Source organism: Saccharothrix algeriensis (assembly GCF_016907655.1).
GTDB lineage: Bacteria > Actinomycetota > Actinomycetes > Mycobacteriales > Pseudonocardiaceae > Actinosynnema > Actinosynnema algeriense.
In genome coordinates, this window is sequence record NZ_JAFBCL010000001.1 from 2,786,230 (window position 1) to 2,842,719 (window position 56,490).

Here is a 56,490-nt window from a genome sequence, read left to right on the forward strand (position 1 = left end):
GTGGTGCCCACCGCGCCCTGACGCGCGCCGGACCGGCCGTCAGTCCGCCGGCCGGGTGCCGGGAGCGGGCGCCTCGACCGGGGCGGAAGTGAAGCGGTAGCGCCAGAACGACGGGATCGCGACCACCGCGAGCGCCGTCGCCACGACCACCGCGAGGCCGCCCCAGGCGGTGGCGGGGCCGGCCCCGATGGCCGCGCCGGTCGTGCCGTGCAGCAGGTCCGCCAACCGCGGGCCGCCCGCGACCACCACGACGAACACGCCCTGCATCCGGCCGCGCATCTCGTCGGTGGCGGCGGACTGGAGGATCGCGCTGCGGAACACCATGCTGATCATGTCCGCCGCACCGCCGATCGCGAGGAACACCACCGCGAGCCACAGCGCGTGGGACAGGCCGAAACCGATCATCGCCAGCCCCCACGCGACGACCGACAGCACCACGCCGACACCGTGCCGGGGCACCCGCGACGTCCAGCCCGACACCAGGCCGCACAGCATCGCGCCCAGCGGGATCGCCGCGAACAGCCACCCGAGCGCCAAGCCGCCGCCCGCCGGGTCGCCGAACGTCTCCTCGGCCATCTCCGGGAACAGCGCGCGCGGCATCCCGAACACCATCGCGATGACGTCGAGCAGGAAGGAGGCGAGCAGGACCTTCTGCAGCGCCAGGTACCGGAACCCGTCCAGCACGTCGCGCAGCGCGGGCCGGCGGGACACCCCGTCCAGCGGCGGCATCGGCGGCAGCTTCCACACCGCCCGGATGGTCAGCGTCAGCGCGACCGCGTCCACCAGGTAGAGCGTCGACACGCCGACCACCGGCATCAGCGCGCCGGCCAGCATCGGGCCGAACACCCCGCCGAAGGTCATCACCGTGGAGCCCAGCGCGGCGGCGGCCGGGAGCTGGTCCGCCGGCACCAGCCGGGCGATCGACGCCGAGCGGGCGGGCGCGTTGGCCGCGAAGAACACCTGTTGCAGGCCCAGCAGCGCGATGACGACCCACACCGACCGCACCTCGAACGCGGCCTGCAACCACAGCAGCACGGAGGTCGCCGCGATGCCGGTGTTGGTCCACACCAGCAGCTTGCGCCGGTCCACCAGGTCGGCGACGGCGCCGCCCCACAGCCCGAACACCAGCAGGGGCACGAGCGCGACGCCCGCCGCGACCCCGACCCAGCCGGACGAGCCGGTCATGTCGTACACCTGCTTGGGCACCGCGACGGCGGTCAGCTGGCTGCCGACGGCGGTCACGACGGTCGAGTACCAGAGCCTCCGGTACGCCGGCACCTTCAGCGGGCGGGTGTCGATCGCGACCTTGCCGAGCAAGCTCCTCACTCTGGTTAGCGTACGACAACTAACAACCGGTTAACCGAGACGTGGGACACGGCGCACCGCTCCGGTCACCCCGGCGCACGGGGGCGCGGCGGTGCGGACGGGGACCGGGGGAACCCGGTCCCCGTCGAGCGCCTCGGGTCGGAGGGACCCGGGGGCAGGAGGACCTGAGGGCAGGAGGACCCGAGGGCAGGAGGACCCGGGGCCGGGGGCTCGGGTCAGGGGGCGATGCGCTGGAGCTCCCAGCCGTCGCGGCCGAGGCGGAAGCGCAGGCGGTCGTGCATCCGGTCGCGGCGGCCCTGCCAGAACTCGACCTCCTCGGGCCGGATGCGCCAGCCGCCCCAGTGCGGCGGCACCGGGACCGCGTCGGCGTCGGCGAACTGGCGCTCGATCTTGTTCAACGCGCTCTCCAGGGTGGGCCGACCGGTCACCACCCGGGACTGCGGCGACGCCCACGCGCCGATCTGCGAGCCGCGCGGCCGGCTCGCCCAGTAGCGGGCGGTCTCCTCCGCGCCGACCTTCTCCACCGTGCCGCGCACGTGCGCCTGGCGCTGCATCGCGAACCACGGGAACGTCGCGGACGCGTACCGGGTGGCCATCAGGTCGTGGCTCTTGGCGGAGGTGTAGTTGGTGAAGAACACGAGCCCGCGCGCGTCCAGGCCCTTCGCCAGGACCGTCCGGGACGACGGCCGGCCCTCGGTGTCCGAGGTCGCCAGCACCATCGCGTTGGGCTCGGGCAGGCCCGCGCCGGTGGCCTGGTCCAGCCACAGCTGCAGCTGCTCGTGCCAGGTGGCGGCGAGATCGCCTTCCGTCAGCGAACCGTGTTCGTAAGACACGCGCATCGACGGCAACGCGATGTTCGTCGTCTCCGACATCCCGACCTCCTGAACAGGTTTTACCAGGCACGGCCCTTGTGGCACCCAACGATCCCGCGACCGTACGGGTTTCCGGGCGCGCGCGAAACCGCCTGCGCGGTGATGAGCACCACCCGACCCGTGACGGACGGTGCGACCTCCTATTCGGAATCGAGCACGTGATCGAGTCAGATGGTCACTCGATCCGGGGCGGTTTCGCCGCGTGCGGTCGGGAACGCGCTCCGCTGTCACCGCGCGGGGCGCCGAGGTGGTGCCCTGGGTCACGCCCCCTGCCAGCGCAACGGGGGACGACCGGACGTGTGAACGGGCCTGGTCCACCCCTCTCCGCACCGCATCCGCCGCACCACGCGCCCCGGAACCGGCCCCCGCCGGCAGCGCCCGCGCACAGGGCCCGCCCACGGCTCCCGTTCACAGATCCCGTTCACGGGCCGCCGCTCGCGCCGGAATGCGGGAAATGCGCCCGGCGCCGCGACACCACCGGGTTCCGTTTATTTCGGCGCGGCCCGGCGCGCGCGGTCAATTCCGGCCCCCTTGCGCGCCGGGCCGAATCTGTGGGTTCATCGGGTGCCGCCCGGTGGCAGGCGTCACACCGCGGGGCGGGAATTCGGCTCGTGAATCCCGGGGGAGATCGTGATGAGGAGATTTTTCACCGTTGCCGCGGTCGTCGCGGCAACGCTGTTCACCGGCGGGGCCGCGGTCGCGCACCCGGTCGGCGACCACGCCGCCCGGCCGCAGGCGGGCACGTGCCGGTCGGTCGACCTGGGCGTCGCGTTCGGGCGCGTCGAAGGGGCGGCGGGGACGGTGTACCGCGAAGTGCTGCTCACCAACCGGGGCATCGCCCCGTGCGCCCTGCGCGGCCACCCGGGTGTGTCCTACGTGGACCCGGGCGGGGAGCAGGTCGGCGCGGCGGCGGTGCGGAGCGGCGACCGGGGGTCGCTGCTCACCCTGCCGCACGGGGCGACGGCCGTCTCCGACGTGGGGTTCGCCCGGGTCGACAACTTCGACCCGGACCTGTGCCGCAAGACTCCCGTGTGGGGGATCAAGGTGTTCCCGCCGGATGAGACCACGCCGCTGTACCTGCCGATGAGCGACCAGCACGGCTGCGCGGGCGACGTCAGCCCGTTCGGCGACCAGCTGACCGTCACCGGCCTGCGCGGCTGAGCCCGCGCCGGGCGCCGGCCGCCACCACGGGGCCGGCGCCGCGGGGCGCGGCGGCGCGGGGCGACCTCGCCGCCGGGCGCGGGAGCCGCCCCTGCTGAATCGGTTCCTGGATCGTGACCGACGCCACGGATTCACGTCGTTGCGGCCGGGTCTGCGGGGGAGCAAGGTTTTCCCCACTTCTGACTCTCGCGGACGAGGAGCGCACAGCGTGGTGCAGCAGACCGAGCAGGACGGGTTCCGGCCGGGGTTGGAGGGCGTGGTCGCCTTCCGCACCGAGATCGCGGAGCCCGATCGCGACGGTGGCGCGCTGCGCTACCGCGGGGTGGACATCGAGGACCTGGCCGGCAAGGTCACCTTCGGCGACGTGTGGGCGCTGCTGGTGGACGGCCGCTTCGGGCAGGGCCTGCCGCCCGCCGAGCCGTTCCCCATCCCGGTGCACACCGGCGACGTGCGGGTGGACGTGCAGGCCGCGCTCGCCATGGTCGCGCCGATCTGGGACTACCAGCCGCTGCTGGACATCACCGACGAGGAGGCCCGCGCGCAGCTCGCGCGGGCGTCGGTGATGGCGCTGTCGTACGCGGCGCAGTCCGCCCGCGGCATCGGGCGGCCCGCCGTGCCGCAGCGGCGGATCGACCAGTGCCGCACCATCACCGAGCGCTTCCTCACCCGCTGGCGCGGCGAGCCCGACCCGGCGCACGTGAAGGCGCTGGACGCGTACTGGGTGTCGGCCGCCGAGCACGGGCTCAACGCCTCGACGTTCACCGCGCGCGTGATCGCGTCGACCGGCGCGGACGTCGCGGCGTCGCTGTCGGGCGCGATCGGCGCCATGTCCGGCCCGCTGCACGGCGGCGCGCCGGCGCGGGTGCTGCCGATGATCGAGGAGGTCGAGCGGACCGGCGACGCGCACGCCGTGGTGAAGGGCATCCTCGACCGGGGCGAGCGCCTGATGGGCTTCGGCCACCGCGTGTACCGGGCGGAGGACCCGCGGGCGCGGGTGCTGCGGCGCACCTGCCGCGAGCTGGGCGCGGCCCGCTACGAGGTGGCGGCGGCGCTGGAGACCGCGGCGCTGGAGACCCTCCGCGAGCGCCGGCCGGACCGGGCCATCGAGACCAACGTCGAGTTCTGGGCCGCGGTGGTCCTGGACTTCGCCCAGGTCCCGCCGCACATGATGCCCGCGATGTTCACCTGCGCCCGGACGGCCGGGTGGTCGGCGCACATCCTGGAGCAGAAGCGCACCGGCCGGCTCGTGCGGCCGTCGGCGACCTACGTGGGCCCCGGCCCGCGCGTGCCGTCGGAGGTGGAGGGCTGGGCGGAGATCGCCTGACCGGCGCTCCCCCGCACCGGCGCGCCCGGCGGACGACCGCGGTGCGCCCCGCCGCCCCGCACCGCAGACCGCACCGCCGGGCCGCACCGCCGACCGCGCCGCCGACCCGCCCCCGCAGACCGCACTGCCGGGCCGCACCGCCGGGCCGCACCGCCGGGCCACCGCCCGCGCCGCCGGACCGCGGCACCCCGCGGCTCGGTGACCCCGCGACCCCGCGACCCCGCGACCCCGCCCGGCGAGCGCGGCGGACCTCCGCACCGCCGCGCGACGGCATCCCGCACCGCCGGCGGGGCGACTTCCCGCCCCGCCTCGCCCGACCGCGGCCGGCGCGCCCGCGGCGACCCCGCCCGGCGCGCCCGGAGGGCCAGGTCACGTCCGCCCGGACCAGGGCGGACGTGAGCAGCGACACCCGGCCGTCACCGCTGCGCCACCCGGCTGCAACACTGGTGCCCCCGGCAACGGCGCCGGTCAGGCTGTCCCCCTCCCCCGTCACCGGAGGCTTCGCGATGACCCAGACCGCCGACCCGTCCACCCTGGTGCTCCCCGACGACCTGCTGCCGTCCGACGGCCGCTTCGGCTGCGGCCCGTCCAAGGTCCGCCCGGAGGCCCTCGCGGCCCTGGCGTCCGAGGGCGCCGCCCTGATGGGCACCTCCCACCGGCAGAAGCCGGTGAAGTCCCTGGTCGGCTCGGTCCGCGCCGGTCTGCGGGACCTGTTCTCGCTGCCCGAGGGCTACGAGGTCGTCCTCGGCAACGGCGGCACCACGGCGTTCTGGGACGCCGCCGCGTTCGGCCTGGTCCGCGAGCGCGCGCAGCACTTCACCTATGGCGAGTTCTCCTCGAAGTTCGCGAAGGTCACCTCGGACGCGCCGTTCCTCGGCGACTCGATCGTGGTCAAGGCCGAGCCGGGCACGGCGCCGGAGATCGCCTACGCCGAGGGCGCCGACCTGGTGGGCTGGGCGCACAACGAGACCTCGACCGGCGTCGCGGTGCCGGTGTCCCGGCCGGAGGGCTCCGACGGCGCGCTGGTCGCGATCGACGCCACGTCCGGCGCGGGCGGCCTGCCGGTGGTGGCGGAGGACTTCGACGTCTACTACTTCGCGCCCCAGAAGTGCTTCGCCTCCGACGGCGGCCTGTGGATCGCCCTGATGTCGCCGGCCGCGCTGGAGCGGGTCGCCGAGATCGGCGCGTCGGGCCGGTGGGTGCCGGAGTTCCTGTCGCTGACCACCGCGCTGGACAACTCGACCAAGGACCAGACCTACAACACGCCGTCGCTGGCCACGCTGTTCCTGCTCAACGACCAGATCGAGTGGCTGCTGGCCAACGGCGGCCTGCCCTGGGCGGTCGACCGCACGGCGGACTCGGCGTCGCGGCTGTACACGTGGGCGGAGGCGACCTCCTACACCTCGCCGTACGTGGCCGACCCGGCGCACCGGTCGCAGGTCGTCGGCACCGTCGACTTCGACGAGTCGGTGGACGCCTCCGCGGTGGCCAAGGTGCTGCGCGCCAACGGCATCGTGGACGTCGAGCCCTACCGCAAGCTCGGCCGCAACCAGCTGCGGGTCGCCATGTTCCCGGCCGTCGAGCCCACCGACGTCAGCACGCTGACCAAGGCGGTGGACTGGGTCGTCGGCAAGCTCTGAGCACCTACCACGGCGAGGCCCCCACCGCCCGCGCGGTGGGGGCCTCGCCGTCGTGGAGGTGAACCTTCCCGTAACGGGCGTGCAGACGCCGCCGACATGGGGCAAGATCACACGAAGATATCGGTGACCACGGCGAGCCTCCCCCGTCAAGGCGGCACGCCGGATTAACGTCGGCACCTGGCGAGGTGAAGTCATACGGGAGGCCATGATGCGAGCGCTGCGGGTCATCGGGCTCGACGACGACGGCAAATCCGTCATCCTCGAAGACCCGGATCGCGGCGAGCGCTTCGTGCTCCCCGCCGACGAACGCCTGCGCGCCGCGGCGCGGGGCGACCTCACCCGGCTCGGCCAGATCGAGATCGAGGCGGAGAGCCAGATGCGCCCGCGGGAGATCCAGGCGCGCATCCGCGCCGGCGAGTCGGTGGAGCAGGTGGCCGCGGCGGCGGGCATCCCGGCCAGCCGGGTGGAGCGGTACGCCTACCCGGTGCTGCTGGAGCGGTCCCGCACGGCCGAGCTGGCCCAGCGCGCCCACCCGGTGCGCGAGGACGGCCCGGACGTGCAGACCCTCGGCGAGGTCGTCGCGCACTCCTTCGGCCTGCGCGGCCAGGAGTACGCCGACGTCGCCTGGGACTCGTGGCGCGGTGAGGACGGCCGCTGGATCGTGCAGCTCCAGTGGACGGCCGGCCGCTCGGACAACCGGGCGCACTGGGCGTTCCACCCCGGCGCGCGGGGCGGCACGGTGACCGCGCTGGACGACGGGGCCGTCGAGCTGATGGACCCGAACCCCAACCGGACGCTGCGCACCGTCCGACCGGTCACCCAGCTGGCCAGGCAGGCGCTGGCGCTGGAGAAGCAGGCGGAACCGGAGATCCTTGTCCGCGAGGAGCCGCCGGCGCCGCCGGTCGCGCCGGAGCCCGCGCCGGAGCCGGAGCCCGTCGCGGCGCCGTCCGCGCCGATCGCCGAGGAGCCCCCGGGCCCCCCGGCGCAGCAGCCCTCGCCCGCGAAGAAGGAGCCGCCCAAGCGCGGCGGCAAGAAGAACCACCCGATCGTGCCGTCGTGGGAGGACGTCCTGCTGGGCGTCCGCTCGAACCGCGGCTGATCCGCTCGTGACGTGAAGGGGCCCGCGCCGGACCGGCGCGGGCCCCTTCACGCGCGGGCCCCTTCACGCGCGGGGTTGTCGGCGCGGGGGGTTGCCGGCGCGCGGGTCGGAGCCCGTCGTGCGGCCGGGGCGGCCGGCTTTGCACGGCTCGGGGGGCGGGGCTGCGCGCGGCTGTCGGTGTCGGTGGAACTGCTCACCACGATGGGGACGAGCGCTCACTGCTCATCGCGATGGAGATGAGCGCCTACCGCCCATCGCGGCGGAGACGAGCGCCCACCGCCCACCGCGACGCGGATCGACCTCAGACCCCCTGGTCCGGGACCGGCACCTCGTCCAGCAGGCGCGGGTCCCAGCCCTCGTGGTCGCACCAGTCCTCCGCCTCCGCCCGGGTGATCGGGCGGGCGTGCTCGGCCCGGCCGCCGACCGCGTCCCAGCCGTCGGGCGCCAGCACGACGAGCCGGCCGCCGCGCACCGCCAGCAGCCGGCCGCGCGGGAACGCCATGGTCGGCTCCGCGCGCAGGTAGCGCACCTCCATCTTGACCTCCACCTGAGTCGAGCGTGCACGTTGGTCGGGGGGGGAAAACCGGATGCCCCGGGGGGAAGGGCTTCGTACGGTGGGTGCTGAATCGAGGGGGACGAACCTGTGGCAGCGGAGTCACCATCCAACACCGATGACCGCCGTGTCTCCACGGCCGCGACCGTGCGCCGGCTGTGGCCGTACTTCCGGCCCGAGCGCACACCGATGCTGCTGAGCATGGCGGCGGCGCTGCTGGCGATGCTCTGCGGCCTGGGCATCCCGCTCATCACCCAACGCATCGTGGACGGCCCGATCGCCGCCCGCGACCTGGGCGCGCTGCCGCCGCTGGTGGGCCTGGTGCTGCTGCTGGGCATCGCCGAGGCGGGCTTCTTCTGGGCGCGCCGCCGGTTCATCGCGCGGCCGGCGTCCGAGGTCGAGGCGCGGATGCGCGCGGACGTGTACGACCACCTCCAGCGCCTGCCGGTGGCCTTCCACGACCGCTGGCAGTCCGGGCAGCTGCTGTCGCGGGCCACCACCGACCTGAACACGGTGCGGCGGTTCGTCGCGTTCGTCATCACGTTCCTGGTGGTGAACACGCTGGTGGTGCTGATCGGCCTGGGCGTGCTGTTCCGGCTCTCGCCCGTGCTGGGCGCGATCGTGCTGGGCTGCACGCTGCCGCTGGTGGTGCTGTCCTACCTGTTCGAGTCGAAGTTCAAGGTGGTGGCGCGCCGGGCGCAGGACCAGGTGGGTGACCTGACCACGGTGGTCGAGGAGTCGGTGCTGGGCATCCGGGTGCTCAAGGCGTTCGGCCGGGGCCCGCACCTGACCAGGCGCTTCCTCCGGCAGGCCCGCGAGCTGCGGGACACCGAGCTGGCCAAGGTCCGGGTGTTCGCGCTGCTGTGGGCGGTGCTGATCGTGCTGCCGGAGCTGGCCATCGCCGGTCAGCTCGCGTTCGGCGCGGTGGGCATCGCCGACGGCACCGTGACGGTGGGCACGCTGGTCGCGGCCGTGACGGTCAGCGCCTACCTGCGGTGGCCGATCGACTCGATCGGGTGGCTGCTGGCGGAGACGAACCAGACCGCGGCGGCGTCCGAGCGGTACTTCGAGGTGCTGGACGCGCCGGTCGCCATCACCGACCCGGAGCAGCCGCGGCGGCTGCCCGAGCGGGTCGGCGGCCACGTGCGGTTCGAGGACGTGCGCTTCACCCACCCCGGTGGCGACCGGGAGGTGCTGCGCGGCGTCGACCTGGACATCCGGCCGGGCGAGACGGTCGCGCTGGTCGGCGCCACCGGCTCGGGCAAGACGACGGTCACGGCGCTGGTGCCGCGGCTGGCCGACGTGACCTCGGGCCGGGTCACCATCGACGGCGTGGACGTGCGGGACCTGGAGCTGGGCGAGCTGCGCGCGGTCGTCGGCACGGCGTTCGAGGAGCCGATCCTGTTCTCCGCGAGCGTCACCGAGAACGTCGCCCTGGGCAGCCGGGACGTGGACGAGGAGCGGGTGCGCGAGGCGCTGCGGGTGGCGCGGGCGGAGGAGTTCGTGGACGCGCTGCCGTGGGGCCTGGACACCCGGATCGGCGAGCAGGGCCTGTCGCTGTCGGGCGGGCAGCGGCAGCGGCTGGCGCTGGCCCGCGCGGTCGTCGGGCGCCCGGCGGTGCTGGTGCTGGACGACCCGCTGTCCGCCCTGGACGTGCACACGGAGGCCGAGGTGGAGGCCGCGCTGCACCGCGTGCTCAAGGGCGTGACGGCGCTCGTGGTGGCGCACCGGCCGAGCACCGTGCAGCTGGCCGACCGGGTGGCGATGCTCGTGGACGGGCGGGTCGCGGCCGTGGGCCTGCACCGGGACCTGCTGGCGGGCAACGCGCAGTACCGCCACCTGCTGTCCACGATGGAGGACGAGGGGGTGGCGGTGTGACCGCCGACGCGCAGACCGGGGGCCTGACCGCCGATGGGCAGGCCGAGGAGGGGTGGCGCGGCGTCGCCGCCGAGGACGTCGAGGAGCTGGACCGCGCGACGGGGGTCAAGCTGCAGGCCCGGTCGCGCCGGCTGCTCGGCTCGCTGCTGCGCCCGCACACCGGGGCGGCGCTGCTGGCGCTGGCCATCGTGGTCGCGGAGAACCTGGCGAACCTGGCCGGCCCGCTGCTGATCGCGGCGGCCATCGACCGGGGCGTGCCGGCGGCGCTGGACGGCAGGCCGGACGTGCTGGTGTGGTGCGTCGGCGGGTACGTCGGCACGGCGCTGGCGGCGACGGTGCTGCGGTGGTCGTTCGTCCGGCTGACCGGGCGGATCGGCCAGGACCTGCTGCTGGACCTGCGCGAGCGGATCTTCCGGCACGTGCAGCGGCTGTCGGTCGCGTTCCACGAGAAGTACACCTCCGGCAAGGTCATCTCGCGGTTGACCAGCGACGTCGACTCGCTGCAGGACCTGCTGGAGCAGGGCCTGGACGGGTTCTTCACGTCGCTGCTGTCGCTGATCGGCATCTCGGTCGTGATGCTCGCCCTGGACCCGCCGCTGGCGCTGGTCGTGCTGTTCGGGTTCCTGCCGCTGCTGGTGCTGATCCGCTGGTTCCAGCGGCGCTCCGGCAAGGCTTACCGGGGCACCCGGGGCGCGATCGCGAAGATCATCGTGCAGTTCGTGGAGACCATGAACGGCATCCGCGCGGTGCAGGCGTTCCGCCGCGAGGGGCGCAACCGCCGGATCATGGGCGAGCTGAACGACCGGTTCCGGGACGCGAACACCGAGGCGTTCAAGGTGATGGCGGCGTTCACGTCGCTGGTGCGGGTGATCGGCAACGTGTCGCTCGCGGTGATCATCGCCTGGGGCGCGTGGCGGGTCGCGGGCGGGCAGCTGGAGCTGGGCGTGCTGGCGGCGTTCACGCTGTACGTGCGGCGCTTCTACGACCCGTTCGACGAGATCGCGATGTTCGCCAACTCCTACGCGTCGGCCACGGCGGCGCTGGAGAAGATCTCCGGCCTGCTGGAGGAGGAGCCGACCGTGGCGGAGCCGGACGACCCGGCGCCGCTGCGGGACGTGCGCGGGCAGGTGGCGTTCGACGGGGTGGAGTTCCGGTACTCGCCGACGACGCCGGTGGTGCTGCCGGAGTTCGACCTGCACGTGCCGGCCGGGCAGACGGTCGCGCTGGTGGGCGCGACGGGCGCGGGCAAGACGACGCTGGCGAAGCTGGTGGCGCGGTTCTACGACGCGTCCGACGGGGCGGTGCTGCTCGACGGCGTGGACCTGCGGTCGGTGGCGGACGCCGACCTGCGGCGCGCCGTGGTGATGGTGACCCAGGAGAACTTCCTGTTCGACGGGTCGGTGGCGGACAACATCGCGCTCGGGCGGCCGGAGGCCACCCGCGAGGAGGTGGAGGCCGCCGCCCGCGCCGTGGGCGCGCACGGGTTCATCAGCGCCCTGCCGGACGGGTACGACACGGACGTGCGCAAGCGCGGCGGGCGGCTGTCGGCCGGGCAGCGGCAGATGGTGGCGTTCGCGCGGGCGTTCCTGGCCGACCCGGCGGTGCTGGTGCTCGACGAGGCCACCTCCAGCCTGGACGTGCCCTCGGAGCGGCTGGTGCAGGGCGCCCTGGAGACCGTGCTGGCCGACCGGACCGCCCTGATCATCGCCCACCGGCTGTCGACCGTGCTGATCGCGGACCGGGTGCTGGTGCTGGACGCGGGGCGGATCGTGGAGGACGGCACGCCGGGGGAGCTGATCGGCGGGAACGGGCGGTTCGCCGCCCTGCACAGCGCCTGGCGGGACTCGTTGGCCTGAGGCGGGGGTTCTAGGGGCGGAAGTTCCAGGGGCGCTGGGGGGAAGAGTTGTTCGTTGCGGTGCGGGGTTGAGGTGAAGAGCGGCCGGGAGGCCCCCAAGGAGGAGGAAGTGCGTCGTGTCCTCCCCGTACGGCCTGCCGGAGGCAACCACGCTCGATGAGGGGGGTCAAGCGGTGAAGCGTGCTTGACCCCCCTCATCGAGCGTGGTCGGGCTGCGCCCAGGCCGTACGGGGAGGACACGAGGCACGTGGCTGCGCAAGGTGCGCCGGGGCCGAGGGCTGGGGGCGCTAGAGGAGGGTGAGGAGCAGGGAGAGCCAGGCCAGGAGGACGCCGGCGACCACGCCGTAGGCGACCCAGCGCCAGATCGGCACGTTGCGGGCCAGCCACACCGACGGGGTCAGGCCGCCGACCACCAGGACGTTGGCCAGCAGGGCCAGCCACCAGTTGGTCTCGCCGAGGCCGCGGGACAGCGTGACCACCATGAACGTCACCACGGCGGTGGTGAACGCGGTGACGGTCAGGCCGGTGCCCCAGGGGGTCGGCTCCGGCTCCGGTTCGGGCTCGGGCGGTTCGGGGGCGGGGTCGGGGTCGGTCACCGCTTCGGGCGAGGGGTCGGGGGCGGCTTCCACGACGTGCTGCTCGCCGGTGACCGGGTCGGTGTAGGCGACGGGGGCGCCCATGTCGGCGGCCACGCGGCCGGCCAGTTGGCGGCCCCGCCTGGCCACCAGGGCGCCGGCGGCGCCGTCGGCGGGCGGGTCCGTGCGCAGCACGGCTTCCGCCACCTTCGCCCACTCGTGCAGCGCTTCCGCGAGACCCGCGCCGAGCGGCAGGGTGTGCGGGTCGACTTCCCGCTCCCCCTCGTCATCGCGGCCCGCGAGCACGGCTCGGCCGTCCTGGACCCGCAGTTCCACGAAAGTCCTCCTCACCGGGTGCTGTGTCGACCGTAGTCGGTCAGGCGATCGCGTAGAAGGCGATGGCCGCGGCAGTCGCGACGTTCAGGGAGTCGACACCGCCCGCCATGGGGATGCGGACGGCCACGTCGGCGGCGGCGATCGCCTCCTCGGTGAGGCCCGGCCCCTCCGAACCGAGCAGCACGGCGACGCGCCGGCACCGCAGGCCGGCGTCGGCGAGGCCGACGGCGCTCTCCCTCGGGGTCAGGGCGGCCACGGTGAAACCGTTGTGCCGCAGCATGTCCAGGCTCCCGGTGAGGTCCGGCGCCGACGCGAACGGCACGCGCAGCACGTGGCCCATCGAGACGCGGACGCTGCGCCGGTACAGCGGGTCGCTGCAGCCGGGGCCGAGCAGGACGCCGTCGACGCCCAGCGCGGCGGCGTTGCGGAACAGCGAACCCAGGTTCTCGTGGTCGCCCACGCCTTCCAGGACGGCGAGCCTGCGCGCGCCGCGGGCGAGGTCCTCGGCGGCGGGCTGCGGCGCCCGGTCGGCCGCGGCCAGCACGCCCCGGTTGAGGTGGAAGCCCACCACCTCGGCCATCACCTCGGCGGAGGTCACGTAGGCGGGCGCCGGCAGGTCGCCCAGGGCCTCGACGCGGCGGCGCACCCCGAGCAGCGCCCGCACGGGGTAGGGCGAGGCGAGCAGCCGCTCGACCACGACGACGCCCTCGGCGATCACCAGGCCCCGGCCACCGGGGCGGTCGGGGCGGCGGTCGACCGCCGACAGGTCCCGGAAGTCGTCCAGCCGCGGGTCCGCCGGGTCGTCGATCTCGATCACCCGGGCAGTGTCCCACTTTCCGACAGGTGAACACCCCTCGTAGTCCAGAGGGCTCAACGGCAGGCTTCCCACCTGCGAATTCTCGCTCATTGTTACCGGCATGTGACAGAGAGCACCGATTTGGGCGCTGGCGGCCGGGTGCCCGCTGTGTCACGGTTGGCCTCCGCTGAGCCCGCCGGAGCAGCCCTACCGATTGGGAGGCGGCATGGGTAGCAATGTGTCCAGTCGGACGTTCACCAGGGAGGACCGCCGGCACTACCGCGAGCGGGTGCAGCGGTGCCTGGACGCGCTGGGCGCCATGTTGGCCGAGGACAGCTTCTCCTTCCCCCGCCAGCAGATGGGCCTGGAGATCGAGCTGAACCTGGTCGACGGCGACTGCCGGCCCGCCATGGCCAACGCCGAGGTGCTGGAGAAGATCGGCAACCCGTCCTTCACGCTGGAGCTCGGGCAGCACAACCTGGAGGTCAACGTCCCGCCGCGGGAACTCGCGGGCGACGAGACGCTGGACCTGGAGAAGGAGTTGCGGGAGACGCTGGCGTCGGCGGACGACAAGGCCCAGGACGCGGGCACGTCGATCGTGATGATCGGCGTGCTGCCCACGCTGCGGCACGAGCACTTCGACCGGCGCTGGCTGTCGGACAGCCCGCGCTACGGGGTGCTCAACGACCGGATCCTCGCCGCGCGCGGCGAGGAGACCGTGCTGTCGATGGAGGGCGCGCCCATGCCGGGCTGCGCCTTCTCCGAGAAGCTGTCGAGCTACGCGGAGTCCATCGTGCCGGAGGCCGCCTGCACGTCGGTGCAGCTGCACCTGCAGGTGGCGCCGGACGACTTCGCGGCCCACTGGAACGCCGCGCAGGCGCTGGCGGGCGTGCAGGTCGCGATCGCGGCCAACTCGCCGTTCCTGCTGGGCAAGGCGCTGTGGCACGAGACGCGCATCCCGCTGTTCCTCCAGGCCACGGACACGCGCACGGTGGAGCTGAAGAACCAGGGCGTGCGGCCGAGGGTGTGGTTCGGGGAGCGGTGGATCACCTCGATCTTCGACCTGTTCGAGGAGAACGTGCGGTACTTCCCGGCGCTGCTGCCGGAGACCGGCGACGAGGACCCGCTGGACGTGCTGGGCGCCGGCGGCACGCCGTCGCTGACGGAACTGCGGCTGCACAACGGAACCGTGTGGCGGTGGAACCGGCCCGTGTACGACGTGGTGGACGGGGTGCCGCACCTGCGGGTGGAGAACCGGGTGCTGCCGGCCGGCCCGACGGTGCTCGACACGATGGCGAACGCGGCGTTCTTCTACGGCGCGCAGCGGGCGCTGACCACGTTGGAGCGTCCACTGTGGACGCAGATGTCGTTCCACGCGGCCGAGGAGAACCTGTACGCCGGGTCCCGGCTGGGGATGGGCGCGCAGCTGTACTGGCCCGGCATCGGGTGGGTGCCGCCCGACGAGCTGGTGCTGCGCAGGCTGCTCCCGCTGGCGCACGAGGGCTTGCGGGACTGCGGCGTCTCGGACTCGGCCCGCGAGCGGTACCTCGGGGTGATCGAGGCCCGCTGCCTGTCGCGGCGCACGGGGTCGCAGTGGCAGCGGGACACCGTGGCGCTGCTGGAGTCCCGCGGGGTCGACCGGGAGGGCGCGCTCAGCGCCATGCTGGAGCAGTACGTGGGCCTCATGCACGCCGGGGAGCCCGTGCACACCTGGCCGGTGGGGCTGTAGCCGGCCGCCCGGGGTGGTGCGGGTCGCGGCGCCCGCACCGCGCCGCCCCGGGCGGGCCGGTCAGCGGCGGCGGTTGGCCTTGAGCGGGGCGACGTCCGCCCCGTCGTGGGAGCTGCGGCACTCCTCGGGCGTCACGGCCTCCACCGCGAGGGTCAGCATCCCCTTCACGCCGGTGTAGATCGACTCGCCCGCCGACGCGATGGACGTGTGCACCCGGTTCGAGTCGGAGAAGTCGCGGTCGTCCTTGCTGCGCTTCTTGCCCGCCTCCTCCGGCTTGGTGGCGCTGCGGAGGTTGACCTCCAGCCACGCCGCCACCTCCGTCGGGGAGGTCAGCACCTCTTCCGGGGTGCGCTCCAGGCGTTCCTGGCGCGCGGAGGCGTGGTCGAGGGAGGTGTGCTCCACGTAGGCGTGCCAGTGCGTGTTGCGCAGTGACCACGTCTGCTCGACCGGCCAGTCCTCCTCGGTGCCCATGCGGTCATCTTGCCAGGGTCCGCGCGCCGGGCGTGTGGTCAACCCCCACCGCGTCGGCGAGCCGCCGGGCCCGGACCCGTTCGGCGGCCGGCGCGGGGAGGGGGCGGGCGGCCCGGCCGCGCGGGGCGGCGCCCCCGGCGCCCGGTCCACAGTGGACTCGCCGACCCCGTTCGGGTCGATCGGGCCGACCGGGCCCGCCGCCCCGGGAGGGCCCGTATCGCGAGGTCGCGGCGGTGGGGCCGGGACATTCCCGATTCCCGCAGGTGGGCCTGTGATCAGCACCCCAGTTTCCGGCCGCGGTAGTTGCAAGTAGATTGCAGGTACTAGAGAGTTGCGACGAGGGGATTGTCATGGCCCAGTACGTGCTGCCGGATCTCGACTACGACTACGGCGCACTCGAACCGGCGATCATCGGCGAGATCAACGAGCTGCACCACAGCAAGCACCACGCCTCCTACGTCAAGGGCGCGAACGACACGATCGAGCAGATCGCCGAAGCGCGGGACAAGAACTCCTACGGCTCGATGGTGGGCCTGGAGACCACGCTCGCGTTCCACCTGGCCGGCCACGCGCTGCACCAGGTGTGGTGGAAGAACCTGTCCCCCAACGGCGGCGACAAGCCGGTGGGCGAGCTGGCGGCGGCGGTGGACGAGCACTTCGGCTCGTTCGACAAGCTGCGCGCCCAGCTCAGCGCCGCCGCGTCGTCCATCCAGGGCTCCGGGTGGGGCATCCTGGCGTGGGAGCCGGTCGGGCAGCGGCTGATCACCCAGCAGCTCAAGGACCACCACTCGAACCTGTCGATCGCGACGACGCCGCTGCTGGTGTTCGACATCTGGGAGCACGCGTACTACCTGCAGTACCGCAACCTGAAGGCGGACTACATCTCCGCCCTGTGGAACGTCGTGAACTGGGACGACGTGAACGCCCGGTTCGAGGCGGCGCGGGCCGGTCGCAACGGCCTCCAGCTCCCGGCCCAGTGACCCCCGCCTGACGCCCGGCGGCACGGACTCGGCGGTGGGTGCTCCGACAAGCCTCCCCGCTGACACGACGAGGCCCCGCTCCCCGGTCGGACGACCGGGAGGCGGGGCCTCGTCTGTTCCCGAACTGACTGCCGCTCCCACCACGAAGCGACGCGCTTAGGTTAGCCTAACTTTGCTCGCCGGGGAAGCCCCGCCGGCACGACGACCACACCGACGGGTGATCCGGTCGGGTCGGCGTCAGAGGCGGGCGCGGCGGCGCAGGCCCAGGCGGTGGCCGGGCAGGGCCAGGCCGCCCCGCCTGGCCAGGACGACCCCGCCGACCAGGGCCGCCACGATGGACACCGCACCGCCGAACACGAGCGGCGCGCGGGCGGTGAAGTGCTCGGCCAGCCAGCCCATCACCGGGCCGCCCACCGGGTTGCCGCCCAGGAAGACCAGCATGTACAGGCCCATCACCCGGCCGCGCATGGCGGGGCTCACGGCCAGCTGCACGGTCGCGTTCGCGGTGGTCGTGAAGGTCATCATCGCGATGCCCACCGGGATCAGCGCCGCGCCGGTCAGCCAGATCGAGGGCATGAGGCCGGCCGCGATCTCCAGCACGCCGAACGCCAGCGCGCCCAGGATCAGCAGGCGCAGGCGCGGCTTGCCCCTGGCGCTGCGCTTGGCCGCCAGCGTCGCGCCCGCCAGCGTGCCGACGGCCAGCAGCGTCGACAGCAGCCCGTAGGCGTCCGCGTCGCCGCCGAAGGTGTTGCGGGCGAGCACGGCCAGCGTCACGTAGAAGTTCAGGCCGAACGTGCTGATGAAGAACACCAGGCACAGCAGGATCACCAGGTCGGCGCGGCGGCGCACGTAGCGCAGGCCCTCGCGGAGCTGGCCCTTCTCGCGCGGCACCGGGTCGTCCCGGTGCAGCTCCCCCGCGTTCATCAGCAGCAGGCCCGCGATCACGCCGGCGAAGCTGACGGCGTTGACCAGGAACACCCAGCCGGTGCCCACCACGATGATCAGGCCGCCGGCCACCGCCGGGCCGACCATGCGGGCCAGGTTGAACGTCATCGAGTTCAGCGCGACGGCGTTGGTCAGCTGGTCGCGCCCGACCATCTCCACCACGAACGACTGCCGCACGGGCGTCTCCACCGCCGACACCGCGCCCAGCAGCAGGCACAGCAGGTACACGTGCCACAGCTGCGCCACGCCCGTGACGTCCAGCAGGCCCAGGGTCAGCGCGCAGAGGCCGAGGCCGGTCTCCAGGCCGAGGAGCAGCTTGCGCTTGTCCATGCGGTCGGCCAGGACGCCCGCCCACAGCGACAGGAACAGGGTCGGTGCGAACTGGAGGGCGGCGGCGACGCCCAGGGCCACCGGCGAGCCGTCGGACAGCTCCAGCACCAGCCAGTCCTGCGCGACGCGCTGCATCCACAGGCCGACCAGCGACACCACCTGGCCCGAGGCGTACAGGCGGTAGTTGCGCACGCGCAGCGAGCCGAACATCCGGTTCCCGCGCGGCGCGGGATCGGCCTCCGGTCGGTCGGCCGGCTCGGGCCCCGACGGCGTGGCGCCGGGCCGCCCCTGCTCCGATGCGGGGTCCGGCGCGGGGTCCGACGCCGCCCGGCGGCGGTCGGTCGACGGGGCGCCGGGCGGTGGCGGTGACTGCGGCGGTGCGGGTAGGGCCTTGCCGTGACCGAGCTGATCGGACTCTCCACCACCCGCGTACGCCGGCACCCGCTACTGCCCCGCCATCCTGTCGATTATCTCGGCGGCGCGCGACAGCACGCCCCGTTCCTCCGGCGTCAGCTCGGCGAGCCGCTTGTCCAGCCACGCCTCGCGCGCCGACACCTCTTCGTTGATGTAGCTCACGCCCGTCTCGCTCAGCTCCACGATGGCCTGCCGACCGTCGGTGGGGTGCGGGCGGCGGGTGGCGAACCCGTACTCCTCCAGCGCCGCGATCACCCTCGTCATCGACGGGGGCTGCACGCCCTCCTTGGCGGCCAGCTCCCCCGGCGTCAGCGGCCCGCACTTGTGCAGCGTGGACAGCGCGGACACCTGGGTGAGCGAGATCGCGGAGTTCACCCGCTGGGCGCGGAGCCGCCGGGTCAGGCGGACCACGGCCAGCCGCAGCCGCCCGGCCAGCGCCTGGTCCGCGTCGGTCTCCGCCACGTAGTTAGCATACCTCACGATCTGTGCACCCATCGTGTGAACTTCCCCATTTCAGCCGACCAGAGCGGCCCGGATGGGCTCCGCGGCGAAGTAGACGACGAACGCGGCCGACACCACCCACATCAGCGGGTGGACGCTGCGGGCCCGCCCGGTCAGCGCCCGCAGCAGCACGTAGGTGACGAAACCGGCGCCGATGCCGTTGGCGATCGAGTAGGTGAACGGCATCACGACGATGGTCAGGAACGCCGGCAGCGCCACCGAGAAGTCACCGAAGTCGATCTCCCTGACCTGGGCGATCATCAGCGCGCCGACGATCACCAGCGCGGGGGCCGCCGCCTCCACCGGCACCACCGAGTACAGCGGCGTCAGGAACATCGCCGCGAGGAACAGCAGCCCGGTCACGACGTTCGCCAGGCCCGTCCGCGCGCCCTCCGCGATGCCCGCCGCCGACTCGACGTAGACGGTGTTGGACGACGACGAGGCCGCGCCGCCCGCGATCGCGCCCACGCCGTCGACGAACAGCGCCTTGCTGACGCCCGGCAGCTGCCCGTCCGCGCCGATCAGCCCGGCCTCCTTGCCCAGGCCGGTCATCGTGCCCACGGTGTCGAAGAAGTCCGTCAGCACCAGCGTGAACACCACCAGCGCGGCGGTCAGCGCGGGCACCCGCGTCCACGCGCCGAGCGACACGTCGCCCAGCAGCGACAGGTCCGGCAGGCCGAACACCCGCTCGGGCAGCGCCGGGTAGCCCAGGTTCCAGCCCTCCGGGTGGACGCCCTTCGACGGCCCGGCCTCGACCAGCGCCTCGATCGCGATGGCCAGCGCGGTCGACGCGAGCACGCCGATCAGGATCGCGCCGCGCACCCGGCGCGCCACCAGGATGCCGGTGAGCACCAGGCCGATGACGAACACCAGCGTCGGCCACGAGGCGATCGCGCCGTTGATGCCCAGCCCGACCGGGACGGTCGTGCCCGCCGCGTCCGGGACCCGCCGCACGAAACCCGCGTCCACCAGGCCGATGAAGCAGATGAACAGGCCGATGCCGACCGCGATGGCCGCCTTCAGCTCCGGCGGCACGGCGTTGAACACCGCCGTGCGGACCCCCGTGACGACCAGGAGGAGCACCACGACGCCGTTCACCACGACCAGGCCCATCGCCTCCGGCCAGGTCATCTGGGGCACCAGGGTCACGGCCACGAAGGAGTTGATGCCCAGCCCGGTGGCCAGCGCGAACGGGTAGTTGGCCACCAGCCCGAACAGGATGGTCATCACGCCCGCCACCAGCGCCGTCACGGCGGCGACCTGGTCGACGGGCAGGATCGCGCCGAGGACGTCGGTCTTCGCCGACGGGTCGTCGGCCGCGAAGCTGCCCAGGACCAGCGGGTTCAGGACGATGATGTAGGCCATGGTCACGAACGTGACCAGGCCGCCGCGCACCTCCCGGCCGATCGTGGAGCCGCGCTCGGAGATCCGGAAGAAGCCGTCCAGGCCGCCGGCCTTCGTGGCCATGTCGTCTCCTCTACCCAGTCGGAGGTCGTCGGTGGGCGCCGGCGGAGTGCGCCGCGCGCGGGTTTCCGCCAGGTAGCCTGCCTGACGTGGCCGAACAGACCCAATCGACGCCCGCTCCGCCGCCGCTGCCGGCCCGGCTGGCGGACCCGGCGCCCGCCATCGCCGCGGGCACCGCGCTGTGGCTGCTGGCGTTCGCGGTGGTCCTGGTCTTCTACCGGGAGGAGACCACGCTGCTGTGGACGTGCCTGGCCGGCGGCGTGCTCGGGGTGATCGGCTACGGGATCTTCCGGTGGCAGCGCTCGGCGGCCCGCCGGGGCTCCCGCACGGCCCAGCAGGGGCTGGTCGAGTAGCCCGGCGCGCCGGGCGACCCGTCAGCCGAGCAGCACCGCCGGCGTCGGGTCGGCGATCAGGGCCGCGAACGCGTGGCGGTCGGCCCACCGGCCGGTCGACCACGCCAGCGCGCGGGCCAGGCCCTCCGGGGTGTCGGCGGCGTGCGGCACGGAGCCGTCGACCCACCAGGGCACCTCGTGGTGCTCGCCGTCGGCGGCCACCACCAGCTCGTCGTGCACCACGACCGGCGTCGCCGGCAGGTCCACGCCCAGCAGGTCGCAGGCCAGCCGGACCGCGCCCAGCTCCGCCCACACGACCTCGTCGCCCTCGCCGACGACCTCCCCCGCGACCTCCTCCGAGGCCAGGGGCAGGGCCAGCAGCTCGGCCAGCGCCTCCGCCGCGCCGCCGGCGGCGTCGGCGGCCAGCACCTGCGCGGCGGGCAGCACGCCGATCAGCCACGGCAGGTCGAGCACCACCACGTCGTCCGCCGGCACCGCCGCACCGGTCAGCACCCTTACCCGGTCGGGTGGTTCCGCGTCCACCGAGTCGGCGACCTCCGCCAGCGCCGCGTGCACGCGCAGCACCAGGGCGTCGGGCACCGCGCGCTCCGGGTCGCCCAAGCGGGCCAGCAGGTCGGCGACATCGTCCTCGTCCAGGACCTCCAGGGACGACCGCACCCCGGCCGCTGCCAACACGTGCGGCGGCAGGCCGACGTCGGGGACCTCGTCGTAGAGGCCGGCCAGGCCGACCGCACCCGGCAGCCGCCACGCCGACGGCGGCGCGCCGCCGAGCGAGGCGTACCGGGCCAGCCACCAGCCGGTGTAGCCGTCGGGCTCGGCCACCGCCCGCCACGTGGTCGGGTCGGCGGCCATCAGGCGCAGCGCGTCGGGCCACCGGTCGCGGGCCACCAGGTCCAGGTCGCGGATGCCCCGGACGCGCGCGGGCGGCTCGTCCGCCGCGTCCCACCAGCCGCCCTCGTCGGCCAGGTCGTGGTCGGGCCCGGTCGGCTCGTCGTCCACCACGACCGTGAAGCCGTCCAGCACGCCCACGCCGGTCAGCACCGCGCGCGGCCACTCGGCGGCCACCGCCGCGTCGAGGACGCCGATCGGGGCGTCCTCGACCAGGACCGGCAGCAGCGCCGAGTCGGGCAGGGCCAGCTCGTCGGCCCGGCGCCACTCCCCGGTGGAGTCCGGCAGCGCCAGCTCGGCCAGCCACGGGCGCCCGCCGGCGCGCTCCACCAGGGACAGGACGGTGCGGACCAGGTCCGGGCCCTCCACCGCCGGGTCGTCCAGGCTCCGGTGCACGGCCTCGCGCACCGCGTCGGAGTCCAGCAGCTCGGCCGGGCCCGCCTCGGTCGCGCCCAGGCGCAGCAGCAGCGGATGGGCCGCCGCCGGGTGGGCGACGCGCATCCCCGACAGCTCCACCGGGAGGTCCGACGACAGCAGCAGCACGCCGCGCGGCGAGCCGACCAGGCGGCCGTCGGCCAGCGGCACGGGCAGGGCGGCCAGCTCCTCGCGGACCGCCGAGTCGACGTCCGCCAGCGGCGCCAGCGCCGCGTAGACCCGGTGCCACCACTCCGGGTCGCCGCCCACCCCGGCCAGGGCCTCGACGACCTCGCCGACCGACATCCGGGGCACCTCCAGGGCGGCCAGGGCCCTGGCGTGCTCGGGCAGCGTCAGCTCGGCGTCGAGCAGGCCGGGCACGACGTCCTCCAGCAGCTCGACCAGGTCCTCCGACGGCGCGTCCAGCACGCGGGCCGCCGCGGGCGCCGCCCACTCGCCGTCGGCCAGCGGCAGCCAGGCGGCCGAGCGCAGCGCGGACAGCACGCCGGCGCGCAGCAGGCCGTCCACCTCGGACAGCGGGAAGCCGGGCAGCGGCACCAGCGCGGTGCGCTCCACCGCGGGCAGCGCGGCCACCAGGTCCGGGTAGGCGCGCGCGGCCCGGTCGAGCACGTGGGAGGCCGCCGGGCCCACCAGCACCCGCCGCCGGGACGGCTCCACCGGCAGCGACGCGATCAGGCGCGCGGGCAGGGACAGCTTCTCGTCGGTCGGCGTCGGCGCGTGCAGGACGTCGCCGGTCAGCGGCTCGTCCATCGGCCACGCCCAGCAGGCCGCCCAGTGCGGGCGGGACTCGACGCCCTGCACCAGCTCCGCCGGCAGCTCACCGCCGACCCGGTGCACCCGCCAGCGCGCCCGCCCGGCCGGCCCGGTCAGCACGACGACGCCGTCGTCCTCGGTGCGCTCCCAGGCGTCCGCGCCGACCTCCACCCGGCGCAGGCCGGGCAGCGCCAGCAGCAGGTCGGGCACCTGGTCGGCGAACTCGGCCAGCAGCGCCGGGCCGTCGACCTCCAGCGGCAGCCGCACCTCGGTGTCGAAGCCGGCCGGCAGGTCGGCCTCGTCGGTCGGCCACACCAGCCGCAGCACGGGCACGTCGCCACCGCGCGCGGACGCCAGCTCCGGCACGGCCTGGCGGGTGCGGGACGCGGAGAACAGCACGCCGCCGGACCGGGAGACGACGCGGGGCGCGTCGGTCACCGCCAGCACGGCGGCGAAGCCGACGCCGAACCGGCCGACGGCCGCCGCGGACTTCGCGGAGGCCCGCAGCGACGCCAGCGCCGCCACGCCCTCGGCGGTCAGCGGCGCGCCGGTGTTCGCGGCCCGCAGCTCACCGTCCACGAGGGACAGCCGCAGGACGCCGGGCTCGTCGCCGGCGGCGTCGGAGGCGTTCTGCGCCAGCTCCACCAGCAGGCGGTCGCGGTAGCCGCCGAGCCTCAGGTCCTCCTCGGCGTTGGCGTCCTCGCGGAAGCGGGTGGGCGAACCGCGCCACGCCGCGAGCACCGACTCGCGCAGGGCCTCGGTGCCGAACGGGTCGCGGCTCACCGACCGGGCTCGGGCGCCGCGTCGGCGCCGGCGGGGCTCTCGTCGGTCGGGCTCGCGTCAGCCTGGTTCGCGTCGGCGGCGATCGCGGCCTCGGCGGTCGCGGCCTTCGCCGGCTCGGCGGTCGCACCGCCCCGGGCGGGGACCGGGTTCGCCTCGACGTCGAGCACCGCGTCGTCGTACACGAGGTCGGCCACCGGCACGGCCGGGACGTTCTCGACCTCGACCTCGGAGTGCGCGCCGCAGCCGTACTCGACGTGCACCACGTGGCCGTCGGCGGGCGTCAGCTCGTTCGCGCACACGCCGAACGCCGCGCCCAGGGAGCCGGCGACCCGGAGGTAGAAGCCGCACGTGCCGCACTTCGCGGGCGCGCTGCGGGCCATGTCGCTGCGCGGGCCGAAGTCGCCGCCCTGCCAGCGGGACGCCGCGTCGAGCACGCCCTCGCGGGAGAGCACCCGCACGCGGCCGAGCCCGACCTCCAGCGCGACCTCCTCGACCGCCGGGTCGTCGGAGCCGACGTAGCCGGGGGCGAGCCGCGGGTCGTCCTCCTGCGGCGGGAGCAGGTCGCCCACGCCGAGGTCGCCGGCGCGCACCCGCTCGTGCCACGGCACCCAGTCCGGCGCGACCAGCGCGTCCCGGCCGGGCAGCAGCACGACCTCGGAGACCGAGGCGGGCGTGCCGGGGCCGGCGAACGCGACGGTCACCGCCCAGTTCCAGCCCCGGTAGCCGGCATGCTCGGCCTCGAACAGGTGGGTGACCGAAGCCTCGTCCTCGGCGAGCACCCCCACGTGGTCGCCGACCGGTTCGGCGCCGGCCTCCTCCTGCGCGGCGGCGCGGGCGAGCGACACCGCCCCGGAGTCGACGAGCACCGGGTCGGCGAGCACTGGGTCGGGCTGCTGGGTCGGCGTGGCGGTCACGGGTGAATTGTGCCGCACGTCGGCGCGGGCCCGCGCACACGTGCCACCCTTTTCGACGTGCGGTGGCTTCCGGTGGTCCCGGTCCTCGTCCTGGCGGCGGCGTGCACGAGCGCGCCCGGCGAGCCGGAGCGGCCTGCGCCGGGCGTGGAGGTGCTGGGCTCGATCCCGCACGACACCTCGGCGTTCACGCAGGGCTTCGAGCTGGCCGACGGCGTGCTCTACGAGGGCACGGGCCTGGTGGGGCAGTCGTCGCTGCGCGCCCTGGACCCGGCCACCGGCGAGGTCCGCGACCGGGTGGACCTGCCGCCGCCGCTGTTTGGCGAGGGGGTGACGGTGGTCGGCGACCACATCTGGCAGCTCACCTGGCGCGACGGCATCGCCATCCAGTGGGACCGCAGAACACTCGAAGAGGTGAAGCGCGTCACGTACGAGGGCGAGGGCTGGGGCCTCTGCCGGGACGGCGGCCGGCTGGTGATGAGCGACGGCACCGAGGAGCTGCGGTTCCTCGACCCGGTGACGTTCGCCGAGACCGGCCGGGTGACCGTGCGGCGCAACGGCATCCCGCTGGTGCGGATCAACGAGCTGGAGTGCGTCGACGGCCGGGTGTGGGCCAACCTCTGGCAGCTCGACGAGGTGGTGCGGATCGACCCGGGCACCGGCGACGTGCTGGACACCGTCGACCTCGGTTCGCTGCGCCCGGCGGACGTGCCCGCGAGCGACGTGCTCAACGGCATCGCGGCCGTGCCCGGCACCGACGAGTTCCTGGTGACCGGCAAGAACTGGCCGAAGGTCTTCCGCGTCCGCCTCCGGACGGGCTGAGCGCCGGCGGGCCTCCCCGGCGGCGTGCTCCGGACGGGTCACGACCGTGCTAACCGGGCGCAATGCCTGAGACAGCGCGGTGCCCGTGAGGCAGGATTGTCACCGTGACGCGTCCACGGCCGGAAGACCAGTCGCGGCGGTACCCGTGGGAAGACGACGAGTACAAGCCGCGCACCCGGCCCTACCCGACGCCGGGCGCGCCGCCCCCGCAGGGGCCGCCCCGGCAGGGACCGCCACAGGGCCCACCGCGGCAGGGGCCGCCGCACGGCCCACCACCCCAGGGACCACCACCGCAAGGCCCACCACCGCAAGGCCCACCGCCCGACGAGCGCCCGACCGCGCCGGCCGCGCCGAAGAAGCTCACCGTCACCCGCGTGGCGCTGTGGCGGACGAGGCAGCTCGGCGGCCAGGCGGTCGCGGCGTTCCGGAAGGCGGCCCACGCGGACGGCGCGAAGCAGTCGGGCCTGTCCTCCCTCACCTACGCGGTGATGCTGAACTACGCCGCCGACGCGGCGATGGCGGTGGCCCTGGCCAACACCCTGTTCTTCTCCGCGGCGGCCGGGGAGAGCAAGGGCAAGGTCGCGCTCTACCTGCTGATCACGGTCGCCCCGTTCGCCCTGGTGGCCCCGGTGATCGGCCCGGCGCTGGACCGCGTCCAGCACGGCAGGCGGTTCGCCCTGGCCGCGTCCTGCCTGCTCCGCGTGGTGCTGTCGATCGTCATGGCGACGAACTTCGACAACTGGGGCCTGTACCCGGCGGCCCTGGGCAGCATGGTGCTGTCCAAGTCGTTCACCGTGCTCAAGGCCGCCATCACGCCGCGGGTCCTGCCGCGCGACATCACGCTGTCCAAGACCAACGCCCGCATGACGATCTTCGGCCTCGCGGCGGGCGGCGTCTTCGGCCTGGTCGCGGCGGGCCTGGCCAACGTCTTCGGCTCGCCCGGCGCGCTGTGGTTCACCGCCGCGGTGAGCCTGGCCAACGCCTGGCTGTGCCTGCGCATCCCGTCGTGGGTGGAGGTCACCGAGGGCGAGGTGCCGACGTCCCTGCGGGCCCGGCCGCACAAGCCCAGGCGCCAGGCCCTCGGCCGCACCGTCGTGGTGGCGCTGTGGGGCAACGGCGCGATCCGGATGCTCACCGGCTTCCTGATGCTGTTCGCCGCGTTCGTGGTCCGCGCGCAGACCGAGGGCGACGCGTTCCTGCAGCTGCTCCTGCTCGGCGTGATCGCGGGCGCGGCGGGCGCGGGCAGCTTCCTCGGCAACGCCGTGGGCGCGCGGCTGCACTTCGGCGCGCCGGACCAGGTGGTGATCGGCTGCCTGGGCGCGGCGCTGGCGGTGACGGTCCTCGCCGCCGTCCTCCCGGGCCTGCTCACCGCCGCGGCCGTGGGCCTGGTCGGCGCGACCGCCAGCTCCCTGGCCAAGGTAAGCCTGGACGCGGTGATCCAGGACGACCTGCCCGAGGAGTCGCGGGCGTCGGCGTTCGGGCGCTCGGAGACCATCCTGCAGCTGGGCTGGGTCTTCGGCGGCGCGGTGGGCGTCCTGCTGCCGACCGAGTACTGGATCGGCTTCACGGTGCTGTCCGGCCTGCTGGCCTGCGGCCTGGTCCAGACGATCCTGTCCCGGCGGGGCAGCACGCTCATCCCGGGCCTGGGCGGCGACCGCCCGATCCGGCCCACGGCGGTGACGCCGTAGGCTGCCTGCCCGTGCGCCGAGTTCTGCCGTTCCTGCTGCTGCCGGTCGTCGCGGCCTGCGCCGCGCCCGCGGACCCCGAGGTCACCTTCCACGCGGACGGGAGGACCGTCACCGTGCGGCCGACCCAGTACTGCGACCTGAAGTCGGAGAACTGCGCGGTGGACCCCCGCGCGGCCGGGGTGCTGCGCGTCCGGCCGGGCAAGCCGGTGCAGATCTCCGTGCCCGGCGAGCTGGCCGGGACCGCCTGGTCGGTGAAGTTCACCTACCGCAACGCGCGGGGGGAACCGCAGGAACCGCTGCGCAGCAGGCTCTTCACCGACCGGGACCCGCGCTACGCCTACACGCTGGTCCTGCCCGAGCGGGACGACCAGCTGGAGAGCGTCGAGGTGCAGCAGTACGGCTCGCGGATCGAGGCCGGCTCGACCGGGGCCTTCGACTTCGTGGCCAGGGGCACCTGGGTGCTGTCGGTGGACGACCGGGGCTGAAGCCGCGCCCGGTCGCGGGCCGGCGGGCCTACGGGTCCAGCTCCCGCGCGACCGCCCGGACGACGTCGGCGATCAGCTTGGTGTTCTTGCGGTCCGGGTACCGCCCCCGCCGCAGCTCGGGCTGCACCTTCAGCTCCAGCAGCTTGATCATGTCCTCGACCAGCCCGTGCAGCTCCTCGGCGGGCCGCCGCCGGGCCTCCGCCACCGACGGCGCGGGGTCGATCAGCCGCACGGACAGGGCCTGCGGACCCCGCCGCCCCTCGGCCATGCCGAACTCGATGCGCTGCCCGGCCTTCAGGCCCTCGACGCCCGGGGGCAGGGCGGACTTCCGCACGTAGACGTCCTCGCCACCGTCCTGGGTGACGAAGCCGAAGCCCTTCTCCGAGTCGTACCACTTGACCTTGCCGGTCGGCACCGCGCTCACCAATCCCTCTGCAACCACACGACGAACGCGCCCCGGGCGTGCCCAGGACGCGTCCCACCAGGGTATCGGGAAGGCGCCCGCCGGGGCACCTCCGATTGCGCGACCGCACCCGCGACTACGCTCACCCCCATGTCGAGTCCGAAGCTGATGCCGCTGGCAGTCGCCCTGTTCGCGCTGGGCGTGGTGGCGATCGCGGCGATGTTCATCGCGGGCGAACCGGGCCTGCCGGCCTGGGTGTTCGCGGCGGGGTGGCTGCTCGCGCCCGCCGGGCTGGCGCTGGGCGTCTTCGGGGCCGTGCGCAACTCCCGCCGGCAGGGCTGACCCCGCGCGGGTCCCGGACCCGCCCGCCCGGTCGGCGGCGCGGGCCGTGCGCGCGGCCGGCGGCGCGGACCGGCGCGCGTGATCGGCGGCGCGGGCCGCCGCGCGTGATCGGCGGGCGGTTCAGGGGCGGGCGCGTTCCCCGGCGGTCAGCGCCCCCGCGTTCGCCCGCAGCCACGCCGGGAATTCGGCCAGCGACGCGAGCACCACGTCGGCGCCCTCGGCGGCCAGCTCCGCGGCGGAGCACGGCCCGCTCGGCACCGCGACGGCCACCGCGCCCGCCGCCCGCGCCCCGCGCACGTCGCCGACGTGGTCGCCCACGTAGGCGGCGGCCCCGAGCGCCTTGAGCGCCTCGGCCTTGCCGGTGGACCACAGCTCGCCGAAGAGGTGGTCCACCTCCCAGCCGAACGCGGCCAGGTGCAGCGCCGCGTTGGCGCGGTACTTGCCGGTCACCACGGCCGTCCTGCCGCCCAGCTCGCCCACCGCGGCAAGCGCTTGCGCGGCGCCCGGCAGGGCCACCGTCGCCGGGATGACGATGTCCGGGTAGAGCTGCCGGAACCGGGCGACGAGGTCGGGGACCTCCTCCTCCGGCACGCCGAAGTCGCGGTAGACCATGTCCAGCGGCGGGCCGAGGTTCGCCGCGAAGCGGGCGCCGTCGAGCCGGTGCCCCGACTCGGCCGCCACCGCGTCCATCACCGCCGCCATGCCGGGCCTGGGGTCGATGAGCGTCATGTCCAGGTCGAACCCCACGGTCAGCGGCACACCCCGAACAGTACGGGGGTTTGCGAAAACCGCTTCTGTGCCAAGCTGGGCGCCGTGACCGAACTCACCCGCCCGCTGCTCGAGGCGGCAGCGGAACTGTTGGCGCGGCACGGCTTCCGCGGTCTGCGCGTGGCCGACGTCGCCACCCGGGCGGGGGTGAGCAGGCAGACCGTCTACAACGAGTTCCGCAACAAGAACGGCATCGTCGAGGCGGTCACCCGGTACAAGACCGAGGAGTTCCTGGACGGCGTGCGGCAGCGCCTCGCCGACGCCCCGGACCCGGTGACCGGCCTGCGCGAGGCCGTGGAGTTCGTCTTCCGCCTCGCCGCGAAGGACCCGCTGACCGGCTCCGTGCTGGGCGGCACGCACGCCGAGGACATGCTCCCGCTGATCACCACCAAGGGCCACCCGGTGCTGGCGTCGGCCACCGACGTGTTCCTGGAGCACATCCGGCGGCACTGGCCGCTGCTGCCGCCCGAGCGCGCCGAGCTGGCCGCGGAGACCATCGTGCGGGTGGTGCTGAGCCACCTGCTCACCCCGGGCCGGGACGCGGTGCGCACCGTCGAGGCGGTGACCGCCGCGCTGCTCCCGCTGCCCTGACCGCCGGAAACCCGCCCCCACGGCGCCTCCGGCCTCTGGCAGCATTCGAGCCGTGACAGCTCTGGATCGGGTCCGCAGCGGCGCCGCCCTGCTGGGTCCGGCGTTCGTCGCCGCCATCGCGTACGTCGACCCGGGCAACGTCGCCACCAACACCTCCGCCGGCGCCCGCTACGGCTACCTGCTGCTGTGGGTCCTGGTCGCGGCCAACGCGATGGCCGGCCTCGTGCAGTACCTGTCCGCGAAGCTGGGCCTGGTCACCGGCCAGTCCCTGCCCGAGGCGGTGCGCGACCGCCTGCCGCGCCCGCTGCGGCTGGCCTACTGGGGGCAGGCCGAGGTGGTCGCCATGGCCACCGACCTGGCCGAGGTGCTGGGTGGCGCGATCGCGCTGAACCTGCTGTTCGGGCTGCCCCTGACGGTCGGCGGGCTGATCACCGGCGTGGTGTCGACGGCGCTGCTGCTCGTCCAGGACCGGCGCGGCCAGAAGCCCTTCGAGCGGGTGATCACCACGCTGCTGGTCGTGATCGCGGTCGGGTTCACCGCGGGCCTGTTCGTCGCGCCCGCCCCGGTCGGCGCCGCGCACGGCCTGGTGCCGCGGTTCGACGGCGCGGACAGCGTGCTGCTGGCCGCCGGGATGCTGGGCGCGACCGTGATGCCGCACGCCGTCTACCTGCACTCGGCGCTGACCCGCGACCGCCACGGCAGGGCGCCGCACCTGCTGGCGTCGACCCGGGTGGACGTCACCGTCGCGATGCTCCTCGCGGGCGCAGTGAACGTGGCGATGCTGCTGCTGGCGGCGACGGCGCTGGGCGGCTCGCCGGACGTGGACACGCTCGCCGGCGTCCACCGCGCCATCGACGCCGAGCTGGGCGGCGGCGTGGCGCTGCTGTTCGCCGTCGGGCTGCTCGCGTCCGGGCTCGCCTCCACCGCCGTCGGCTGCTACTCGGGCGCGGTGGTCCTGGACGGGCTGCTGCGCGTCCGCGTGCCGTTGCTCACCCGGCGCGTGGTGACCCTGGTCCCGGCGCTGGCCGTCCTGGCGCTCGGCGCGGACCCGACGCGCGCGCTGGTGCTGTCGCAGGTGGTGCTGTCCTTCGGCATCCCGTTCGCGCTGGTCCCGCTGGTGTGGCTGACCGCGCGGCGGTCGGTCATGGGCGAGCACGCCAACCACCGCGCGGTGACCGCGACGGCGGTCGGCGTCGCGGCGGCGGTGGTCGCGCTCAACGCCGCGCTGATCTGGTTGACGGCGTCGTCGTAGGCGGTGATCGGGCAAGATGGTGGCGTGCGGATCCTCCTGAACCTGATATGGCTGGTGCTGAGCGGGTTCTGGCTCGCCATCGGGTACGTGCTGACCGGCGTCATCTGCTGCGTCCTGGTCATCACCATCCCGTGGGGCCTGGCGTCGTTCCGCATCGCCAACTACGCGCTGTGGCCGTTCGGCCGGACCGTGGTCGACCGGCCGGGCGCGGGCGCGCCGTCGCTGGTCGGCAACGTGATCTGGGTCGTCGTCGCCGGGATCTGGCTCGCCCTGGGCCACCTGGTGAGCGGGGTGCTGCTGTGCGCCACGATCATCGGCATCCCGCTGGGCGTCGCGAACTTCAAGATGATCCCGGTGTCGCTGATGCCGCTGGGCAAGGAGATCGTCCCCGCGCCCTGACCCGGGCCCCGTCCCGGGTGGAGCGCGCCGGCCGCTACGCGCCGTCGTCCAGCCGCACCACCAGGCACGGCCCACCGCTGTAGAGCCCGGCGTCCACGGCCAGCACCCTGCCGTCCGCGTACCGCAGCGGCCCGTCGACCTCCGCGGGCGCGACGCCGAGCTGGTCGGCGATCACGCTGTGCCCGTGCACCACCTCGGTCCCGCCCAGCGCGTCGAGCAGCCCGGCGGCCACCGCGCCCCCGTCGGCGCCCCGGAACGCGTACCGGGTGGTCATCCTGCGCCAGCACTCCCACCAGGCGGCCAGGTCGTCGCCGCGCAGCACCTCGCGCACGGCGGCGTTGACCTCGTCGACGGACGAACCCCACTCCAGGTACGCCAGCGTGTCGGAGTGCATCAGCAGGTGGTCGTCCTCCAGGCGCAGCACCGGCCGGCTGGTGAGCCACTCGACGTGCTCGTCGGTCAGCCGGTCCTGGTCGCTGCGCAGGCCGCCGTTGAGCAGCCAGCTGCGGGCGAAGCTGCGCGGGGTCGGCGCGCCGGGCACGTCCTCGTCGCCGAACCGGCGCATCCCCAGCAGCAGGACCTCGTGGTTGCCGACCAGCGCGTCCACCTGCCCGCCCGCCTGCGCGGCGAGGCGCATCACGAACTCGATGACGCCCACGCCGTCGGGCCCCCGGTCCACGAAGTCGCCGAGGAACCACAGCCGGGCGTCGCCGCCCGCCCAGTCTCCCCCCTCGTCCACGAGCCCCCGGGCGTGCAGGGCGCGGGTCAGCTCGGCGAGGTGCCCGTGCACGTCGCCCACCACGAACAGCGGTCGGTCCACCCCTGCGACGATAAGCGACGTCGCCGCGCGGTGCGCGCAAGTCGATCACCCGGCGCCGCCGGCGGGCCGCGTGACCGGCCCGGACGCGCGCGCCGCCGGATTCACCGGCCTCCCCCGGCCGGGTGAACCCGGCGGCGGGGCGGGTCAGGGCTGGTCGGGGAACGGGTCCGCCGAGTGGCCGACCAGGTCGGCGATGGACCCGACGACCCGCGTCGGCCGGAACGGGTACAGCTCGGTGGTGGTCCCGGCCGAGATGCCGGTCAGCACCAGGACGGTGCGCAGCCCCGCCTCCAGCCCGGCCCGCACGTCGGTGTCCATCCGGTCGCCGATCATCAGGGTGTTCTCCGAGTGCGCGCCCAGCGCCCGCAGGGCGGACCGCATCATCAGCGGGTTGGGCTTGCCCACGTAGTACGGCTCGCGCCCGGTGGCGCGCTCGATCAGCGCGGCGACGGCCCCGGTCGCGGGCAGCGAGCCCTCCCGGGACGGGCCGGTCGCGTCGGGGTTGGTGGCGATGAACCTCGCGCCCTCCTCCACCAGCCGGATCGCCTTGGTGATGGCCGTGAAGCTGTAGGTGCGGGTCTCGCCGAGCACGACGTAGTCGGGGTCGCGGTCGGTCAGGACGTACCCGATCTCGTGCAGCGCCGTGGTCAGGCCGGCCTCGCCGATCACGAACGCCGACCCGCCCGGCCGCTGGGAGTCCAGGAACTTCGCGGTCGCCAGGGCGGAGGTCCAGATCGCCGCCTCGGGCACCTCCAGGCCGGTGCGGGACAGCCGGGCCCGCAGGTCGCGCGGCGTGTAGATGGAGTTGTTGGTGAGCACGAGGAACGGGGTGCCGCTCGCGGTCAGCTCGGCCACGAACTCGCTCGAACCCGGGATCGGGTGCTCCTCGTGCACGAGCACGCCGTCCATGTCCATCAGGTAGTTCCACCGCACGGCCATGCCGGCCATGCTGCCGGCTCACCCCCCGGCGACGCGCTCCCGGAAGACCTCGATCAGCGCCCGGTTGTAGCGCTCCAGCACCTCCCACTCGTCCGGGGTGAACCGGGACAGCACCTCGCGGAGGGTCTCCCGCGCGCCGATGAACAGGTGGGCGGACTCCTCGTCCGACGCGGTGACCTCGACCAGCACCTTGCGGCGGTCGTGCGGGTCGCGCACCCGGCGGACGTACCCGGCCCGCTCCAGCCGGTCGATCACGCCCGTCACCGCGCCGGTGGACAGCCCGGACAGCTCGGCGATCCGGCCCGCGGTGATCGGCTCCTCGGCGCGCACGGCCAGGTCGAGGCACTTCCCGTCGGTCGGCGACAGGCCCATCCGCTCGGCCGCGCGGCTGTGGAACAGGGTGGTGAGCGCGCTCGACTCCCGGGTGTAGGAGCCGAACCGCTCCACCACGTCGGCCGGGACGTCGTGCTCGCTCGTCATGCCGGACAACTTAGCCGCCGAGAGGTCGCCCCCGGCGCTCGTCCGGCCGGGCCCCGCCCCTCGTGGCGCCACCCCCGGTGCGGCGGAGCACTACCCTGGCGGAGGTGACGGCAGTCGACTTGGGACTACCCTCCGCGCGCGGCGCGCCCGGGGTGTCCGCCCGGCCGGACTCCCCCCTGCTGGTCGACCGGTTCGGGCGGGTGGCGACCGACCTGCGCGTATCGCTCACCGACCGCTGCAACCTGCGGTGCACCTACTGCATGCCCGCCGAGGGCCTCGACTGGCTGCCGAAGCCGGACGTGCTCACCGACGCCGAGCTGACGCGCCTGCTGGCCGTCGCGGTGACCCGGCTGGGCGTCACCGACCTCCGGTTCACCGGCGGCGAGCCGCTGCTGCGGCCGGGCCTGGAGGGCGTGATCGCGGCGGCGGCGGCGCTGGAGCCCCGGCCGCGGATCTCGATGACCACGAACGGCATCGGCCTGGCCCGGCGCGCCGGCGGGCTGGTGGCGGCGGGGCTGGACCGGGTGAACGTCTCGCTGGACACCCTGGACCCGGTCCGCTTCCGCGACCTGACCAGGCGCGACCGCCTCGACGACGTGCTCGCGGGCCTGGCCGGCGCGCGGGCCGCGGGCCTGGCGCCGGTGAAGGTCAACGCGGTGCTGATGCGCGGCGTGAACGAGGACGAGGCCGTGCCGCTGCTGCGGTTCTGCCTGGAGCACGGCTACCAGCTGCGGTTCATCGAGCAGATGCCGCTGGACCCCCAGCACGGCTGGGACCGCGCGGGCATGGTGACCGCGGAGGAGGTCCTGGCGGCGCTGCGGGGGGCGTTCGAGCTGGCGCCCGAGCCCGGCGAGCGCGGCGGCGCGCCGGCCGAGCGGTGGCTGGTCGACGGCGGGCCCGCCACCGTGGGTGTGATCGCGTCGGTGACCAGGCCGTTCTGCGCGGCCTGCGACCGGACCCGGCTGACCGCCGACGGCCAGGTGCGCAACTGCCTGTTCAGCCGGTCGGAGACGGACCTGCGCGCGCTGCTGCGCGGTGGGGCCTCCGACGAGGAGCTCGCCGACCGGTGGCGGGCGAACTCGTGGGCGAAGGCCGCCGGGCACGGGATCAACGACGCCGGGTTCCACCAGCCGGACCGGCCGATGAGCGCGATCGGGGGCTGAGGTGGTCCGGTTGACGGTGCGGTACTTCGCCGGCGCGCGGGCGGCGGCCGGGGTGCCGGACGAGAGCGTGGAGCTGCCCGGCGCGCCGACGGTGGCGCACGTGCTGGACGCGGTGCGCGCCCGGCACGGCGACGGGCTGGGGCGCGTGCTGGCGGCGTGCAGCTTCCTGCTGGACGGCGTGGCGGTGCGGGACCACGGCGCGCCGGTGGCCCCCGGCGCGCGGCTGGACGTGCTGCCGCCCTTCGCCGGGGGCTGACGAGGCTTATGCCACGTGTGAGTGAATACGTGAGCCAGACCTCACTGAACGTGATTTATCTCGGCGCATCTCGGAACGGAAACGGGACGGTAACGGCCCTCTGAGCTGGCTAAACGCTCAGCTCGCACGATCACCACGTATTGTTACAGTGATGCGCATCACGGCGGAGAACGTTTGGACTCCCGGACGCGGTTACGTACCGTCGCTCTCTGGTTGGCCCCGAACCGACCGAAAGCATGATCCGGGACCCGCACACCGCACCCCGTCCAGCGGTCCCGGCACCGAACCCCGAGCGAGGAAATTCCGCCGGACGGGGGCAGATCGACATCCCGGGCCCGAACCCGAGTCGGTCCCGCAGGTGTGGTGGGCGAGAGGCACATGGCTTCTTACCGAGGCAAGCACCGTCCCGCCGTCAGCGCCGCCGCCCGCACCGTCGCGAAGGTCGCCGTCGCCGGCGTCATCGTCGGCGCCCCGCTGGGCCTGGCCGCCGGCACCGCCAACGCCCAGGGCTCCGGCGTCAACTGGGACACGGTCGCCGCGTGTGAGAGCGGCGGCAACTGGAGCATCAACACCGGCAACGGCTACTACGGCGGGCTGCAGTTCCTGCCCAGCACGTGGCAGGCCAACGGCGGTTCCGGGATGCCCCACCAGGCGTCCCGCGAGGAGCAGATCCGCGTGGCCGAGAACGTCCTGCAGACGCAGGGCATCGGCGCGTGGCCGGTCTGCGGCCCGAAGGGCCTGGGCGGCGCCGCGGCCCCCGCCGCCGCCCCGCAGCGCTCCGCGCCCGCCCCGGCGCAGCCGCGCCCGGTGCAGCAGCAGCCGCAGCAGCAGCAGAAGCCGCAGCAGGCGCCGGTCAAGCAGGCCGCGCCGGCCCCGGCCCCCGTGGCCCTGCCCAGCACCAACCCGGCCGGCGACTACGAGATCAAGGCGGGCGACACCCTGTCCAAGATCGCGTCGGAGCTGAAGGTCGAGGGCGGCTGGGCGAAGCTGCACGAGCTGAACAAGCAGTTCATCCCGAACCCGGACCTGATCCTGCCGGGTCACAAGATCGCGACCAAGTGATCCCGGGGTCGGCCACGGCCGACCCGCCGGACCAGAGACCCCGCCGTTCCCCCCGACGGCGGGGTCTCTGCTTCGTCCGGGCCCCGCGCCCGGGCGGCGTCGCCGTCGACGGGAGGCGGGGGCCCGCGCCGCGTGGGATGATCGAACCGGGCCGGGCGCCCGACGCAGGAGCGGGCAGCGCCGGACCCGGCAGCGCGCCGCGGCACCCGACCACCACCGAACCGCCCGACTGCCGAACCGCCCAGCCGCCGGCCGGCAAGCCCGACCACCGGCCCACCAGAGCCATCCGAGCCGCCGGACCACCCGAGCCGCCGGACCACCCGAGCCGCCCGACCACCGGCCCGCCGCCCGACCACCCGAGCCATCCGAACCGCCGGACCACCCAAGTCGCCGGACCACCCGGCCACCGCTGGACCAACGGCCGCCGCTGACCACGCGAGCCGTTGAACCACTCGGTCACCGCCGAACCGCCGGGCGGCCGAAACCACCGGGCCACCTGAACCACCGGGCGCCCGAAGCGCCGGACCACCTGAACCGCCGGGCCGCCCGGATCACCGGGCCACCTGGGCCGCCGAACCACCGGACCGGTGGCCGCCGGGGATCAGGGGCAGTTGACCCACTCGTCGCTGCCGTCCGCGAACACCTGCCGCTTCCACACCGGCAGCCGCCGCTTCACCTCGTCCACCAGCTCCGAGCACACCGCGAACGCCTCCGCCCGGTGCTCCGCCGACACCGCGCACGCCAGCGCCACGTCGCCGATCCCCAGCCGCCCCACCCGGTGCGACACGGCCACCGCGCGCACCCCGGCGAACCGCCCGGCCACGTCGCCCGCGACCTCCGCCACGACCTCCGCCGCCGACGGGTGCCCCACGTACTCCAGCTCGCGGACCGACCGCCCGTGGTCGTGGTCGCGCACCACCCCGGCGAACGTCACCACCGCCCCGGCGGCGGGGTCGTCCACCAACTCCGCGTGCTCCGCCACCGACAGCGGCTCGTCGCTGACGGTCGCGCGCAGGACTCCGGTCATGCGTGGTCACCTCCGGCCAGTTGGTCCACCGCGTGCTCCAGCAGCGCGCCGAGCACCTCCAGCCCGTCGCGCACGCCACCGGTCGAGCCGGGCAGGTTCACCACGAGCGTGTGGCCCGCCACCCCGGCCACCCCGCGCGACAGCACGGCGGTGGGCACGCGCGGCCAGCCCGCCCCCCGGATGGCGTCCGCCACGCCCGGCACCTCGTAGTCGAGCACCGCCCGCGTCGCCTCCGGCGTGCGGTCGGTGGGGCTGATCCCGGTCCCCCCGGTCGTGATCACCACCGCCACCCCGGCGGCCACCGCCTCCCGCAGCGCCGCCTCGACCGGCTCGCCGTCGGGCACCACCGCGGCGTCCGGCACGTCGAACCCGCGGTCGCGCAGCCACGCCACGATGATCGGCCCGCCCCGGTCCTCGTACACCCCGGCGGCGGCCCGGTTGGACGCGGTGATCACCCGCGCCGCGCTCACGGGCGCTCCCACAGGCCGGTCTTGCCGCCCTCCTTGCGCTCGACCCGCACCGCGTCCATCGACGCCGCCGGGTCGACCGCCTTCACCATGTCGTGCAGCGCCAGGCCCGCCACGGCCACGGCGGTCAGCGCCTCCATCTCCACCCCGGTCCGGTCGGTGGTCCGCACGGTCGCGGTGACCCGCACCTCGGCGTCGCCCAGCTCCAGCTCCAGCTCCACGCCGGACAGCGAGATGGGGTGGCACAGCGGCACCAGCTCGGACGTGCGCTTGGCCGCCATGATCCCGGCGATGCGCGCCGTGGCCAGGGCGTCGCCCTTGGGCAGGCCGTCGCTGCGCAGCAGCGCCACCACCTCGCCCGTGGTCCGCAGCACGCCGGACGCGACCGCCGTGCGGGCCGTCGGCTGCTTGGCGGACACGTCCACCATGTGCGCCGCGCCGCTCCCGTCGAGGTGGGTGAACCGCTTGGTCATGCCGCCGATGCTAAGCCCGCTCGACGGCGGCCTTCCGGACGGCTTCGGCGACGGCGGGCGCCACGGAGCTGTCGAACACGCTGGGCACGATGAAGGACGCGTTGAGCTTCTCGCCGTCCACGACGTCCGCGATGGCGTTGGCCGCGGCCGTCATCATGGCGTCGGTGATGGAGCGGGCGTGCGCGTCGAGCAGCCCGCGGAACACGCCGGGGAACGCCAGCACGTTGTTGATCTGGTTCGGGAAGTCCGACCGGCCGGTGGCGACCACGGCGGCGTGCTTCTGCGCCTCCATCGGGTCGATCTCCGGGTCCGGGTTGGCCAGGGCGAACACGATCGCGTCCTGGTTCATGGTCGCGACCTGCTCCGCGCCGAACAGGTTCGGGGCGGACACGCCGATGAACACGTCCGCGCCCACCAGGGCGTCGTGCAGGCGCCCGCTGACGTTGTCGCGGTTGGTGACGGCCGCGATGGACTTCAGGTTGTCGTCCAGGCCCGGCCGGTCGCGGTGGACGATGCCGTCCACGTCGACCGCGACCACGTCGGCGGGCGACTGCTTGAGCAGCAGCCGGATGATCGCCGAGCCGGCCGCGCCCACGCCGCAGACCACGATCTTGCAGTCCGCCGGCTTCTTGCCCACCACCCGCAGGGCGTTGCGCAGCGCGCCGACGACGACGATCGCGGTGCCGTGCTGGTCGTCGTGGAAGACCGGGATGTCGAGCTTCTCGCGCAGCCGGGCCTCGATCTCGAAGCAGCGCGGCGCGGCGATGTCCTCCAGGTTGATGCCGCCGTAGACGGGGGCGATCAGCTCCACCGCGCGGATGATCTCCTCGGTGTCCTGGGTGTCCAGGCACACCGGCCAGGCGTCCACGCCGGCGAACTTCTTGAACAGCGCCGCCTTGCCCTCCATCACCGGCAGCGCCGCCGCCGGGCCGAGGTTGCCCAGCCCGAGCACCGCCGACCCGTCGGTGACGACCGCGACCGTGTTGCGCTTGATGGTCAGGCGGCGGGCGTCGTCCGGGTTCTCGGCGATCGCCTGGCAGACCCGCGCGACACCGGGGGTGTAGGCGCGGGAGAGGTCGTCGCGGTTGCGCAGCGGCACCTTGGAGGAGATCTCGATCTTGCCGCCGAGGTGGACCAGGAACGTGCGGTCGGAGACCTTGCGGACGACGATGCCCGGCAGCAGGCCCAGGGTGTCGGTGATGTCCTTCGCGTGGTTCGCGGACAGGGCGTTGCAGGTGAGGTCGATGATCACCCGGTCGGTGTGGGACTCGACCACGTCGAACGCCGTGATCACGCCGCCGGCCCGGCCGACGGCCGAGGTCAGGTCGCCGGCCGCGCTCGCCGACGGCGGCGCCTCCAAGCGGACGGTGATGGAGTAACCAGGGCCGGGGACCGGCATCGAACCTCCCAGAACGGCGCGCTCTCGCGGAGGGCGAGCCTAGTCCGCACGGATTAACGGAACGCGTGCGGCTCCGGGATGCCCGCCGACCGGCGGGAGGTGGGGTGCGGCCGGTCCGCGGGCCGCACCGGGCGTGCCGGCGGGCACCGCGCCGGGGCGGCACGCGGGCCCCTCACGGGCCCTGCGGGCGGAACCGCCCCCGCACCCGCCGACCGGCCGGCTGCCGGTCCGGGTCGGCGGGTGGTCCGGGTCAGCGGTTGATCTCGGTCTCCGGGTGGTGGTAGCCGAGGTCCTCCACCGGCAGGGGGAAGGTGACCTTGCCGAACGGGGACAGGGCGCCCTGGACGTCGCTGGCGAGCTCGCTCACCGCGTACTTGCCGTCCGCGGGCGGCTCCGGCCAGTGGGGGTCGATGCGCTCGGGGCGGGCCTTGGCCACGGTTCCTCCTCGGTGGTGCTGCACGTCGAGGTCAAGTGTGCCTCACCGGCTCGGGCGCGCGTGCGGCCCTATACCGTGGTGGGGATGTCCGGCACCACATTGGCCGAGTGGCTGCGCGCGCAGGACGACACCGCGCTCGTGGCGCTGTTGCGCGCGCGCCCCGACCTGGCCACCCCGCCGCCCGCCGACACGGTGGTGCTCGCCACCCGCGTCGGGTCGCGGGCCTCGGTCGCGCGGGCCTGCGAGGACCTGGACACGCTGACCCTGACGGTCCTCGAAGCGCTGCTGGTGCTCGACGCCGACCAGCGGCCGGTGCCGCTGGCGGACCTCGACCGGCTGTTCGACGTGGACGTGCGGCCGGCGGTCGACGCCCTGCGCGGCCGGGCTCTGGTGTGGGGCGACGACGGGGCCCTGGCCACGCCGCCCGCCACGCGCGACGCGGTCAACCCGTTCCCGTGCGGGCTCGGGCGGTCCGTGCCGGCCCTGGCCGACGCCGACCTCGACGTGCTCGGCGACGACGAGCGGCGCGTGCTGTCCGCGCTGGCGGCCGGCCCGCCGCTCGGGCAGACGAAGGACGCGGCGCACGTCGTGTCGCTGGCCGGCGCCCGGACGCCCATCCAGAAGCTGCTGGCCAGGGGTCTGCTGGTGCGGCGGGACGCGATGACCGTCGAGCTGCCGCGCGAGATCGGCCTCAAGGTCCGCGGGGACCGGCCGCTGGGCGAGGTCCGGGTGGCCGAGCCGCCGCTGACCACCGCCGAGCGCGACCCGGCCACGGTCGACAGCACCGCGGGCGGCGCGGCGCTGGAGCTGTCCCGGCACGTGGAGGGGCTGCTGACCGGCTGGTCCGAGGAGCCGCCGGCCGTGCTGCGGTCCGGTGGCGTCGGCGTCCGGGAGCTGCGCAGGGCCGCCAAGGACCTCGACGTCGACGAGCGGCGGGCCGCGCTGCTGGTCGAGCTGGTGGTCAACGCCGGCCTGCTGGCCGACACGGAGGGCGCCGAGCCGGAGTGGGTGCCCACCACGCAGGCCGACGCGTGGCTGGCCGCCGCGCCCGAGCACCGCTGGGCGACGCTCGCGCAGGCGTGGCTGGACCTGCCCCGGCTGCCGGGCCTGATCGGGCGGCGCGACGACCGCGACCGGCTGCTCACCGCGCTGGCCCCGGAGCTGAACCGGCCCGCCGCGCCGCGCGACCGCAGGCGGGTCCTGGAGGCGCTGGCCGCCCTGCCGCACGGCACGGCGGCGCCCGACCCCGACGAGCTGGCCGCCGTGCTGGCGTGGCGGGCGCCCCGGCGGGGCGGCCGGCTGCGCGACGACCTGGTGCGGTGGACCGTCGAGGAGGGCACCGCGGTCGGGGTGCTGGCGCTCGACGCGCTCACCGCGCAGGGCCGGACGCTGCTGACCGAGGGGCCCGGCGCGGCGGCGAAGCGGCTCGGCGACGCGCTGCCCGCGCCCGTCGACCACGTGCTGGTGCAGGCCGACCTGACCGTGGTCGCGCCGGGGCGCCTGGAGCCGGAGCTGGCGGAGGACATCGCGCTGGTCGCGGACGTCGAGTCGGCGGGCGGCGCGACGGTGTACCGGGTGCACGAGAACTCGGTGCGGCGCGCGTTCGACGCCGGGCGCACGGCCGCCGACCTGCACGAGCTGTTCCGCGCGCGGTCCCGCACGCCGGTGCCGCAGTCGCTGACGTACCTGATCGACGACGCGGCGCGGCGGCACGGCCGGCTGCGTGGCGGGGCGGCGGGGTCGTTCCTGCGCTGCGACGACCCGGTGCTGGTCACCGAGGTGACGGCCCACCCGGCGGCGGAGCGGCTGGAGCTGCGCAGGATCGCCCCGACCGTGCTGATCAGCCCCTACCCCCTGGCCGAGGTGCTGGACGGCCTGCGCGCGGCCGGTTTCGCGCCCGCCGCCGAGGGCCCGGACGGGCGGGTGCTCGACCTGCGGGCGGCCGGCCGGCGGACGGCGGGCAAGGGCCGGCGCAGGCAGGCGTCCCCCGCGCCGCCGTCGGAGGAGCAGCTGGGCGAGCTGGTGCGCCTGGTGCGGGCGGGCGACCAGGCGGCGACGACCGCGGGCGGCGCGCGGGTGTCCGTGCCGGGCCACCTGGGCGCCGGGCCGTCGGCCACGCTGGCGCTGCTGCAGCGGGCGGCGCGGGAGGGGCGCTCGGTGCTCGTGGACTTCGTCGACGGGCACGGCACGGCGGCGCGGCGCGTCATCACGCCGCAGTCCGTGGGCGGTGGCGTGCTGGAGGGCGTGGACGTCAGCTACGGCGAGGTGCGCCGCTTCCCCCTGCACCGCATCACGTCGGCGGCACTGGTCGAGGACAACCCGGCATAACGCCCGCTCAGGCGAAACAACCACCCGGTGGTGTGCCACCGCCGCGCACCTGTCACCGCCCTCCTACGGGTTCGTCGCGGGCGGTTCCGACGACCAAGCCGCACCACGTCGCCGTCCTCGCCCGACCACGCCGACAGCCAGCACAGCACGACAGGCGAACCGGATCCGCCCCGGGCCGAACCCGCGCAGGCCGCAGGGCGGTCCCTCCCCGACAGGAGGAACCGCCCCGGCACAACCCCGACCTCAGCCCGCCCGCACCGACATCCACTGGCGCATCGCGTGCTCCACCAGCGTGATCAGCGTCTGCTTCGTCGACTGCCGGTTGCGCGCGTCGCACGTCACGATCGGCACCGACTGGTCGATCGTCAACGCCTCCCGCACGTCCTCGATCCGGTGGTGCAGCAGACCGTCGAAGCAGTTCACGCCCACCACGTACGGCAGCTGCCGGTCGTCGAAGAAGTCGATCGACGCGAACGCGTCGGCCAACCGCCGCGTGTCCACCAGCACGATCGCACCGATCGCACCCCGCACCAGGTCGTCCCACATGAACCAGAACCGGTGCTGACCCGGTGTACCGAACAGGTACAGGATCAGGTCCTGGTCGAGCGACACCCGGCCGAAGTCCATGGCCACCGTGGTCGTGACCTTGTTCGGCGTCGCCGAGAGGTCGTCGACCCCCGCGCTCGCCTCGGTCATCACCGCTTCGGTGGTCAGCGGCACGATCTCCGACACGGAACCGACGAACGTCGTCTTGCCCACGCCGAAGCCACCGGCCACCACGATCTTCGCGGAGGTCGTCGGCTTCCGTGCGCCTTCGGCCGCGTCGGGGCTAGAGCCTGCGAAGCCCACTGAGCACCCTCTCAAGGAATTCAATGGACGGCCGGTCCCCCACGACCAAGCCACCCTGGTGAATCAAAACCAAACCCATGCTCGCCATGTCGCCGATCAGCACCCGCACGACGCCCAGCGGCAGCCGCAGCAGGGCCGCCACCTCCGCCACCGACCTGGTGTCGGTGCACAGCCCGCAGATCGAGCGGTGCTCGGGGAGCACCGCCGCGTCCCGCTCCTGACCCCGCTCGCTGGTGGACACCAGCGCCTCGATCGCGAGGTCGTAGTCCGGCCGGGTGCGGCCACCGGTCCGGGTGTACGGGCGGACCAGCGAGCCGGACTCGGCCGCCGGGTTCTCCTCCCGCCGCACGACCGGCTGCGGACCGGTCGTGTAGGGGAGCTGCTCGGGCACGCTGTCGGGCAAGCCGTGGGCGCCGAACAGGTCGGCGCCCGGACCTCCGAACAGCCCGCTGCCGTACCCGTCGATGTCGAACCGGTTGGGGACGTCGTCGTAGTCGTACGACGAGTCGTCAACCTCACGCTGAGACATATCGCCTTGCCCCTGCCCTGTGCCTTCGACCCGTGGAGGACCGGCCGCCCGACCGGCCCACGGGTTGGGTGCGTCCTCGGCTTCCTCGTCTGCTGAGGGGTCGGCATCCGGCTCGTCGAATCGGAAGCCCCCGACCGCCCACTCCTGGTAGTTGAAGTTCCTACCGAAGCGACGTCCGCCGGCGCCAGATCGTTCAGCCATTTACCGCTCACCCCCACGATCTCATGAGGACCTACCGCCGGACCGCGCCCTGGAGCTGTGCGCGCAGCTCCGGGGTCAGCTGCTGGCCGACGCGCTCGACCAGGAGGGTCATCTCGTAGGCCACGAGACCGATGTCGCAGTTCGGGGCCGCGAGCACCGCGAGGCACGACCCGTCGCTGATCGACATCAGGAACAGGTAGCCCCGTTCCATCTCGACCACGGTCTGGTTCACGGTGCCCGCCTCGAAGCACCGGGCGGCGCCGGCTGTGAGGCTGACCAGGCCGGACGCCACGGCGGAGAGCTGTTCGGCGCGGTCGCGGGGCAGGCCCTGCGAGCCGGCGAGCAACAGCCCGTCCGCCGACACGACCACGGAATGTGCCACACCGGGAACCCGGCGCACGAAGTCGGTGATAAGCCAACCAAAGCTGCCTGGCTGAGCTGCGGTCGTCACTCCTGCTCCTCGTCTTGCCGGCTCGACATGTCACCAGCGTAAGCGTCGATCAAAGCGTGTCGCCCTCGGCGGACGCCCTGCTGAAGACTCGACATGCGTCCACGGATCGCGTCAGCCGATCGTGGTGGCAGCGGGGGCCGCTGCGGTTGCCGCTCCGCGGCCTGGGGCTTGGGAGCGGCCGATCCCGGCACAAGCTGAGCCTTGGGCACCCGCTTGGGCAACCCCGCCTGTGTCGTGGTCTCTGGGGCCTTGCCGAGCAGTGCCTGCGCGGCCTGCCAGCCCTCGTCGGCGGGCGAGTGCCAGGCGGGCTCGGCCGAGTCCGCGAGGTCGCCGTGCGCGACGGGCCCCGGCTCGGCGACCGGGTCGAACTCGGTCACGCGGGGCACCTCCGGAGTGCGCTTGGGCAGGTTCTCGGGCGAGCCGGGCTGCCGCTTGGGCAGCCCGCCGTCGGTGAACGGCCGGCCGCGGTCGACCTCGCGGGCGGGCGTCGGCCCCGCCTCCGGGGTCGGCGCGACCGGTGGCGCGGGTTCGGGCTCGCGGGTCGACAGGACCGCCTCCTCCCGCGCGGCGGGCTCCGCGTCCGGTTCGGGCGCCGGCGGCACCGCCTGGGCCGCCGCCGCCGAGGTCTCGCTGCCCACGGCCTGGAACCACTGCGAGAGGACCGCCTCGTAGATCGGCAGCCGCTCGGTCGGGGCGTCGAGGTCGTGGTCGATCCGCTTGGCGACCGGCGCGTGCGGCGCGGAGCCGTTGCGCCGCACCGGTTCGGGCTCGTCGAACGGCTCGGGCTCGGCGAACGGGCCGGGCCGCGCGTGGGCGGCGGGCTCCACCGGGGCCGCGTCCGCGAACGGCTCGGAGTCCTCCGCCGGGCCGCCGTCGACGGCCGGCGCGAACTGCGTCGTCTGGAAGCCGTGCAGGTCCGGGTCGTCCTCGTGCCGGTCCTCGTAGGCGGTGAACAGCGTCGGTTCGCCGAACGAGCCCGACGGCTCGTGCTCGGCGTCCCGCTCGCCGAGGTCGTCGCCCAGCGGCAGCCACGGCTGCGAGATCTCGCCGGAGCGCTCCGCGGGCGCCTCCCCGAGCACGGGGAGGCCGGTCGCGTCCGCTTCCCGGTCGCTGTGCACGAAGCTCACCGGGAAGCCCGGCTCGTCGTCCTGGCTCGGCGGGCCGGCGTGCGCGGGCTCGTCGTCCAGGCGCGGCACGTTGCCGGTGAACGCGCCCGCGATGCCGCTCGCGCGCTCGGCCTGGTTGGGCGCCTGGTAGGTGGCCGGCGTGCCGAACACGGACTCGGCGGGCAGGGCCGAGCCGGCCGCGCCGGGCTCGGCGACCAGCGTCTCGGGCACGACGACGAGCGCGGTGGTGCCGCCCTCGATGTCCTCGTTGGCGCGCAGCCGGACCTTGATGTCGTGCCGCTTGGCCAGCCGCGCGACCACGTACAGGCCCATCCGGCGGGACACCGCGACGTCCACGTCCGGCGGGTCGGCCAGCCGCTCGTTGGCGTCGGCGATCTCCTGCTCGACCATGCCGACGCCGCGGTCCTGGATCTCGATGGCCAGCTCGCCCTTGCGGGTGCGGGCCGTGCGCACGGTGACCTTGGTGACCGGGTCGGAGAACGCGGTGGCGTTGTCCAGCAGCTCGGCGATCAGGTGCACGAGGTCGTTGACCGCGCGGCCCTGGACGGTCAGCTCCGGGGTCTGCCCGACCTGCACGCGGGCGTACTGCTCGACCTCGGACACCGCGGCGCCGAGCACCTCGGCGGCCGGCACCGGGCGGGTGAGCCGGCGGGACAGGTCGGTGCCGGACAGGACCAGCAGGTTCTCCGAGTTGCGCCGCATCCGGGTCGCCAGGTGGTCCAGCTCGAACAGGCTGGCCAGCTGGTCGGGGTCCTGCTCGTCCTGCTCCAGCCGGTCGATCAGGTTCAGCTGGCGCTCGACCAGGGCCTGCGAGCGGCGGGAGAGGTTGACGAACATCGCGTTGACGTTGTCGCGCAGCAGCGCCTGCTCGGCGGCCAGCCGGACCGCCTCGCCGTGCACCGCGTCGAAGGCCCGCGCGACCTGGCCGACCTCCTCCTTGGTGGTGATCGGCACCGGCTCGACGGCGGTCTTCGCCGCCTCGTGCGGGTTCGGGTCCACCAGGATCCGGCTGACCGCGTCCGGCAGGCCGTGGTCGGCGACCTCCAGGGCGGTGCGGCGCAGCGTGCGCAGCGGGTTGAGGATCGACCGCGCCACGAACAGCGCCATGATCAGCGCCAGCAGCAGCGCGCCGAGCACGATGCCCGAGTCGCGCAGGGCCGCCGCGCGCGCCGTGCCGGTCAGCTCGTCGGTGCGCGTCTGGAGCTGCTCCAGCAGCAGGTTCTCCACGTCGCGGGTGAGGTTCACGGTCAGCGTCGAGGCGATGTCCCAGCGCTCCGGGCGCAGCGAGGCCAGGCTCTTGCCGCCGGCCGCCAGGTTCAGCGCCGACTCCTGCATGTCGTTCGCGGTGTCGACGATGAGACCGGTGACGGTGTCGTCGTAGATCTTGGCCTGGTCCGGCGTCGCCGACTTGCGGAAGTCGTTGCGGGCGGCGTCCAGCTCGGCGTTCGCGGCGAGCAGCGCGCGCTCCTGGCCGGGGCCGAAGCCGCCGCGCTGGAACACGTCGAGCATGATGCCGCGCTTGCGCGACTCCTGCTCCTTGATGCGCGCGATCGCGTTGGTGGCCAGGTGCAGCCGCACCAGCTCGGGGTGGTTGATCCCGGCGATGGCCTGCTCGCCCAGGTCCAGGAGGCTCTCCACGGACTCGGAGTAGGTCCGCAGCACGGCGTCGGACGGGTACGCGGTGTCGCGCACCGCGTTGCGCAGGCTGTTGAGGCGCGTGAGCTGGTCGGCCGCGCGGCCGAACCGGGCCGCGACGTCCTCGTCCAGGTCGCCGCCCAGCTCGATGATCTTGTTCTTGAACGCGTCGGTGGTGTCGTTGACCCGGCGCAGCTGGCGGTCGAGCACCACGCGGTCGAGGCTCTTGCCCGAAGCCACGTGGCTCGTGCTCAGGTCGCGCTCGCGCTGGAGCTGCTGGACCAGGTCGGCGACGGCCGCCTCCAGCTGGATCTGGTTCGCCAACCGGTTGAACTCGGTCGCGTCGCCGAGGTCGGACTGCACCCGCAGGCTGCCGAGCGCCAGCGCGGCCACGGTCGGGATCAGCAGGACGGCGGCGAGCTTGGTGGGCAGGCGCCAGTTGCGGAGCCGCCACGGGGCGGTACCGGCGTTCTGCTTCTCGCGCACCTCGGTCGTCGGCCCGGCGCCCGTTGACTCGGTCACAGTTCCATCACGCAACGCAGCCAGCCCGTCACCCGTTCCGGGGCTGTCGGGGCGCGGTGGATTCTCCGCGCCCGACTGGCTGGGACCTCTCTCTCGTCGGGCCACCCTGGGCTTCCTCTTCCGGCAGCAGTGTTCCCCGGCCTCTCCCCACGGACCGAAGCATGGACTCGCAAATCGGGCCGAATTGCAGCACAGTTGTGGTAGCGCCGGCTAGGCACCCCACCTCCGCACGGCGACACAACGCCGCGACTCGGACCTTGTGCCACCCGGGCGGGAGCGTAGTGCCGCACCCCTGCCCCAGGGAAGGGTCCGGAAGCACTCACCGTATCGGCCGGGGCTGTCGTTTCATACCTCCGGGTGGTTACCATCCCCCGCATCGACGACAACTGCGTCGAGAATTAGGTTGATCAAAAAGACCCGGTCGAGCGGTCATCGCGGCGAGAGGTGCCATGCCAACCCCAGCGCGTGTTCTGCGACGTGCGGCAGCGTTGTTCGCGTGTGCCGCGACCCTGACGGCGTGCGGCCTGCTGCCGGGCTCCGAGGGCACGGGCCAGCCCGAGGTGGAGCGCACCACGCTGCGCATCGGCGTCATGCCGGTGGTCGACGTGGCCCCGCTGAAGCTGGCCCTCAACGAGAAGGTGTTCGAGAAGGCCGGCCTGTCGGTGCAGCTGGTGACGCTGAGCAGCGAGGCCGAGGGCATCAAGCAGCTCGACACCACGCTGGACATCACCTGGGCCAGCCACGTCAACCTGTTCCGCGCCGCCGCCGAGGGCACCCAGCTGCAGCTGCAGGGCGAGGCTTACCAGGCGGGTTCGAACACGATGGCCCTGGTCACGATCGACCCGGAGTACGACAGCCCGGCGAAGCTGGCCTCGCCGCGGATCGCGGTGAACAGCGCGACCGACCTCGGGGCGCTGACCACGAAGGCCGTGCTGGACACCGCCGGCGTCGAGCGGCAGCAGATCACCCTGAGCGAGATGCCGTTCGACCGCATGGTCGACGCGATGCGGTCCGAGCAGGTCGACGCGGCGTGGATGACCGAACCGTTCATCACCAAGGCGCAGAAGGACGTCGGCGCGCGGATCGTGACCGACACGGCGACCGGCCCGACCAAGGACTTCCCCATGTCGGGGTACGCGTCGAGCAAGAAGTTCGCCGAGGCCAACCCCCGCACGCTGGCCCTGTTCCGGCAGGTCCTGCGGGACGTCCAGCAGCTCGCGACGAACAGCAAGCTGTCCGTGCAGGACGCCCTGACCGGCTACGTCGACGTGGACCAGCAGACCGCCGCGCTGGTGTCAGTGGGCACGTTCCCGCTGTCGCTCAACCCGATCCGGCTCCAGCGGGTCTCCGACATGATGGACGCCGAGAACGCCCTGCCGAGCCGGCTGGACGTGCAGGACCTCCTTCCGCCGGGCACCACGAACTAGCCCGGCGCGCGGCGCGGCCGGGCGCCAGGGAACAACCCGGCGCGACCGGTCCGTTGCTGCCGGTGATTCTTTAGGGGGGCCTTCCGCGATCGCGCGGAAGGCCCCGGTTTTTGTTATTCAGTCTTGACCATGCAGATCGTGGTAGCGGGCTGTGAGTAAACGAACACGGTCTCGCCGCCCTCGCACGCGTTCTCGTCCTCGACCGACGCGACCTTGGTCACCTTGTGGGTGGCCGACGAATCGCAGGTCACCTTGGTGGTTTTGCCCGCGACAATCGTGCCCTCCTGCTTGAAGCAGTCGCCCTCCCGGGCGTTGTAGACCAGGCACAGCTTGAAGCCGTTGCTGCGCCGGCCGCCGCGGCTGCTGTACTCGGAGTAGTCGCCGGACGGGCACGCGGCGGTGCTGCGGTCCAGGTTGACGGCCACCTTGAAGGCGGCCTCCGGCGACCCGCAGTCGACCGTCGCCACGTCGGCCCTGCTCGCGCTCGCCGACTCGACCTTGACGCAGTCGCCGATCGCGGCGCGGCCGGGGCTGTCGGAGCCGGCGACGAAGCCGGCCACCACGATGCCCGCGATGCCCAGGACCACCACGGCGATCAGCGCCTTGGCCCCGCTCGACGTCTTCTTGGCGGCCGGCGGCGGGAAGCCCTGCGGCTGACCGGGGAAACCGGGCGGGCCGGCGGGCGGCGGGTAGCCGGGCGGCGGGTAGCCGGGCTGCTGGGCGTGACCGGGCTGGGGCGGGTAGCCGGGCTGCGGGTGGGCGGCCTGCGGGTAGCCGGCCTGCTGGGCGTAACCGGGGTGCTGCGGGTACGCCTGACCGGGCCCCTGGTAGGCGGGCGGGTAGCCCTGCGGCGGGCCGGGCTGGACCGGGTGGGCCTGCGGCTGGGCCGGGAAGCCCGGCGGCGGGGACGGCTGTCCCCAACCCGGCGCGGGCGGTTGGCCACCGGGCGGCGTGCCGTGGGGCGGTGGGGCGGGGGGCGTGGTCACGCTGCGTTCCTCTCGGGTCGGACGAGCGGAACGTACCGCCGCGAGCCCGCCGGGCGCAGTCGTTTCGGCGCATCCCGGTTCCGCGCGGGAACCCGGGCCCCGGGGAGTCGGGGCTCCCCGGGGTCGGCGTGCCGGGCCGCGTCGGGCCCGGGACCGGGGTGACCGGCGGCGGGGGCCGCCGGGGGCCGGGATGACCGGCGGCCGGGGCCGCCCGGGGTCAGGGCGCTTCGGCGGCGCGGGTGACGCAGTAGGTGACCGACGGCTCCGGGTAGACCAGCTTGCGGTGCTCGCCGCAGTCCGCGGTGCCCTGGGCGGCCTTGAGGACCTTGATGGCGTCGGTGGCCGCGCAGTCGGCCTTGTGCAGGCCGGTCTCCCGGTCCTGCTGGTAGCAGGCGCCCTCGACGAAGTTCGGGATCAGGCACAGCGTCATCGGCCCGATGAAGGTCGAGTACGGCGAGCCGCCCTTGGGGCACCGCGCCGAGTCGTCCACCACCTTGGCGACCTTGACGTTGGCCTGGTCGGACCCGCAGTCCAGCGGCTGGTAGCGGCGCTGGTCGTCCTGCTTCGAGACGTTCGCGCAGTCACCGGGCGCGGGCTTGGGCGCCTCGTCACCGCCGCCGGCCATGGTGAGCGCGAACAAGCCCAGGACCACGACGACGGCCGCACCGACGCCCCATCCGATCTTCCGCATGGTCAGGGTCATCGGCACGGCCGCGCGCCGGGTTGACCGGGTTCACCTCATGTGGTTACAAGTCCGCCGGTGCGACGCAGTACGTGACCGCGGGCTCCGGGTAAGCCATGCCAGCGCTGTCCGGGCACCGACCGAGGTCGTTGGAGCCCTTGATGACCTGGGTGACCTTCAGCGCGTCGGGGCTGGTGCAGTCGCCCTTGACGAACCCCATGCCGTCGTCGGACACGTAGCAGGCGCCCTCGGCCATGTTCGGCAGCAGGCACAGCTTGTAGCCGTCGCCGACGCTGGACGACGGGGACACCTCGGTGTAGAGACCTTCCTCCGGGCAGACCGCCTCGGCGTTGTCGAGCACCTTGCCGACCTGGTAGGACGCCTTGTCGTCGTCGCAGTCCAGGGTCTTGACGTCGGCGCGGTCGTCGCTCTGCTCGGTGAGGCTCACGCAGTCGCCGGCCGCGGCGGTCGCGTTGTTGGTCACGAAGTAGCGGACGGCGAAGAAGCCGGCGACGATCAGGACCAGGGCGAGCACGCCGAACAGGACCGGCTTGGCCCGGTTGCCCGCCTTGGCGGGCTCGTCGCGCTCCTCGTCGTCGGGCGAGACCAGGTAGCGCTGCTGCCCGGCGCCGCCCGCGGGCGCGGCGGGCGGGGTGGCGGCGGACCGGCCGGCGAGCAGGTCGGCGGCGGTCGCGGCCTCGTCGGCGTGCGTCGCCGCGGGCGTCGCGGGGTTCGCCGGGGCCGCGGGGTTCACGGGGTTCGCCGGGGTCGCGGGGTCGGCGGCCTTGCCGGCGGTCGCCGGGTCCGCGGGCGTGGCGGGGTTCGCCGGGGAGGTGGGGGCGGGGGTCGCGGGAGCCGCGGGCGATGCGCCGCCCGGCTCGGCCGCCGGCTCCCCGGCTCCGGCCTGACCCGCGGTGGCCGCGGCCCCCGGCTCGGGCACGTCCTGGGCGGGCTGCTTCGGCTCGTTGCTCATGATCATCCTCGCTGGACGGGTGCGCGTGACGCCCCAGAAGGTAGCGCCCGCGCACCCGCCCCCGCGCTCAGGCGCTCTCGCCGGGTGCGAAGCAGAACACCTGCTTCGGCTCCGGGAAGGCCATCGGCGCGTTGTCCTCGCACGCGGTCTCGTCGTCGGAGTCCTTGACGTGCTTGACCAGCTTGAGCGCGCCGGACTGGCCGCAGTCGACGGCCGGGCGGCCCATCCGGTTGAGGTCGCCGTTCAGCTCGTAGCAGGAGCCCTCCTGGAACACCGGGATCAGGCACAGCTTCGAGTCCGGGCCGCGGCGCGCGGTCTCGGTGTACTCGTCGTAGGTGCCGCCGCAGGACTCCCCGGTGGAGCCGAGCACCTTGGCGATGGAGTAGTTGGCTTCGGCCGTGCCGCAGTCCACGGTCTTGAACTCGGGCTTGGTCGACGTGCCGGTCAGGCTGGCGCAGTCGCCGGCCTTCGACTGGGCGGCGTCGCTGGTGAAGTAGTTGATGCCGTAGACGACCAAGCCCGCCACGATCAAGCCGGCCACCGCGGACAGGATGCGGACCGGCAGGCTCTTCTTCTTCGGCGCCGCCGGCTCCTGGTGCTGCTGCGGGGCCGGTGGGGTGTTGGGGGTGGGCGCGGGCGCGTCCGTGCTCATGATGACCTTCGTTCGGTTCAGGGACCCCGCTGGTTCCGCGCGATTCCGCGCGAGCGGGAACGAGGGGCAAGCTACCCACTGACCCATCCGGGTGTACGGGGATTTATCGAACCGAGTCCGTGAACACCGCGTGTGACCGTGCCCACGCGCGGTCACCGACTTGCACCTGGTTGGAACACTGGGGGGTACGCCAACGACAGGAGTGCGCTCTCGTGACCGACGGCCCTTTGATCGTCCAGTCGGACAAGACCCTGCTGCTGGAGGTCGACCACCCGCTGTCCGACGACGCGCGCACCGCCATCGCGCCGTTCGCCGAGCTGGAGCGCGCCCCCGAGCACGTCCACACCTACCGGGTCACCCCGCTCGCGCTGTGGAACGCGCGCGCCGCCGGCCACGACGCCGAGCAGGTGGTCGACGCCCTGGTCCGGTTCTCCCGCTACCCCGTGCCGCAGCCGCTGCTGGTGGACGTGGTCGACACGATGGGCCGGTTCGGCCGGCTCCAGCTGAGCAACCACCCGGCGCACGGCCTGGTGCTCGCCTCGCTGGACCGCGCGGTGCTGGAGGAGGTGCTCCGGCACAAGAAGGTCAAGCCGATGCTGGGCGCGCGCATCGACGACGACACCGTGGTCGTGCACCCCAGCGAGCGCGGCCGGCTCAAGCAGCTGCTGCTCAAGGTCGGCTGGCCCGCCGAGGACCTGGCCGGGTACGTCGACGGCGAGGCGCACCCGATCGAGCTGGTGGAGGACGGCTGGCGGCTGCGCGACTACCAGCGGCTCGCGGCGCAGGCGTTCTGGGCGGGCGGCTCGGGGGTCGTGGTGCTGCCCTGCGGCGCGGGCAAGACGCTGGTCGGCGCGGCGGCGATGGCCGAGGCAGGCGCGACCACCCTGATCCTGGTGACGAACACCGTCGCGGGCAGGCAGTGGAAGCGGGAGCTGGTGGCGCGGACGTCGCTGACCGAGGACGAGGTCGGCGAGTACTCCGGCGAGCGCAAGGAGATCCGCCCGGTCACCATCGCCACCTACCAGGTGATCACCCGCAAGTCGAAGGGCGAGTACAAGCACCTGGAGCTGTTCGACTCGCGCGACTGGGGCCTCATCGTCTACGACGAGGTGCACCTGCTGCCCGCGCCGGTGTTCCGGATGACGGCCGACCTCCAGTCCCGGCGGCGGCTGGGCCTGACCGCGACCCTGGTCCGCGAGGACGGCCAGGAGGGCGACGTGTTCTCGCTGATCGGCCCGAAGCGGTACGACGTGCCGTGGCGCGACATCGAGGCGCAGGGCTGGATCGCCCCGGCGGAGTGCACCGAGGTCCGCGTGACGCTGACCGACGGCGAACGCCTGGAGTACGCGACCGCCGAGCCGGAGGAGCGCTACAAGCTGTGCTCGACGGCCCGCACGAAGCTGCCCGTGGTGCGCGCCGTCCTGGACCGGCACGCCGGTGAGCCGACGCTGGTGATCGGCGCCTACCTGGACCAGCTGGAGGCGCTGGGCGAGGCGCTGGGCGCGCCGGTCATCCAGGGTTCGACGAAGAACAAGGAGCGCGAGCAGCTGTTCGACGCGTTCCGGCGCGGCGAGCTGCGCACGCTCGTGGTGTCCAAGGTGGCGAACTTCTCGATCGACCTGCCGGAAGCCTCCGTCGCCGTGCAGGTGTCGGGGACGTTCGGGTCGCGCCAGGAGGAGGCCCAGCGGCTGGGCCGGCTGCTGCGCCCCAAGGGCGACGGCCGCCAGGCGCACTTCTACTCGGTGGTCTCGCGCGACACCCTCGACACCGACTACGCGGCGCACCGGCAGCGGTTCCTCGCCGAGCAGGGGTACGCGTACCGGATCGTCGACGCCGACGACCTGCTCGGGCCCGAGCTGCCCGAGGTCGGCTGACCGGGGTTCGCCGGACCGGGCGAACCCCCGCGCCCCCTCCGGCGACCTGCCCGGGTCGGGCCGCCCGGCGGCGCTGCCGCCGGACCGCCCGCCGCGCTAGGTTGGCCACCGGACTTCGGCCCGACGATCGGGTGGTGCATGACTGTGGTGGTGCGGCTCCGGCCGGCGCCGTGCTGGTGGGTGTGGCGACCGGGCGCCGACCGGGGGCCCGCGACGCGCCTGGCCGCGCGGCGGACCGGGCGGGCCAGGTCGCGGGCGCTGGCGGCGGTGGCCGTGCCGACGGCGTGCGCGGCGGCGCTGCTCGCGCCGGAGCTGTGGTCGGCCGCCCTGCTCGCGAGCGCGCCGCTGCTGTTCGCGGGCGGGGCGCTGCTGCTGCGCCGCGTCCCGGAGGGGGAGGCGGTGCGGGCGGCGAGCCCGCGGGACGTCGTGCACTGCGAGCAGTTCGCCGACGCGGTCCAGCAGCGGCGCGCGCAGCGGCTGTGCGAGGACTTCCACGTGGTGCGGAAGGGCGCGGACCCGGCCCGGCTGCCCCACGTCGAGCTGCTGCTGTGGCAGGCGCTGGTGGCGCTGCGGGACAGCCAGGAGGTGCGGGAGACCCTCGCCCGGACCACCAACCGGCCCGGCCGGGCCGCCGCCGTCGCCGAGCCGGCCCGCGCGCTGGCCGACCTCGACCGCCGGGTGGACCGGTTCGCCGCCGCGCTGCGCATCGCGGGCGAGGAGCAGGACCCGCGGCTGGCGGCGAGCGCGCTCCGCCGCGCCGCCGCGCTGGGCCCGATCTAGGCTCTCCCCCGTGCTCGTCTACTCGATCCCCCTGCGCAACCGGTTCCGCGGCATCACCGTCCGGGAGGGCGTGCTGCTGGAGGGCCCGCGCGGGTGGGGCGAGTTCTGCGCGTTCCTCGACTACTCGGACGCCGAGTGCGCGCCGTGGCTGGCGTGCGCGGTCGAGTCGGCCACCGAGGGGTGGCCCGCCCCGGTGCGCGACCGGGTCCCGGTCAACTGCACGGTGCCGGTGGTGTCGCCGGAGCGGGCGCACCGGATCGTCGCGGAGTCGGGGTGCTCGACGGCGAAGGTCAAGGTGGCCGACCTGGGCTCGTCGCTGTCCGACGACCTGGAGCGCGTGGCGGCGGTGCGGGACGCGCTCGGGCCCTCCGGCGCGGTGCGGGTGGACGCGAACACCGCGTGGGACGTCGACACGGCGGTCCGCGCGATCCGCGAGCTGGACCGGGCGGCGGGCGGCCTGGAGTACGCGGAGCAGCCGTGCCCCTCGATCGAGGAGCTGGCGGCCGTGCGGCGGCGGGTGGACGTGCGGATCGCGGCCGACGAGTCGATCCGGCGGGCCGAGGACCCGCTGCGGGTGGCCGTGGCCGGGGCCGCGGACATCGCGGTGGTCAAGGTCGCGCCGCTGGGCGGGGTGCGGCGGGCGCTGGAGGTCGCCGAGGCGTGCGGGCTGCCGTGCGTGGTGTCGTCGGCGGTGGAGACGTCGGTGGGCATGGCGGCGGGGCTGGCGCTGGCCGGCGCGCTGCCGGAGCTGGACTTCGCGTGCGGGCTCGGCACGCTGTCGCTGCTGGACGGCGACGTGGCGCACGAGTCGCTGCGCCCGGTGGGCGGCCTGCTGCCGGTGCCGGTGGCGGCGCCCGCGCCGGACCGGTTCGCGGAGTTCGCGGCCGACCCGGCCACGACGCGCCGCTGGGAGGACCGCGTGGCCCGCGTGGCCGCCGCGTCGCCGGCCGCCCTCACCTGGTGAGCGGAGCGGTCACGGCTTCTTGCGCAGCACGGTGCCCGAAGTGCTCGGCAGGGTCACCTCGGTCACCTTGTTCTTCTTCTCGTCGTAGTACGTCCCGCCGAGCTGCACCTTCACCGGTTTGTTCTTCGAGTCCTTCGGGTCTTTCGGGTTGACGATCACCAAGCCGTTCTTGAACCTCCGGCAGTACAGCCCCTGGTAGTCCTTCATCTTCTCGTACGAGCCTTCGGCCGCACCGAGGTCCCACTTGTAGAAGTCCCGCTCCGGCGGCAGTTTGTTGTGCTCGTCCATCTTGTCGATTTCGGTGATCGCCGCCTCGCCTTGCACCGCCAGGAAGTAGCTGGCCACGGCGTACCAGAGCGGTTGGGCCTTGTTCCTGGCGAAGTGCGGCTGCACCCAGGTGATCTTGCCCGCCTGCTCGTTGTCCTTGATCTCCGCCACCTGCCGCGGCCACCCCTTCCCGTAGTCGTGCAGCAGGACGGGCTTCCCCTCCTTGTCCTCGCCGAGCGCGATCCACCACTCGTCGAACCCGCCGTCCAGGTGCTTCATGTAGCGGTTCCACACCCCCGTGTGCTCCCGTGCGCCGGACATGTTCGCGACCACCTTGAGGCCGGTCCCGTCGAACTTCTTCCTCAAATCGACCAGGGCCGTTTCGTAGACCTTGTGCATGTCCGGGTGCTTCGGGTACTTCGTCGGGAACTTCCCGGGGTGGTAGGCGTCGGCGGCGACCAGGGCGTTGTCCATGTAGATGCCGTCGAACTTGACGTCACTCTTCCGGAATTCTTTGATCTCCTTGAGGACGTTGTCGAACCAGCACTCCCGGTAAGCATCGATACCGACGTCCATCTGCCAGTGCTCGTCGTAGTCCT

At 74.2% G+C, this 56,490-nt stretch carries 55 protein-coding genes (2 of these 55 cut by a window edge); 25 read left to right on the forward strand and 30 right to left on the reverse strand.

The window, feature by feature from the left end; all coding sequences use genetic code 11:
- On the forward strand, positions 1-21 hold the 3' portion of the coding sequence (locus JOE68_RS12535; RefSeq protein ID WP_204842534.1) for a winged helix-turn-helix transcriptional regulator. 342 nt of this gene lie to the left of the window's left edge; the window shows 21 of its 363 coding nt (coding positions 343-363); the start codon falls outside the window, past its left edge; it ends in the stop codon at positions 19-21.
- Between the two features lie 18 nt (positions 22-39).
- Here the strand turns inward: JOE68_RS12535 and JOE68_RS12540 are convergent, their stop codons facing one another.
- Together JOE68_RS12540 and pdxH are read right to left on the reverse strand one after the other, a co-directional pair.
- Positions 40-1,326 carry an MFS transporter gene (locus JOE68_RS12540; RefSeq protein ID WP_204842535.1) on the reverse strand — a complete coding sequence of 429 codons (1,287 nt, stop codon included), beginning with the start codon at positions 1,324-1,326 and terminating at the stop codon, positions 40-42.
- Positions 1,327-1,541: 215 nt separating this feature from the next.
- Entirely contained in the window at positions 1,542-2,198 is a 657-nt protein-coding gene (gene pdxH, locus JOE68_RS12545) for a pyridoxamine 5'-phosphate oxidase (protein WP_204842536.1), read from the reverse strand.
- 633 nt (positions 2,199-2,831) lie between these two features.
- Here pdxH and JOE68_RS12550 point away from each other — a divergent pair.
- From JOE68_RS12550 to sepH, 4 genes are all read left to right on the forward strand, one after another.
- Complete coding sequence (locus tag JOE68_RS12550) at positions 2,832-3,359, forward strand: DUF4232 domain-containing protein (RefSeq protein WP_204842537.1); 528 nt, start codon at positions 2,832-2,834, stop codon at positions 3,357-3,359.
- A gap of 208 nt (positions 3,360-3,567) precedes the next feature.
- A complete protein-coding gene (locus JOE68_RS12555; protein ID WP_204842538.1) occupies positions 3,568-4,683 on the forward strand; it encodes a citrate synthase 2 in 1,116 nt (371 codons plus the stop codon).
- Between the two features lie 506 nt (positions 4,684-5,189).
- Positions 5,190-6,323: a phosphoserine transaminase gene (gene serC, locus JOE68_RS12560; RefSeq protein ID WP_204842539.1), complete on the forward strand. Its 1,134-nt coding sequence runs from the start codon at positions 5,190-5,192 to the stop codon at positions 6,321-6,323.
- Between the two features lie 208 nt (positions 6,324-6,531).
- Positions 6,532-7,422 carry a septation protein SepH gene (gene sepH / locus JOE68_RS12565; RefSeq protein WP_204842540.1) on the forward strand — a complete coding sequence of 297 codons (891 nt, stop codon included), beginning with the start codon at positions 6,532-6,534 and terminating at the stop codon, positions 7,420-7,422.
- A 301-nt stretch (positions 7,423-7,723) separates the two neighbouring features.
- On the opposite strand, the gene JOE68_RS12570 is transcribed toward sepH, so the two are convergent.
- Positions 7,724-7,969: a hypothetical protein gene (locus tag JOE68_RS12570; RefSeq protein ID WP_307819649.1), complete on the reverse strand. Its 246-nt coding sequence runs from the start codon at positions 7,967-7,969 to the stop codon at positions 7,724-7,726.
- A gap of 153 nt (positions 7,970-8,122) precedes the next feature.
- Between JOE68_RS12570 and JOE68_RS12575 the strand changes: the two genes are divergently transcribed.
- Both JOE68_RS12575 and JOE68_RS12580 read left to right on the forward strand, forming a co-directional pair.
- Positions 8,123-9,853 (forward strand): ABC transporter ATP-binding protein, encoded by a 1,731-nt coding sequence (locus JOE68_RS12575; protein WP_307819650.1) that lies wholly within the window; start codon positions 8,123-8,125, stop codon positions 9,851-9,853.
- Positions 9,850-11,709, forward strand: a complete 1,860-nt coding sequence (locus JOE68_RS12580; RefSeq protein WP_204842541.1) for an ABC transporter ATP-binding protein — start codon at positions 9,850-9,852, stop codon at positions 11,707-11,709. The genes JOE68_RS12575 and JOE68_RS12580 overlap by 4 nt, the downstream gene beginning before the upstream one ends.
- Positions 11,710-11,995: 286 nt before the next feature.
- Here JOE68_RS12580 and JOE68_RS12585 read toward each other — a convergent pair whose 3' ends face one another.
- Both JOE68_RS12585 and JOE68_RS12590 read right to left on the reverse strand, forming a co-directional pair.
- Positions 11,996-12,619 carry a DUF2537 domain-containing protein gene (locus JOE68_RS12585; protein WP_204842542.1) on the reverse strand — a complete coding sequence of 208 codons (624 nt, stop codon included), beginning with the start codon at positions 12,617-12,619 and terminating at the stop codon, positions 11,996-11,998.
- Between the two features lie 40 nt (positions 12,620-12,659).
- Positions 12,660-13,436: a TrmH family RNA methyltransferase gene (locus JOE68_RS12590; RefSeq protein WP_307819651.1), complete on the reverse strand. Its 777-nt coding sequence runs from the start codon at positions 13,434-13,436 to the stop codon at positions 12,660-12,662.
- A 205-nt stretch (positions 13,437-13,641) separates the two neighbouring features.
- Here JOE68_RS12590 and JOE68_RS12595 point away from each other — a divergent pair, with 205 nt between their 5' ends.
- Entirely contained in the window at positions 13,642-15,144 is a 1,503-nt protein-coding gene (locus JOE68_RS12595) for a glutamate-cysteine ligase family protein (protein ID WP_204842544.1), read from the forward strand.
- A 60-nt stretch (positions 15,145-15,204) separates the two neighbouring features.
- Here the strand turns inward: JOE68_RS12595 and JOE68_RS12600 are convergent, their stop codons facing one another.
- Complete coding sequence (locus tag JOE68_RS12600; protein ID WP_204842545.1) at positions 15,205-15,615, reverse strand: hypothetical protein; 411 nt, start codon at positions 15,613-15,615, stop codon at positions 15,205-15,207.
- Positions 15,616-15,965: 350 nt separating this feature from the next.
- Between JOE68_RS12600 and JOE68_RS12605 the strand changes: the two genes are divergently transcribed.
- Positions 15,966-16,595 (forward strand): superoxide dismutase, encoded by a 630-nt coding sequence (locus JOE68_RS12605; protein WP_204842546.1) that lies wholly within the window; start codon positions 15,966-15,968, stop codon positions 16,593-16,595.
- A 237-nt stretch (positions 16,596-16,832) separates the two neighbouring features.
- Here the strand turns inward: JOE68_RS12605 and JOE68_RS12610 are convergent, their stop codons facing one another.
- From JOE68_RS12610 to JOE68_RS12620, 3 genes are all read right to left on the reverse strand, one after another.
- Positions 16,833-18,080 carry an MFS transporter gene (locus tag JOE68_RS12610; RefSeq protein WP_204842547.1) on the reverse strand — a complete coding sequence of 416 codons (1,248 nt, stop codon included), beginning with the start codon at positions 18,078-18,080 and terminating at the stop codon, positions 16,833-16,835.
- 234 nt (positions 18,081-18,314) lie between these two features.
- On the reverse strand, positions 18,315-18,779 hold the full coding sequence (locus tag JOE68_RS12615; protein WP_204842548.1) for a MarR family winged helix-turn-helix transcriptional regulator: 465 nt from the start codon (positions 18,777-18,779) through the stop codon (positions 18,315-18,317).
- A gap of 18 nt (positions 18,780-18,797) precedes the next feature.
- Positions 18,798-20,252, reverse strand: coding sequence for an NCS2 family permease (locus JOE68_RS12620; protein ID WP_204842549.1), 1,455 nt, complete (start codon positions 20,250-20,252; stop codon positions 18,798-18,800).
- Positions 20,253-20,338: 86 nt separating this feature from the next.
- Between JOE68_RS12620 and JOE68_RS12625 the strand changes: the two genes are divergently transcribed.
- Positions 20,339-20,602 carry a DUF2530 domain-containing protein gene (locus JOE68_RS12625; RefSeq protein ID WP_204842550.1) on the forward strand — a complete coding sequence of 88 codons (264 nt, stop codon included), beginning with the start codon at positions 20,339-20,341 and terminating at the stop codon, positions 20,600-20,602.
- A gap of 21 nt (positions 20,603-20,623) precedes the next feature.
- Here the strand turns inward: JOE68_RS12625 and JOE68_RS12630 are convergent, their stop codons facing one another.
- Complete coding sequence (locus tag JOE68_RS12630) at positions 20,624-23,461, reverse strand: sacsin N-terminal ATP-binding-like domain-containing protein (RefSeq protein ID WP_204842551.1); 2,838 nt, start codon at positions 23,459-23,461, stop codon at positions 20,624-20,626.
- Positions 23,458-24,342 (reverse strand): DUF3027 domain-containing protein, encoded by an 885-nt coding sequence (locus JOE68_RS12635; RefSeq protein ID WP_204846067.1) that lies wholly within the window; start codon positions 24,340-24,342, stop codon positions 23,458-23,460. Before JOE68_RS12635 ends, JOE68_RS12630 begins: the two co-directional genes overlap by 4 nt.
- Positions 24,343-24,432: 90 nt before the next feature.
- Here JOE68_RS12635 and JOE68_RS12640 point away from each other — a divergent pair, with 90 nt between their 5' ends.
- From JOE68_RS12640 to JOE68_RS12650, 3 genes are all read left to right on the forward strand, one after another.
- Positions 24,433-25,194 carry a glutaminyl-peptide cyclotransferase gene (locus tag JOE68_RS12640; protein WP_346038991.1) on the forward strand — a complete coding sequence of 254 codons (762 nt, stop codon included), beginning with the start codon at positions 24,433-24,435 and terminating at the stop codon, positions 25,192-25,194.
- A 104-nt stretch (positions 25,195-25,298) separates the two neighbouring features.
- A complete protein-coding gene (locus tag JOE68_RS12645; protein WP_204842552.1) occupies positions 25,299-26,882 on the forward strand; it encodes an MFS transporter in 1,584 nt (527 codons plus the stop codon).
- A gap of 11 nt (positions 26,883-26,893) precedes the next feature.
- Positions 26,894-27,367 carry a DUF2771 family protein gene (locus JOE68_RS12650; protein ID WP_204842553.1) on the forward strand — a complete coding sequence of 158 codons (474 nt, stop codon included), beginning with the start codon at positions 26,894-26,896 and terminating at the stop codon, positions 27,365-27,367.
- Between the two features lie 28 nt (positions 27,368-27,395).
- On the opposite strand, the gene JOE68_RS12655 is transcribed toward JOE68_RS12650, so the two are convergent.
- Entirely contained in the window at positions 27,396-27,782 is a 387-nt protein-coding gene (locus tag JOE68_RS12655) for a cold-shock protein (protein WP_204846069.1), read from the reverse strand.
- Positions 27,783-27,920: 138 nt separating this feature from the next.
- Here JOE68_RS12655 and JOE68_RS12660 point away from each other — a divergent pair, with 138 nt between their 5' ends.
- Complete coding sequence (locus JOE68_RS12660) at positions 27,921-28,112, forward strand: hypothetical protein (protein WP_204842554.1); 192 nt, start codon at positions 27,921-27,923, stop codon at positions 28,110-28,112.
- Positions 28,113-28,232: 120 nt separating this feature from the next.
- On the opposite strand, the gene JOE68_RS12665 is transcribed toward JOE68_RS12660, so the two are convergent.
- Positions 28,233-28,871, reverse strand: coding sequence for an HAD family hydrolase (locus JOE68_RS12665; protein ID WP_204842555.1), 639 nt, complete (start codon positions 28,869-28,871; stop codon positions 28,233-28,235).
- A gap of 54 nt (positions 28,872-28,925) precedes the next feature.
- Here JOE68_RS12665 and JOE68_RS12670 point away from each other — a divergent pair, with 54 nt between their 5' ends.
- From JOE68_RS12670 to JOE68_RS12680, 3 genes are read left to right on the forward strand one after another with little or no spacing between them, the layout of a single operon-like run.
- On the forward strand, positions 28,926-29,471 hold the full coding sequence (locus JOE68_RS12670) for a TetR/AcrR family transcriptional regulator (RefSeq protein WP_204842556.1): 546 nt from the start codon (positions 28,926-28,928) through the stop codon (positions 29,469-29,471).
- A 52-nt stretch (positions 29,472-29,523) separates the two neighbouring features.
- Positions 29,524-30,723: an Nramp family divalent metal transporter gene (locus JOE68_RS12675; protein ID WP_204842557.1), complete on the forward strand. Its 1,200-nt coding sequence runs from the start codon at positions 29,524-29,526 to the stop codon at positions 30,721-30,723.
- 24 nt (positions 30,724-30,747) lie between these two features.
- Positions 30,748-31,122, forward strand: coding sequence for a YccF domain-containing protein (locus tag JOE68_RS12680; protein ID WP_204842558.1), 375 nt, complete (start codon positions 30,748-30,750; stop codon positions 31,120-31,122).
- Between the two features lie 34 nt (positions 31,123-31,156).
- Here JOE68_RS12680 and JOE68_RS12685 read toward each other — a convergent pair whose 3' ends face one another.
- From JOE68_RS12685 to JOE68_RS12695, 3 genes are all read right to left on the reverse strand, one after another.
- A complete protein-coding gene (locus JOE68_RS12685) occupies positions 31,157-31,942 on the reverse strand; it encodes a metallophosphoesterase (RefSeq protein ID WP_204842559.1) in 786 nt (261 codons plus the stop codon).
- A 144-nt stretch (positions 31,943-32,086) separates the two neighbouring features.
- Positions 32,087-32,881 (reverse strand): HAD-IIA family hydrolase, encoded by a 795-nt coding sequence (locus JOE68_RS12690; protein WP_204842560.1) that lies wholly within the window; start codon positions 32,879-32,881, stop codon positions 32,087-32,089.
- An 18-nt stretch (positions 32,882-32,899) separates the two neighbouring features.
- The gene (locus tag JOE68_RS12695) at positions 32,900-33,361 is read right to left on the reverse strand and encodes a MarR family winged helix-turn-helix transcriptional regulator (protein ID WP_204842561.1); all 462 of its coding nucleotides are present in this window, start codon (positions 33,359-33,361) and stop codon (positions 32,900-32,902) included.
- A 104-nt stretch (positions 33,362-33,465) separates the two neighbouring features.
- Between JOE68_RS12695 and moaA the strand changes: the two genes are divergently transcribed.
- The 3 genes from moaA (at position 33,466) to JOE68_RS12710 (ending at position 35,842) form a co-directional block, all read left to right on the forward strand.
- Complete coding sequence (moaA, locus tag JOE68_RS12700) at positions 33,466-34,524, forward strand: GTP 3',8-cyclase MoaA (RefSeq protein ID WP_204842562.1); 1,059 nt, start codon at positions 33,466-33,468, stop codon at positions 34,522-34,524.
- A 1-nt stretch (position 34,525) separates the two neighbouring features.
- Entirely contained in the window at positions 34,526-34,780 is a 255-nt protein-coding gene (locus JOE68_RS12705; RefSeq protein WP_204842563.1) for a MoaD/ThiS family protein, read from the forward strand.
- A 378-nt stretch (positions 34,781-35,158) separates the two neighbouring features.
- Positions 35,159-35,842: a LysM peptidoglycan-binding domain-containing protein gene (locus tag JOE68_RS12710; protein WP_239562223.1), complete on the forward strand. Its 684-nt coding sequence runs from the start codon at positions 35,159-35,161 to the stop codon at positions 35,840-35,842.
- A 601-nt stretch (positions 35,843-36,443) separates the two neighbouring features.
- Here JOE68_RS12710 and JOE68_RS12715 read toward each other — a convergent pair.
- The 5 genes from JOE68_RS12715 to JOE68_RS12735 all read right to left on the reverse strand — a co-directional run bounded on the left by JOE68_RS12715 (position 36,444) and on the right by JOE68_RS12735 (position 39,644).
- The gene (locus JOE68_RS12715) at positions 36,444-36,869 is read right to left on the reverse strand and encodes a molybdenum cofactor biosynthesis protein MoaE (RefSeq protein ID WP_204842564.1); all 426 of its coding nucleotides are present in this window, start codon (positions 36,867-36,869) and stop codon (positions 36,444-36,446) included.
- Positions 36,866-37,339, reverse strand: a complete 474-nt coding sequence (locus JOE68_RS12720; protein WP_307819653.1) for a MogA/MoaB family molybdenum cofactor biosynthesis protein — start codon at positions 37,337-37,339, stop codon at positions 36,866-36,868. Before JOE68_RS12720 ends, JOE68_RS12715 begins: the two co-directional genes overlap by 4 nt.
- A complete protein-coding gene (gene moaC / locus JOE68_RS12725) occupies positions 37,336-37,809 on the reverse strand; it encodes a cyclic pyranopterin monophosphate synthase MoaC (protein ID WP_204842566.1) in 474 nt (157 codons plus the stop codon). Before moaC ends, JOE68_RS12720 begins: the two co-directional genes overlap by 4 nt.
- Before the next feature lie 10 nt (positions 37,810-37,819).
- Positions 37,820-39,208 (reverse strand): NAD-dependent malic enzyme, encoded by a 1,389-nt coding sequence (locus JOE68_RS12730; protein ID WP_204842567.1) that lies wholly within the window; start codon positions 39,206-39,208, stop codon positions 37,820-37,822.
- Between the two features lie 250 nt (positions 39,209-39,458).
- Entirely contained in the window at positions 39,459-39,644 is a 186-nt protein-coding gene (locus JOE68_RS12735) for a hypothetical protein (protein ID WP_204842568.1), read from the reverse strand.
- A gap of 84 nt (positions 39,645-39,728) precedes the next feature.
- On the opposite strand from JOE68_RS12735, the gene JOE68_RS12740 reads away from it, so the two are divergent.
- A complete protein-coding gene (locus JOE68_RS12740; RefSeq protein ID WP_204842569.1) occupies positions 39,729-41,972 on the forward strand; it encodes a helicase-associated domain-containing protein in 2,244 nt (747 codons plus the stop codon).
- 243 nt (positions 41,973-42,215) lie between these two features.
- Here JOE68_RS12740 and JOE68_RS12745 read toward each other — a convergent pair whose 3' ends face one another.
- The 4 genes from JOE68_RS12745 to JOE68_RS12760 are packed head-to-tail and all read right to left on the reverse strand — an operon-like array spanning position 42,216 to position 47,286.
- Positions 42,216-42,821, reverse strand: a complete 606-nt coding sequence (locus tag JOE68_RS12745) for a GTP-binding protein (protein WP_184691328.1) — start codon at positions 42,819-42,821, stop codon at positions 42,216-42,218.
- Complete coding sequence (locus JOE68_RS12750; RefSeq protein WP_204842570.1) at positions 42,802-43,551, reverse strand: DUF742 domain-containing protein; 750 nt, start codon at positions 43,549-43,551, stop codon at positions 42,802-42,804. Before JOE68_RS12750 ends, JOE68_RS12745 begins: the two co-directional genes overlap by 20 nt.
- Before the next feature lie 31 nt (positions 43,552-43,582).
- Positions 43,583-44,002 (reverse strand): roadblock/LC7 domain-containing protein, encoded by a 420-nt coding sequence (locus tag JOE68_RS12755; protein ID WP_015097946.1) that lies wholly within the window; start codon positions 44,000-44,002, stop codon positions 43,583-43,585.
- Positions 43,999-47,286, reverse strand: a complete 3,288-nt coding sequence (locus tag JOE68_RS12760) for a nitrate- and nitrite sensing domain-containing protein (protein ID WP_307819654.1) — start codon at positions 47,284-47,286, stop codon at positions 43,999-44,001. Before JOE68_RS12760 ends, JOE68_RS12755 begins: the two co-directional genes overlap by 4 nt.
- 488 nt (positions 47,287-47,774) lie before the next feature.
- Here JOE68_RS12760 and JOE68_RS12765 point away from each other — a divergent pair, with 488 nt between their 5' ends.
- Positions 47,775-48,713 (forward strand): ABC transporter substrate-binding protein, encoded by a 939-nt coding sequence (locus tag JOE68_RS12765; protein ID WP_239562225.1) that lies wholly within the window; start codon positions 47,775-47,777, stop codon positions 48,711-48,713.
- A gap of 113 nt (positions 48,714-48,826) precedes the next feature.
- Here the strand turns inward: JOE68_RS12765 and JOE68_RS12770 are convergent, their stop codons facing one another.
- The 4 genes from JOE68_RS12770 to JOE68_RS12785 form a co-directional block, all read right to left on the reverse strand.
- Positions 48,827-49,699, reverse strand: a complete 873-nt coding sequence (locus JOE68_RS12770; RefSeq protein WP_204842573.1) for an LppU/SCO3897 family protein — start codon at positions 49,697-49,699, stop codon at positions 48,827-48,829.
- A 217-nt stretch (positions 49,700-49,916) separates the two neighbouring features.
- Positions 49,917-50,390, reverse strand: a complete 474-nt coding sequence (locus tag JOE68_RS12775) for an LppU/SCO3897 family protein (protein ID WP_204842574.1) — start codon at positions 50,388-50,390, stop codon at positions 49,917-49,919.
- A 55-nt stretch (positions 50,391-50,445) separates the two neighbouring features.
- Positions 50,446-51,354, reverse strand: coding sequence for an LppU/SCO3897 family protein (locus tag JOE68_RS12780; protein ID WP_204842575.1), 909 nt, complete (start codon positions 51,352-51,354; stop codon positions 50,446-50,448).
- Positions 51,355-51,421: 67 nt separating this feature from the next.
- Complete coding sequence (locus tag JOE68_RS12785; RefSeq protein WP_204842576.1) at positions 51,422-52,006, reverse strand: LppU/SCO3897 family protein; 585 nt, start codon at positions 52,004-52,006, stop codon at positions 51,422-51,424.
- A gap of 212 nt (positions 52,007-52,218) precedes the next feature.
- Here JOE68_RS12785 and JOE68_RS12790 point away from each other — a divergent pair, with 212 nt between their 5' ends.
- From JOE68_RS12790 to JOE68_RS12800, 3 genes are all read left to right on the forward strand, one after another.
- The gene (locus JOE68_RS12790) at positions 52,219-53,880 is read left to right on the forward strand and encodes a DNA repair helicase XPB (RefSeq protein ID WP_204842577.1); all 1,662 of its coding nucleotides are present in this window, start codon (positions 52,219-52,221) and stop codon (positions 53,878-53,880) included.
- 138 nt (positions 53,881-54,018) lie between these two features.
- Complete coding sequence (locus JOE68_RS12795; protein ID WP_204842578.1) at positions 54,019-54,660, forward strand: hypothetical protein; 642 nt, start codon at positions 54,019-54,021, stop codon at positions 54,658-54,660.
- Between the two features lie 10 nt (positions 54,661-54,670).
- Positions 54,671-55,624 (forward strand): o-succinylbenzoate synthase, encoded by a 954-nt coding sequence (locus tag JOE68_RS12800; RefSeq protein WP_204842579.1) that lies wholly within the window; start codon positions 54,671-54,673, stop codon positions 55,622-55,624.
- A gap of 9 nt (positions 55,625-55,633) precedes the next feature.
- Here JOE68_RS12800 and JOE68_RS12805 read toward each other — a convergent pair whose 3' ends face one another.
- Positions 55,634-56,490, reverse strand: the 3' portion of a protein-coding gene (locus JOE68_RS12805; protein ID WP_204842580.1) for a putative glycoside hydrolase. The gene runs 190 nt beyond the window's last position; 857 of the gene's 1,047 nt are visible here — the last part of the coding sequence; the start codon falls outside the window, past its right edge; it ends in the stop codon at positions 55,634-55,636.

Coding starts and splice junctions, on each gene's coding strand:
- pdxH (WP_204842536.1), bottom strand. CDS start 2,198: ATGTCGGAGACGACGAACATCGCGTTGCCGTCGATGCGCGTGTCTTAC.
- JOE68_RS12550 (WP_204842537.1), top strand. CDS start 2,832: ATGAGGAGATTTTTCACCGTTGCCGCGGTCGTCGCGGCAACGCTGTTC.
- serC (WP_204842539.1), top strand. CDS start 5,190: ATGACCCAGACCGCCGACCCGTCCACCCTGGTGCTCCCCGACGACCTG.
- sepH (WP_204842540.1), top strand. CDS start 6,532: ATGCGAGCGCTGCGGGTCATCGGGCTCGACGACGACGGCAAATCCGTC.
- JOE68_RS12595 (WP_204842544.1), top strand. CDS start 13,642: ATGGGTAGCAATGTGTCCAGTCGGACGTTCACCAGGGAGGACCGCCGG.
- JOE68_RS12600 (WP_204842545.1), bottom strand. CDS start 15,615: ATGGGCACCGAGGAGGACTGGCCGGTCGAGCAGACGTGGTCACTGCGC.
- JOE68_RS12605 (WP_204842546.1), top strand. CDS start 15,966: ATGGCCCAGTACGTGCTGCCGGATCTCGACTACGACTACGGCGCACTC.
- JOE68_RS12610 (WP_204842547.1), bottom strand. CDS start 18,080: ATGTTCGGCTCGCTGCGCGTGCGCAACTACCGCCTGTACGCCTCGGGC.
- JOE68_RS12615 (WP_204842548.1), bottom strand. CDS start 18,779: ATGGGTGCACAGATCGTGAGGTATGCTAACTACGTGGCGGAGACCGAC.
- JOE68_RS12620 (WP_204842549.1), bottom strand. CDS start 20,252: ATGGCCACGAAGGCCGGCGGCCTGGACGGCTTCTTCCGGATCTCCGAG.
- JOE68_RS12660 (WP_204842554.1), top strand. CDS start 27,921: ATGTCGAGTCCGAAGCTGATGCCGCTGGCAGTCGCCCTGTTCGCGCTG.
- JOE68_RS12690 (WP_204842560.1), bottom strand. CDS start 32,881: ATGGCCGTGCGGTGGAACTACCTGATGGACATGGACGGCGTGCTCGTG.
- JOE68_RS12695 (WP_204842561.1), bottom strand. CDS start 33,361: ATGACGAGCGAGCACGACGTCCCGGCCGACGTGGTGGAGCGGTTCGGC.
- JOE68_RS12710 (WP_239562223.1), top strand. CDS start 35,159: ATGGCTTCTTACCGAGGCAAGCACCGTCCCGCCGTCAGCGCCGCCGCC.
- JOE68_RS12715 (WP_204842564.1), bottom strand. CDS start 36,869: ATGACCGGAGTCCTGCGCGCGACCGTCAGCGACGAGCCGCTGTCGGTG.
- moaC (WP_204842566.1), bottom strand. CDS start 37,809: ATGACCAAGCGGTTCACCCACCTCGACGGGAGCGGCGCGGCGCACATG.
- JOE68_RS12730 (WP_204842567.1), bottom strand. CDS start 39,208: ATGCCGGTCCCCGGCCCTGGTTACTCCATCACCGTCCGCTTGGAGGCG.
- JOE68_RS12740 (WP_204842569.1), top strand. CDS start 39,729: ATGTCCGGCACCACATTGGCCGAGTGGCTGCGCGCGCAGGACGACACC.
- JOE68_RS12750 (WP_204842570.1), bottom strand. CDS start 43,551: ATGGCTGAACGATCTGGCGCCGGCGGACGTCGCTTCGGTAGGAACTTC.
- JOE68_RS12775 (WP_204842574.1), bottom strand. CDS start 50,390: ATGCGGAAGATCGGATGGGGCGTCGGTGCGGCCGTCGTCGTGGTCCTG.
- JOE68_RS12780 (WP_204842575.1), bottom strand. CDS start 51,354: ATGAGCAACGAGCCGAAGCAGCCCGCCCAGGACGTGCCCGAGCCGGGG.
- JOE68_RS12785 (WP_204842576.1), bottom strand. CDS start 52,006: ATGAGCACGGACGCGCCCGCGCCCACCCCCAACACCCCACCGGCCCCG.
- JOE68_RS12795 (WP_204842578.1), top strand. CDS start 54,019: ATGACTGTGGTGGTGCGGCTCCGGCCGGCGCCGTGCTGGTGGGTGTGG.